This window comes from Kitasatospora sp. NPDC036934, from assembly GCF_055608425.1.
In genome coordinates, this window is sequence record NZ_JBVJQR010000004.1 from 339,330 (window position 1) to 380,673 (window position 41,344).

At 73.4% G+C, this 41,344-nt stretch carries 36 protein-coding genes, 1 other RNA gene and 1 pseudogene (1 of these 38 running past the window's edge); 19 read left to right on the forward strand and 19 right to left on the reverse strand.

Annotated features, from left to right (window positions below; translation table 11 throughout):
- The 4 genes from ACZ7BZ_RS08955 to lanL all read right to left on the reverse strand — a co-directional run.
- Positions 1 to 1,670, reverse strand: the 5' portion of a protein-coding gene (locus ACZ7BZ_RS08955) for an ATP-binding cassette domain-containing protein (protein ID WP_470357771.1). The gene continues 25 nt to the left of window position 1, outside the view; the window shows 1,670 of its 1,695 coding nt (coding positions 1-1,670); it begins with the start codon at positions 1,668 to 1,670; its stop codon lies off the left edge, out of view.
- A gap of 106 nt (positions 1,671 to 1,776) precedes the next feature.
- Positions 1,777 to 1,920 carry a VenA family class IV lanthipeptide gene (locus ACZ7BZ_RS08960; protein ID WP_157882160.1) on the reverse strand — a complete coding sequence of 48 codons (144 nt, stop codon included), beginning with the start codon at positions 1,918 to 1,920 and terminating at the stop codon, positions 1,777 to 1,779.
- Between the two features lie 150 nt (positions 1,921 to 2,070).
- On the reverse strand, positions 2,071 to 4,056 hold the full coding sequence (locus ACZ7BZ_RS08965) for an alpha/beta hydrolase family protein (protein WP_470357772.1): 1,986 nt from the start codon (positions 4,054 to 4,056) through the stop codon (positions 2,071 to 2,073).
- Positions 4,057 to 4,058: 2 nt separating this feature from the next.
- A complete protein-coding gene (gene lanL / locus ACZ7BZ_RS08970) occupies positions 4,059 to 7,178 on the reverse strand; it encodes a class IV lanthionine synthetase LanL (RefSeq protein ID WP_470357773.1) in 3,120 nt (1,039 codons plus the stop codon).
- Between the two features lie 543 nt (positions 7,179 to 7,721).
- Here lanL and ACZ7BZ_RS08975 point away from each other — a divergent pair.
- The 3 genes from ACZ7BZ_RS08975 to ACZ7BZ_RS08985 are packed head-to-tail and all read left to right on the forward strand — an operon-like array spanning position 7,722 to position 10,472.
- Positions 7,722 to 8,567 carry a Nif3-like dinuclear metal center hexameric protein gene (locus ACZ7BZ_RS08975; RefSeq protein ID WP_470357774.1) on the forward strand — a complete coding sequence of 282 codons (846 nt, stop codon included), beginning with the start codon at positions 7,722 to 7,724 and terminating at the stop codon, positions 8,565 to 8,567.
- A 23-nt stretch (positions 8,568 to 8,590) separates the two neighbouring features.
- Positions 8,591 to 9,334, forward strand: a complete 744-nt coding sequence (locus ACZ7BZ_RS08980; RefSeq protein ID WP_380454567.1) for a zinc ribbon domain-containing protein — start codon at positions 8,591 to 8,593, stop codon at positions 9,332 to 9,334.
- A 4-nt stretch (positions 9,335 to 9,338) separates the two neighbouring features.
- Complete coding sequence (locus ACZ7BZ_RS08985) at positions 9,339 to 10,472, forward strand: bifunctional RNase H/acid phosphatase (RefSeq protein ID WP_470357775.1); 1,134 nt, start codon at positions 9,339 to 9,341, stop codon at positions 10,470 to 10,472.
- Positions 10,473 to 10,489: 17 nt separating this feature from the next.
- Here the strand turns inward: ACZ7BZ_RS08985 and yaaA are convergent, their stop codons facing one another.
- Positions 10,490 to 11,275 (reverse strand): peroxide stress protein YaaA, encoded by a 786-nt coding sequence (gene yaaA / locus ACZ7BZ_RS08990; protein WP_470357776.1) that lies wholly within the window; start codon positions 11,273 to 11,275, stop codon positions 10,490 to 10,492.
- Positions 11,276 to 11,446: 171 nt separating this feature from the next.
- Between yaaA and ACZ7BZ_RS08995 the strand changes: the two genes are divergently transcribed.
- From ACZ7BZ_RS08995 to ACZ7BZ_RS09015, 5 genes are all read left to right on the forward strand, one after another.
- Positions 11,447 to 12,922 carry an RNB domain-containing ribonuclease gene (locus ACZ7BZ_RS08995; RefSeq protein WP_470357777.1) on the forward strand — a complete coding sequence of 492 codons (1,476 nt, stop codon included), beginning with the start codon at positions 11,447 to 11,449 and terminating at the stop codon, positions 12,920 to 12,922.
- A gap of 38 nt (positions 12,923 to 12,960) precedes the next feature.
- Entirely contained in the window at positions 12,961 to 14,478 is a 1,518-nt protein-coding gene (locus ACZ7BZ_RS09000; RefSeq protein WP_470357778.1) for an MFS transporter, read from the forward strand.
- Between the two features lie 13 nt (positions 14,479 to 14,491).
- Positions 14,492 to 14,889: RNase P RNA component class A (gene rnpB, locus ACZ7BZ_RS09005), an RNA gene on the forward strand.
- 699 nt (positions 14,890 to 15,588) lie between these two features.
- The gene (locus ACZ7BZ_RS09010) at positions 15,589 to 15,954 is read left to right on the forward strand and encodes a hypothetical protein (protein ID WP_470357779.1); all 366 of its coding nucleotides are present in this window, start codon (positions 15,589 to 15,591) and stop codon (positions 15,952 to 15,954) included.
- A complete protein-coding gene (locus ACZ7BZ_RS09015; RefSeq protein ID WP_470357780.1) occupies positions 15,951 to 16,385 on the forward strand; it encodes an NUDIX hydrolase in 435 nt (144 codons plus the stop codon). The genes ACZ7BZ_RS09010 and ACZ7BZ_RS09015 overlap by 4 nt, the downstream gene beginning before the upstream one ends.
- 444 nt (positions 16,386 to 16,829) lie before the next feature.
- Here the strand turns inward: ACZ7BZ_RS09015 and ACZ7BZ_RS09020 are convergent, their stop codons facing one another.
- The 4 genes from ACZ7BZ_RS09020 to ACZ7BZ_RS09035 form a co-directional block, all read right to left on the reverse strand.
- A complete protein-coding gene (locus ACZ7BZ_RS09020) occupies positions 16,830 to 17,087 on the reverse strand; it encodes a Prokaryotic metallothionein (RefSeq protein WP_380454557.1) in 258 nt (85 codons plus the stop codon).
- Positions 17,088 to 17,261: 174 nt separating this feature from the next.
- Positions 17,262 to 17,660 carry an ACT domain-containing protein gene (locus tag ACZ7BZ_RS09025; protein ID WP_470357781.1) on the reverse strand — a complete coding sequence of 133 codons (399 nt, stop codon included), beginning with the start codon at positions 17,658 to 17,660 and terminating at the stop codon, positions 17,262 to 17,264.
- Positions 17,661 to 17,721: 61 nt separating this feature from the next.
- Entirely contained in the window at positions 17,722 to 18,354 is a 633-nt protein-coding gene (locus ACZ7BZ_RS09030; RefSeq protein ID WP_470357782.1) for an RICIN domain-containing protein, read from the reverse strand.
- A 215-nt stretch (positions 18,355 to 18,569) separates the two neighbouring features.
- Entirely contained in the window at positions 18,570 to 18,887 is a 318-nt protein-coding gene (locus ACZ7BZ_RS09035) for a DUF6221 family protein (protein WP_470357783.1), read from the reverse strand.
- A gap of 279 nt (positions 18,888 to 19,166) precedes the next feature.
- Between ACZ7BZ_RS09035 and ACZ7BZ_RS09040 the strand changes: the two genes are divergently transcribed.
- Positions 19,167 to 19,844 carry a PadR family transcriptional regulator gene (locus tag ACZ7BZ_RS09040; protein WP_470357784.1) on the forward strand — a complete coding sequence of 226 codons (678 nt, stop codon included), beginning with the start codon at positions 19,167 to 19,169 and terminating at the stop codon, positions 19,842 to 19,844.
- Positions 19,845 to 20,023: 179 nt separating this feature from the next.
- Here ACZ7BZ_RS09040 and ACZ7BZ_RS09045 read toward each other — a convergent pair whose 3' ends face one another.
- Positions 20,024 to 20,233 carry a hypothetical protein gene (locus tag ACZ7BZ_RS09045; protein WP_380454553.1) on the reverse strand — a complete coding sequence of 70 codons (210 nt, stop codon included), beginning with the start codon at positions 20,231 to 20,233 and terminating at the stop codon, positions 20,024 to 20,026.
- A 39-nt stretch (positions 20,234 to 20,272) separates the two neighbouring features.
- Positions 20,273 to 20,503 carry a hypothetical protein gene (locus ACZ7BZ_RS09050; RefSeq protein ID WP_380454551.1) on the reverse strand — a complete coding sequence of 77 codons (231 nt, stop codon included), beginning with the start codon at positions 20,501 to 20,503 and terminating at the stop codon, positions 20,273 to 20,275.
- A 428-nt stretch (positions 20,504 to 20,931) separates the two neighbouring features.
- Here ACZ7BZ_RS09050 and ACZ7BZ_RS09055 point away from each other — a divergent pair, with 428 nt between their 5' ends.
- Positions 20,932 to 21,630: a bifunctional DNA primase/polymerase gene (locus ACZ7BZ_RS09055; protein WP_380454550.1), complete on the forward strand. Its 699-nt coding sequence runs from the start codon at positions 20,932 to 20,934 to the stop codon at positions 21,628 to 21,630.
- 90 nt (positions 21,631 to 21,720) lie between these two features.
- Here the strand turns inward: ACZ7BZ_RS09055 and map are convergent, their stop codons facing one another.
- Positions 21,721 to 22,566 carry a type I methionyl aminopeptidase gene (gene map, locus ACZ7BZ_RS09060; protein ID WP_470357785.1) on the reverse strand — a complete coding sequence of 282 codons (846 nt, stop codon included), beginning with the start codon at positions 22,564 to 22,566 and terminating at the stop codon, positions 21,721 to 21,723.
- Positions 22,567 to 22,689: 123 nt separating this feature from the next.
- On the opposite strand from map, the gene ACZ7BZ_RS09065 reads away from it, so the two are divergent.
- Entirely contained in the window at positions 22,690 to 22,920 is a 231-nt protein-coding gene (locus ACZ7BZ_RS09065) for a hypothetical protein (protein ID WP_380454546.1), read from the forward strand.
- A 12-nt stretch (positions 22,921 to 22,932) separates the two neighbouring features.
- On the opposite strand, the gene ACZ7BZ_RS09070 is transcribed toward ACZ7BZ_RS09065, so the two are convergent.
- Both ACZ7BZ_RS09070 and ACZ7BZ_RS09075 read right to left on the reverse strand, forming a co-directional pair.
- A complete protein-coding gene (locus ACZ7BZ_RS09070) occupies positions 22,933 to 24,261 on the reverse strand; it encodes an MFS transporter (protein ID WP_470357786.1) in 1,329 nt (442 codons plus the stop codon).
- 46 nt (positions 24,262 to 24,307) lie between these two features.
- A complete protein-coding gene (locus ACZ7BZ_RS09075) occupies positions 24,308 to 24,910 on the reverse strand; it encodes a hypothetical protein (protein WP_470357787.1) in 603 nt (200 codons plus the stop codon).
- Positions 24,911 to 24,957: 47 nt separating this feature from the next.
- Between ACZ7BZ_RS09075 and npdG the strand changes: the two genes are divergently transcribed.
- Together npdG and ACZ7BZ_RS09085 are read left to right on the forward strand one after the other, a co-directional pair.
- The gene (npdG, locus tag ACZ7BZ_RS09080) at positions 24,958 to 25,650 is read left to right on the forward strand and encodes an NADPH-dependent F420 reductase (RefSeq protein ID WP_470357788.1); all 693 of its coding nucleotides are present in this window, start codon (positions 24,958 to 24,960) and stop codon (positions 25,648 to 25,650) included.
- A 192-nt stretch (positions 25,651 to 25,842) separates the two neighbouring features.
- Entirely contained in the window at positions 25,843 to 26,034 is a 192-nt protein-coding gene (locus tag ACZ7BZ_RS09085) for a hypothetical protein (RefSeq protein WP_380454537.1), read from the forward strand.
- Here ACZ7BZ_RS09085 and ACZ7BZ_RS09090 read toward each other — a convergent pair.
- Positions 26,031 to 26,846 (reverse strand): site-2 protease family protein, encoded by an 816-nt coding sequence (locus ACZ7BZ_RS09090; protein WP_470357789.1) that lies wholly within the window; start codon positions 26,844 to 26,846, stop codon positions 26,031 to 26,033. The genes ACZ7BZ_RS09085 and ACZ7BZ_RS09090 overlap by 4 nt on opposite strands.
- A 192-nt stretch (positions 26,847 to 27,038) precedes the next feature.
- On the opposite strand from ACZ7BZ_RS09090, the gene ACZ7BZ_RS09095 reads away from it, so the two are divergent.
- Entirely contained in the window at positions 27,039 to 30,410 is a 3,372-nt protein-coding gene (locus ACZ7BZ_RS09095; RefSeq protein WP_470357790.1) for an AfsR/SARP family transcriptional regulator, read from the forward strand.
- 154 nt (positions 30,411 to 30,564) lie between these two features.
- Here ACZ7BZ_RS09095 and ACZ7BZ_RS09100 read toward each other — a convergent pair whose 3' ends face one another.
- The 3 genes from ACZ7BZ_RS09100 to panB form a co-directional block, all read right to left on the reverse strand.
- Complete coding sequence (locus tag ACZ7BZ_RS09100; protein WP_470357791.1) at positions 30,565 to 31,395, reverse strand: ABC transporter permease; 831 nt, start codon at positions 31,393 to 31,395, stop codon at positions 30,565 to 30,567.
- Positions 31,392 to 32,417 carry an ATP-binding cassette domain-containing protein gene (locus ACZ7BZ_RS09105; RefSeq protein ID WP_470357792.1) on the reverse strand — a complete coding sequence of 342 codons (1,026 nt, stop codon included), beginning with the start codon at positions 32,415 to 32,417 and terminating at the stop codon, positions 31,392 to 31,394. The genes ACZ7BZ_RS09100 and ACZ7BZ_RS09105 overlap by 4 nt, the downstream gene beginning before the upstream one ends.
- A gap of 150 nt (positions 32,418 to 32,567) precedes the next feature.
- Complete coding sequence (gene panB, locus ACZ7BZ_RS09110; RefSeq protein ID WP_380455878.1) at positions 32,568 to 33,437, reverse strand: 3-methyl-2-oxobutanoate hydroxymethyltransferase; 870 nt, start codon at positions 33,435 to 33,437, stop codon at positions 32,568 to 32,570.
- A 278-nt stretch (positions 33,438 to 33,715) separates the two neighbouring features.
- On the opposite strand from panB, the gene ACZ7BZ_RS09115 reads away from it, so the two are divergent.
- The 3 genes from ACZ7BZ_RS09115 to ACZ7BZ_RS09125 all read left to right on the forward strand — a co-directional run bounded on the left by ACZ7BZ_RS09115 (position 33,716) and on the right by ACZ7BZ_RS09125 (position 37,392).
- Positions 33,716 to 35,341, forward strand: coding sequence for a DHA2 family efflux MFS transporter permease subunit (locus tag ACZ7BZ_RS09115; RefSeq protein ID WP_470357793.1), 1,626 nt, complete (start codon positions 33,716 to 33,718; stop codon positions 35,339 to 35,341).
- A 179-nt stretch (positions 35,342 to 35,520) separates the two neighbouring features.
- Positions 35,521 to 36,150 (forward strand): TetR/AcrR family transcriptional regulator, encoded by a 630-nt coding sequence (locus tag ACZ7BZ_RS09120; protein ID WP_470357794.1) that lies wholly within the window; start codon positions 35,521 to 35,523, stop codon positions 36,148 to 36,150.
- A 198-nt stretch (positions 36,151 to 36,348) separates the two neighbouring features.
- Positions 36,349 to 37,392 carry an endonuclease/exonuclease/phosphatase family protein gene (locus tag ACZ7BZ_RS09125; protein WP_470357795.1) on the forward strand — a complete coding sequence of 348 codons (1,044 nt, stop codon included), beginning with the start codon at positions 36,349 to 36,351 and terminating at the stop codon, positions 37,390 to 37,392.
- A gap of 32 nt (positions 37,393 to 37,424) precedes the next feature.
- On the opposite strand, the gene ACZ7BZ_RS09130 is transcribed toward ACZ7BZ_RS09125, so the two are convergent.
- A complete protein-coding gene (locus tag ACZ7BZ_RS09130) occupies positions 37,425 to 39,179 on the reverse strand; it encodes an NAD+ synthase (protein ID WP_380455866.1) in 1,755 nt (584 codons plus the stop codon).
- A 175-nt stretch (positions 39,180 to 39,354) separates the two neighbouring features.
- Here ACZ7BZ_RS09130 and glnA point away from each other — a divergent pair, with 175 nt between their 5' ends.
- Positions 39,355 to 40,716, forward strand: a complete 1,362-nt coding sequence (glnA, locus tag ACZ7BZ_RS09135; protein ID WP_380419757.1) for a type I glutamate--ammonia ligase — start codon at positions 39,355 to 39,357, stop codon at positions 40,714 to 40,716.
- Positions 40,717 to 40,886: 170 nt separating this feature from the next.
- Positions 40,887 to 41,344: pseudogene (locus tag ACZ7BZ_RS09140) on the forward strand (hypothetical protein); the annotation flags it as partial.

A 41,344-nucleotide genomic window follows, 5' to 3' on the forward strand; every position in this document is an offset into this window, starting at 1 on the left:
GAGAGGGTGGCGCGGTAGTCGGGGTGGGCGAGGAGGGTGGTGTGGGGCGCGAGGGCGCGGAGGTGGCCGGCGTCGAGCCAGGCGACGAGGTCGGCGCGGGCGGCGATGGTGGTGCGGTGGGCGATCACCAGGCGGGTGCGGCCGCGGGTGGCGCGGTCGAGGGCCTCGGTGACCTGGTACTCGGTGGCGAGGTCCAGGCCGGAGGTGGCGTCGTCCAGGACGACGACCCGGGTGGGCCGGGCCAGTAGCCGGGTGAGGCCGAGGCGTTGGAGTTCGCCGCCGGAGAGGTGGAGGTCGTCGAGCGGGGTGTCCCAGCCTTGGGGGAGCCGGGCCAGGAAGCCGTCGGCGCGGGCGGCGGCAGCCTCGGCGGGGCCGGCGCCGGCGAGTGCGTCGCGGAGCGTGCGGCCGACCAGGGCCGGCCGGGCGAAGGCGTAGCCGACGGCGTGCCGCAGTTCGGTGGCTGACAGGGCGTTCACCGGGACACCGTCGATCAGTACGGTGCCCTCGTCGGGGTCGCGCAGCCGCCCGGGCAGTGCGGCCAGCAGGGACTTGCCGGAGCCGGAACGCCCGACCACGGCGACCGTCCGACCACCGGGGACGGTGAGGTCGAGCGGACCGAGCAGGACCCGTTCGCCGTCCCGCACCACCACGCCCCGCAGCGAGACCTCCCCGGGTCCGCCCGCCGGGAGGGCCGCCGTGCCGGTGGGGGCGGGTGCGAGGGCGAGCAGTTCGTCCACCCGGGCCTGCCCGGCGCGGGCGTGCGCGACCCCGACCAGCGACTCGACCTGCTCGAACAGCCCCGCGCCGAGCGCCGCCCAACCCGCCGCCGCGGCGAGTGCGCCTGGGGCGAGGGCGCCGTCGGCGAGCAGGGCCCCGGTGGTGGTGAGCACCGCGACCTCGACCATGGCGATCAGCAGGGTGGCCTGCCAGGCGGTGCGTCGCTGTGCGGCCCAGAGCGCGTGTCCGGCCGTGGCGAGTTCCGGCAGTGGCGCCAACACTCGTGCGGCCTCGCGCTGTTCGGCGTGTGCCGCGTGGATGCTGCGCAGTCCGGTGAGGGCGCCGCTGAGCCGGGCGGCGATCTCGGCCTGTACCTCCTGGTAGCGGGCGAACACCGGGCCGGCCTGGCGCAGGAAGAGCCGGATCAGCAGCACGCCGGGCACCACGCCCGCGAAGAAGGCGAGGGCCAGCCACGGCGACAGCACGGCGAGCCCGAGCAGTGCGCCGACCGAGGTGAGCAGGGCGGTGGCCGCGCCGAGCACGGCGGGCAGTCGAGCGCCAGCGTCGCCCGCCGAGCCCAGCAGTCGGGCGGCGAGGTCACCGGGTGGCGGGCCGCCGTGAAGTCGGCCGCCCGGTCCGAGGGCGAGCAGGTGGCGGACCAGGCGCCCGCGCAGGGCGGCGGTGGCTTCGGCCGAGCAGGCGGGCGCGGCCGCCGCGGCGACGGCGTTGGCGGCGGCTGCCGCGCCGAGGACGACGGCGGGCAGCATGACGGCGGGCAGGACGAGGGCCGGCAGGCCGGGGGAGGTCCCGGCCCGGTGGGCGAGGACGGTGTCGACGGCGCCGGCGAGTACGGCGGGCAGGGCGAGGGTGGTGGCGGCCTCGACGGGCAGGGCGATGCCGAGCGCGAGGGTCCATCCGGTGGGGCGGCGGGGCAAGTCCTGGCTCCCGTCCATGGGTTGAAAGGGGTGGGAGAAGAGAAGGGTGCCGTCCCCGCCTGTCCGGACAGGCGGGGACGGCACCCTTGGTCGAACCTGGTCGGCCGACGGCTCGGCCGGTGGCTCAGCTGTTGGTGAAGATCAGGCAGGTCAGGATGAGGCAGGTGTACTGGCACCCGCTGCCGTGGCCGGTCAGCTCGACGGACTCGGTCTCCGGCAGGTCCTGCAGGGCCGCGAGGTCGGTCTCGAAGTCCACCATGTTCTCCATGTTGTGGGTCCTCCCCTTGAGGTGCGCCCGCCGCGATCTGCCTGCGGGCGTCGGGTGTTGCGCCCCGGGCGGCCTCCATCCGCCGCGCCGGGGGTGGTGCCCCGGGCCGCGACGGGCCCGGGAGTCTGAAGTGCTGGGGCGTCGGGCGGGTCAGCCCGGTCGGCCGGTCCGCAGGAAGGCGGCCAGCAGTTCGTGCAGCACGGCGGCGCCCTCCTCGGCCAGCACCTCGTGCCCGGAGCCGGCCGCCTCCACGTACCGGAAGTCCGTGCCCTCGACCCGCCCGATCCGCAGCAACTCGTGCCGCAGCGAACGGGATTGGCTCACGGGAACGACCTCGTCCCGGTTGCCGTGCACCACCAGCAGTGGTGCGCTCAGCCGGTGGGCCAGCTGGAGCACGTCGCGCGGGCCGCGGGCGTCCAGGATCTGGTCGCCACCGCCCAGCCGGGTGGTCAACGCCCTTACGGGGGGCGCGGCTTCGGCCAGCAGCCGGCCGCCGGACAGGAACGGTGCGACCACCGCGCAGCGGGCGACCTGCTCGGCCGGCGCGTGCGCGGCCGCCAGCAGCGCCAGGAACGCGCCGTAGCTGACCCCGAACAGGGCGGGCGGTTCCAGGCCGAGAGCGGCCCGTTGGCCGGCGATGCCCTCCAGCAGGTACAGCACGTCGTCCAGGTCGGGCCCGCCCCAGGCGCCCCGGATGGCCAGGGCGTGCGGCACTCCGTAGCCGGTGGAGCCGCGCTGGTTGGGGGCGACCACGGCCAGGCCCTCGGCGGCCATCCGTTGCAGGGCCGGGTCGAACTCCAGCCGCCAGGCGTCGGCCGGGCCGCCGTGCAGGGCGAGCACCAGGTGCGGGCTGCTCAGCCAGGCGTCCCCGCCGTACACCACGGCCTCCAACGGGCCTGCCGGGCCCGCGAGTTCGAGGCTCTGGGCGGGATGCCAATGGCCGCCGTCGCCGGGCGGGGTGCTGCCGTCCAGCCGCCAGCCGGCGGGCTCGGTGCGGACGACGCGCTGCGCGCCGGGCTGCCAGGGCGGGACGGTGTCCCGCCACGGGCCGGGCAGCCCCGATCCCAGGGGCGCGAGCTGGAGCGGCAGCGGGATCGGGGCGGACCCGGTCGGGGCGGGGCCGTGCGCCAGCAGGGCGTCCACGTCCAGGGTGGCCAGTGCCGCCGGGTGGTCGGGCGAGGAGTACGGGAGGCGCAGCCCCGCCCCGTCCCAGTGGCCGACCGCGCCGAGCCGTCCGGGCGGGACGGGCAGCGGGTCCAGTCGGCCGACGGCGGGCCGCCACAGGGCGAGCGCGGACCCGGCGCCGTGGTCGATCTGCACCGCGACCCGGGGGCCGTCCGCCGCCTGCCGCAGCGCGACCGGGCGCAGGACCGTGCCCGTGGCGTGCAGGCATTCCGGGAAGCGCAGTGGCTCCCCGCCGCCCAGCACGCCCCAGCCGAGCCGGTCGGTGCCGGGTGCGTCGCTGCGCACCATCGCGAAGCGGCTGTCGGGGTCGAACAGCACCAGCCGGTCGTTGCTGTGCTCGCCGATCTCCAGCAGTGGGCTGGTGGTGCCGCTGCGTAGGTCCAGGACGACGGTGCGGACGAGCCCGCCGGCCACCCGGTCCAGCGCGAGCAGTGCGCCCGCGTGGTCCAGCCAGGCGCCGCCGCCGTGCAGGCCGGGGATCTCGGCGACCTTGACGGGCTCGCTGCCGTCCGCCCGGACCAGCCATGCGGTGGTCGCCGGCCGGGTGTCGGTGCCGAGGGCGATCGCCACCGGGGTGTGCGGGTCGGCGCCGGGCGGTACCGGGAGCGGCAGCAGCCGCAGTCCGGGCATCCGGAGCGAGGCCAACTCCTTTTCCACGGTGCCGTTCTCGCCGTACGAGAGGCGGACCAGGTCATGTCGTTCGCCGTCGTGCCGGCAGACCAGCACCGAGCCGTCGGGCAGTGCGACCAGCTGTGAGCGCAGGTGCTCGGAGCGGTTGCCGGACAGCGGCAGCGCGGCCGGGGAGGCCGGTGCGCCGTCGGCGGGGAGCCGCCAACTCTCCACGTACCAGCCGCTGTCGGCGGCGGCGGCCAGGCAGGCCGCGTGGCTTCCGTCGGCGGAGAAGGAGAAGCTCAGTCGGCGCAGGGCCAGGGTGGTGGTGCGGGTGGCCACGTTCATTCCTCGCTCACCCCGGTCGTCTCGCACGGGAGTTGATGGCCAGCGGGGGAGAGCGGGTCCAGCCAGAGCCGGGGGCCGCCGTGACGGAGCCGGAGCAGGAAGGCCAACGGCCCTGCGGTGCCGGTGCCGTAGGCGGCGGCGCAGCCCGTGCCCGTCTCGTCGGGGAGGGTCAGCAGGCCGCCGCGCAGGGCGGCGCGGGCGGCGATCAGTCGGCCCAACTCCCTGGCCCCCGTGAGGAATGCCGGATCATCGGTGGCCTCGGCGAGATCCAGTAGGTACTCGCCGTCACCGGCCAGGCCGTGGCAGGCGCTCACTCCGCTGTGCCAGCGGCCGGTCAGCACGGCCCGCCCGGCGGCCCGGGCGAGGGCGAGCGCGTCGGGGTCGCCGGTGGCCCGCCACAGCCGCAGCAGGAAGCTGCCCGCGCCGGAGGAGCCGCTGCACCAGTGGGAGAGCCGGATGTGCTCCGGATCGCCCGCGCTCTGCGGCCACCAGGCGGTGCTCCGGTCGGCGGTCCGGGCGGCGCTCCGGTCGGCGGCCCGGTCGATGGCCGGGCCGGTGGCCCCGTCGGCCGGACCCCACCGTACGGTCGCGCCGAGCGTCCGGCCGGCCTCGATCGCGGCCGTGGTGCAGGCGTCCCGCAGGGCCCGGTCGCCGGTCGCTGCGGCGGCGGCGAGGAGGAAGGCGCCCACGCCCGCCACGCCGTGGGCGAAGCCGAGGTGGGTGGCTCCGGCGAGCGCCGAGTCGAAGTCGGTCGGCACCGGCCAGACCGCCCCGTACGGCTCCCGCCGCGCGGCGGCGAGCAGGGAGCGGGCGCAGCGGTCGGCCCGCCCGGCGAAGCCTTGCCCGAAGTCGTCGCCGGGGCCGTGGCCGAGGCCGTCGGTGCTGTCGGTGAGATCGTCGGAGGCAAAGCGGAGTTGGGTGAACCCGGCGCCGGCCGCGCCGTGGCACACATCGGGGTTGGGCCACTCGACGGGGATCCGACGGGCGAGCGTGGCGGCCCGCTCGGCCGCGTCGGCGTCGCCCAGGACGCGGGCGGCATCCAGCAGTGCCCAGGCCGTCCCCGACCGCCCGAAGTGCAGCCCGGGCAGCACCGTCGGCTCGGCGGCCACCCGCCGCTCGATCCACCCGGCGGCGGTACGGGCCGTGCGCGCCGCCTCCGCCCGCACCTCGGCCGGCAGAGCCTCGGCCGAGGCCGCCCGCGCCAGCACGGCGAGCACACCTGCGGCGCCGTGCTGCACATTGCACGGGTCCGTCCGCTCCCCGGCGGGCACCACGGGCCACAGCCGGTCGGACCGCTCGGGCGTAGCGCTGAGGGCGAGGTGCCGCAGGCCGTCGCACAGCAGGCGGTCGAGGGACGGTTCGTCGGCGCCGGCCTCCTGCGGCGCGTCGGGGCGAGCCAGGCCCACGCCAGGGCGAGCCGCGCCCGCGCCCGCGCCGGACCGGGCCGGAACGGGGACCGCGCCGGGCCGGGCGGCGACATGCCACAGCGGAGCGACGACGGCGGACGCGGCGCCGTCCGGCCGGTGCACGGAACGGTCGACGGCACCGCCCGCGCCGACCAGCGTCTCCCGAACCCGCGCCACCCCCCACCGCAGCTCCGGCTCCTCCGCCCGCAGCCCCAGCACCACCGGCGCCAGCCGCCGCGCGGTCGCGCCGGAGCGGGCCGCGAGGGTGAGCCAGCGGCCGAGGCGTTCGGCGACCGGGCGGGCGTTCGGCAGGTCTTCCGGCAGCAGGGGGTCGTGTCCGGTGGCGAGCAGGAAGAGCAGCCCGCCGAGGGCGTACAGGTCGACGGTCGGATCGGCGACGCAGGAGCCCGCGAGGGCGAGCCGGCCCTGTTCGGGGGCGCGGTAGCCGGGGGTGCCGGCCGTTCCGGCGGGGCGGCCGGTCTCGGCGGCGAGTTCGAGGTCGACCAGTCGCAGGCTGCCGTCCGGGCGGACCATCACATTGCCGGGGGAGAGGTCGCGCAGGACCAGCCCCTGGCCGTGCACCCGCTCGACCAGGTCGAGCAGCCCGTGCACCACCGGGCCGGCCTCGGCCCAGTCGACGTCCGGGGTGCCGTCGCGCCGCAGCCGGCCGGCGACCCAGGTGCCCAGCGGCTGTCCGGCGATTCGTTCCTGCACCAGGAAGACGGAGTCGTCCTGCTCGATCAGTTCGACGGCGCGTGGTGCGAGTCCCTGTCCGTCCAGCCGGGCGAGCATGTCGGCCTCGTGCCGCAGCGCGTCGCGGGCGTCCGTTCCGGCGCGGTCGACCTCGATGTGCGCCCGGGCCTGCTTGACCACGACCTCCGCGCCGCTCGCCGCCTCCCGCCCGAGGAACACGCCCCCCTTGGCGCCGTGCCGTACGGCGGCGGTCACCGCGTAGCGCCCGGCCAGCAGGACCCCACGACCCCCTCGGCTCCTGCCGCTCGAAGGGCCACCCGAAGGAGCACCCGAAGGTCCACCCGAAGGAACAGGGGCCGCGAACGGATCCCGTACCCACCCCGGCGCCCGGTAAGACCCCCCGCGCACGTCCTCGGCCCGCTCCCCGCCCGGCCCGCGCAGCACCGAGCGGTACTCCCCGTCGTTGCCCAGCTCCGCCCGCGCCGCGAACGCGCCGTAGCGGTAGTGCACCCGGCTGCCGGGCCGGTACGGGCGGTCGGAGAGCACCACCGGCCCTGGCAGTCCGGCGGTGGCCCGGTCCAGCTCGGCCGCCAGCCGCTGGAACTGCGCGTCGTCCGCCGGGTAGACGGTGATGAACTTGCCCGCCGAACCCCGTTCGCTGTTGCGGGAGTTGAGCTTGCGCAGCCGTTCCTCCGTGGCGGCGAACTTGAAGTCGCACGGGTCCGCGGCGAGCACCCGGGTCACGGCCGCGAGCACCTCCCCGCCCGCCACCGAGGCCGCGCTGACGTGCAGCTTCCACCCCTGGTCCGGTAAGGGCGCGGACGCGGACGGCCTGGCCGTGCACCAGAAGCCCCCGACGGTGACCTCCCAGTCACCGCCGCCTCCCCGGCCTCCGGCACCGGCCAGCGCCGCCCGCGTCGTCCCGGGCCACGTACCGGCCGCGTCCGGTCCATGGTCCGCCGATCCCCGGCCCCCGGCCGTACGAAGGGATGCGCTCGCCCTCATCCGCCGCCACATCCCTTCGTCTCGGCCGCCGGCGGCCGCGGGTGCCCCTGCTCGGCATCCGCGGCGCGACGGCCGGGCCTGATCGGTTTCTCGGAAGGAGCGGGAGTGCCGCTCCGGGACGGGAGCCCTCAACCGGGCCGCCGACCGGTGGTCGGGGTGGCCGGGGCAACTCCCGTTCGCAGGACTGAAGTTAGTTTCGAGAAAACCGAAGCCTCAACGCAGAGCCGGTCACTTCACTCGTAAGGGTGATCGGGAGGCGGTTTCGAATTCGTACGAGAACACTGCTGTGAGTAGCGGGCGCCCGGCGCACGGGCGCGTACGGTGCGCGCGAGCCCGAACGGGGCGCCCCGTCGGGGGGTTCGGACGCCCCATCCGCAGGTTGACGTGCATCTGTACGGCGGCAGCACTCCCGTCCGCGACCTCACCCGGCCCCGTCCGGGACCCCACCCGCCGCCGTCCGCAGCCCGCCCCCGCCCCCGTCCGCAGCCCGCCCCCGCCCCCGTCCCCCGATCGACCGAGGCCCGACCGCCCCCGCGCGCACGGTAGTCTCGACAGGTGCCGAAACTGTCCGACGTCATCACCGCGCTCGAAGAGGTCTACCCCCCGCAGTGGGCGGAGTCCTGGGACGCCGTCGGCCTGGTCTGCGGGGACCCTCAGGCCGAGGTCAGCCGCGTGCTCTTCGCCGTCGACCCCGTCCAGGCGGTCGTCGACGAAGCCGTGGAGTGGGGCGCCGACCTCGTGGTCACCCACCACCCGCTGTACCTGCGCGGCACCACCAGCGTCGCCGCCACCACCTTCAAGGGCCGGGTGGTGCACACGCTGATCAGCAACGGCATCGCGCTGCACGTCGCCCACACCAACGCCGACCACGCCGACCCCGGTGTCTCGGACGCGCTGGCCGAGGCGGTCGGCCTCAAGGTCACCGGCCCGCTGGTGCCGGACCCGACCGACCCGCTGGGCCGTCGCGGCACCGGCCGGATCGGTCTGCTGGAGCCCCCGCTGCCGCTGTCGGCCTTCGCCGCGCAGGTCGCCGCGGGCCTGCCCGCGACCGCCGCCGGCGTGCGCGTCTCCGGCGACCCGGACCGCCTGGTGAGCCGGGTGGCGGTGTGCGGCGGCTCGGGCGACGGCTTCCTCGCCGACGTACGGGCGGCCGGCGTGGACGCCTACGTGACCGCCGACCTGCGCCACCACCCGGCCTCCGAGGCCACCGAGGCCACCGAGGCCGCGCCGGTCGCACTGGTCGACGCCGCCCACTGGGCCACCGAATGGCCCTGGCTCGGCCTGGCCGAGCGCGCCCTGCGGGCCGTCGCCGGCCAGCACGGCTGGGCCGTGGAGACCAAGGTCTCCCACCGGGTCACCGACCCGTGGACCGCGCACGCCCCCATGTCCTTCACCGCCTGACCCGATTCACAGGAGCTTTCCCCTTGAACGCCGCGCCCGCCGACCAGATCCGCCTGCTCGACCTCCAGGCCATCGACTCGAAGCTCGACCAGCTGGCCCACCGGCGCCGGGGCCTGCCCGAGCACGCCGAGATCGACAAGGCCACCGCCGACCACACCGCGCTCAAGGACCTCGTCGTCGCCGCCGAGGCCCAGAAGGGCGACACCGCCCGCGAGCTGACCAAGGCCGAGCAGGACGTCGAGCAGGTCCGCGCCCGGGCCGCCCGCAACCAGCAGCGCCTGGACTCCGGTGCGATCACCTCGCCGAAGGACCTGGAGAACCTCCAGCACGAGATCGGCTCGCTGGCCAAGCGCCAGGGCGACCTGGAAGAGGTCGTGCTGGAGATCATGGAGCGCCAGGAGAGCGCCCAGAGCCGGGTCGAGGAGCTGTCCGCCCGCCTGGAGCACTCCACCGTCGTGCTCAAGGAGGCCGAGGCCCGCCGCGACGCCGCCTTCGCCGAGATCGACGGCGAGGCCGACAAGGTCAAGCGCGACCGCGAGGCCGTCGCCGCCGTCATCCCGGCCGACCTGCTCAAGGTGTACGCCAAGCTGCGCGAGACCCAGGGCGGCGTCGGCGCGGCCCGCCTCTACCAGCGCCGCTGCGAGGGCTGCCGCACCGAGTTCTCGATCACCGAGCTGAACGCCATCAAGGCCGAGCCGGCCGACAAGGTGGTCCGCTGCGAGAACTGCTCGCGGATCCTGGTCCGCACCGCCGACTCGGGCGTCTGAGCCGATGGCGGCGCGCTTCGTCGTCGAAGCGGACGGCGGGTCCCGGGGCAACCCGGGGCCGGCCGGCTACGGCGCGGTGGTCCGGGACGGCGACACCGGGCAGCTCGTCGCCGAGACCGCCGAGTTCATCGGCCACGCCACCAACAACGTGGCCGAGTACCGGGGCCTGATCGCCGGGCTGAAGGCGGCCCGCGAGCTCGACCCGGACGCCTCGGTGGACGTCCGGATGGACTCCAAGCTGGTCGTCGAGCAGATGTCCGGGCGCTGGAAGATCAAGCACCCCGACATGCAGCCGCTCGCCGCCGAGGCGCGCACCGTCTTCCCGCGCGGCCGGGTCACGTACACCTGGATCCCGCGCGAGCGGAACAAGGACGCCGACCGGCTGGCCAACGAGGCGATGGACGCCGGCCGCGACGGGCGCCGGTGGGAGCCCCGGAAGTCCGTCCAGGAGGTCATCGAGCCGCTGCCGAGCCCGCCCGCCCCCAAGGCCGGCTGGGCCGCGCCCGCCGACCTCGGCACCCCGACCACCTTCGTCCTGCTGCGCCACGGCGAGACCCCGCTCACCCCGGAGAAGCGCTTCTCCGGCAGCGGCGGCACCGACCCGGAGCTGTCCGACAAGGGCCGCTGGCAGGCCGAGCGGGCCGCCGAGGCGCTGGCCGCGCGCGGCAGCATCCAGGCGGTCGTCGCCTCCCCGATGCGCCGCACCCGGCAGACCGCCGAGATCGTCGCCGCCCGGCTCGGCCTGGAGGTCCGGTACGAGGACGGGCTGCGCGAGGTCGACTTCGGCGACTGGGAGGGCCTGACCTTCGCCGAGGTGCAGGAGCGCTACCCGGACGACCTGTCGGCCTGGCTGGGCTCCGCCAAGGCCAAGCCGACCGGCAGCGGCGAGAGCTTCACCACCCTCACCCACCGGGCCGGCGTCGCCCGGGACAAGATCCTCGCCCGGTACGCGGGGAAGACGGTGCTGGTGGTCTCGCACGTCAGCCCGATCAAGACGCTGGTCCGCCTCGCGCTCGGCGCCCCGCCGGACTCGATGTACCGGATGGAGCTCTCCGCCGCCTCGATCTGCGCCGTCCAGTACTACGCGGACGGAAACGCCTCGCTGCGGCTGCTCAACGACGGCTCCCACCTGCACTGACCCCGCTGGACCGGGGGTCAGTGCACCTCGGTGACCACCACGTCCAGCTGCCACGGCTTGCGCGCGGTGCCCTCCGCCGCCAGCTCGACCCGGTGGCCCAGCTCCATCAGCGCGTCCATCAGCTCGCCCGGCGTCTTCGGCTCCGCCCCGGCGACCAGCAGGTCCCGCACCAGCCGCCCCTTGGTCGCCTTGTTGAAGTGGCTGACCACCGTGCGCTTGCCGTTCCGCTCCTGCAGCACCCGGACGGTCGCCGTACGGGAGGCCACCTCGCCGGCCGGCTTCCAGGCCGCCGCGTACGCGGAACTGCGCAGGTCCAGCACCAGCCCGTCCGCCACCTCCGGGAGCACTGCGGCCGTGGCGCCCCGCCAGTACGCGCCGAGCGCCCCCAGCTCCGGGAGTTTCACGCCCATCGAGCAGCGGTAGGACGGGATCCGGTCGGAGATCCGCACCGCGCCCCACAGGCCGGAGAACACCAGCAGCGAGCGCTCGGCGCGGGCGTACGCGGCGGCGTCCAGGGTGGCCAGGCCCAGGTTGTCGAACAGCACCCCGGTGTACACCTCGGCCGCCGGACGGGCCCCGGCGGTCGGCAGGGCGGCGTTCTTGGCGATCTCGCCGCGCAGCCCGGGGGTCAGCCCGAGCACCTCGGCGGCGGTGTCCTGGTCGCCCCGGCAGAGGCCGACCAGCGCGTCCAGCACCGCACCGCGCGCCGCCGCCAGCCCCGGCAGCGACAGCCGGTCGAGCGCGACCGGCTCGCCGTCCCCGGACGCGGCCTTGCCCTCCGAGGGCGGCAACAGCACCAGCACAGCGGACTCCTCAACAGTTTGTGGCGGACGAACCCCGCCACCCTACTGCGGCCGCTCCGCCCCCCAGCGCCACGCACAGGGGCGAGTAGTACCGGACGTTCAGCCGCCGGAACCGCGCCGAGCGTCCAGGCCTCCGTCCGGAATCACCCGATTCGCCCTACGCTGACCTGCATGCCTCGCCGAAAACTGCACGTCAGGGCCGTCGACTCCGCCCGGATCAACACCGAGCTGACCGAGCTCCGCACCCGCCTGGAGATCCACACCGAGTGGCCCGAGGCGGTGCTCGCCGAGGCGGAGGAGGCGGCCGGGAGCCCCCGGCTGCCGGAGTACGACGCCACCGACCTGCCGCTGTTCACCGTCGACCCGCCCGGCTCCCGCGACCTCGACCAGGCCATGCACCTGACCCACCGTCCGGGCGGCGGCTACCGGGTGCACTACGCGATCGCCGACGTCGCCGCCTTCGTCCGCCCGGGCGGCGCCATCGACACCGAGGCCCGCCGCCGGGTGGAGACCCTCTACTTCCCGGACCACCGCGTCCCGCTGCACCCGGCCCGGATCTCCGAGGACGCCGCCAGCCTGCTGCCCGGCGAACCCCGCCCGGCCCTGCTCTGGCAACTGGACCTGGACGCCGACGGCGCCGTGGTGCTGGCGGATGTCCGCCGGGCCCTGGTGCGTTCGCACCGCCGCCTGGACTACGCGGCCGTCCAGCGGGCCGTGGACCTCGGCGGCGCCGACGAGCAGCTCGCGCTGCTCGCCACCGTCGGCCGGCTGCGCGAGGAGCAGGAGCGGGCCCGGGGCGGGATCAGCCTGCCGGTGCCCGAGCAGGAGGTCACCGAGACCCTGCACGGCTACGTGCTCGGCTACCGCGCGGCCGGCCCGGCCGACGGCTGGAACGCCCAGATCTCGCTGCTCACCGGCATGGCCGCGGCCGAGCTGATGCTGGACGCGGGCGTCGGCCTGCTGCGCACCCTGCCGGCGGCGCCCGCCGCCGCGTACGAGCGGCTGCGCCGGATCGCCGGCGCGCTGGACGTGGACTGGCCGCAGGCCGTCCCGTACCCGGAGCTGATCCGGTCGCTGGATCCGGAGGTGCCGTTGAACGCCGCCTTCCTGAACGCCTGCACGGGTCTGCTGCGCGGCGCGGGCTACCACGCCTTCGACGAGTCCCGTGGCCTGCCGGCCCCCGTCGAGCCGGGGCACGCCGCGCTGGCCGCCCCGTACGCGCACTGCACCGCGCCGCTGCGCCGGCTCGGCGACCGCTTCACCCAGGAGGTGTGCGCGGCGGTGGCGGCGGGGGAGGACGTACCGGGCTGGGCGCGGGAGGCGCTGCCGGCCGTGCCGGCGCTGATGGCGAGCGGGGACCGGCGGGCGGCCGAGGTCGAACGGGCCTGCGTGGACCTGGTGGAGGCGGAGCTGCTGGTCGGCCGGGAGGGCGAGGACTTCTCGGCGGTGGTCATCGGGGTGGACGGCAAGCGCCCCGGCTCGGGGACCGTCCAGCTGCGCGAGCCCGCCGTCCGGGCCCGCTGCGACGCGGCCGTGAACGGCTCGCCGGCCGGGGCTCCCGCCGGGCTGCCGCTGGGCCGGGAGATCGACGTCCGGCTCACCAGGGCGGACCCGGCCACCCGGACGGTCCGCTTCGAGGCGCTCTGAGTCCTCCGACCCCGGCCCGGGGGTGGGAGGATCGGTCCGTGCCCGATCCCCAGCTCCCCACCCTCGCCCCCGGACCCGCCGGGCCCGTCCCAGACGCCGGGCGCCGCCGCCGGCTGCTCGTCCTCGCGATCTGCTGCCTGAGCCTGTTCATCGTCGGCCTGGACAACACCGTGGTGAACATCGCGCTCCCGGTGATCCAGAAGGACCTGGACGCCCCGGCCTCCGGCCTGCAGTGGATCATCGACGCCTACACCCTGGTGCTGGCCTCGCTGCTGATGCTGTTCGGCTCGGTGGCCGACCGCTTCGGCCGCCGCCGGGTGTTCCAGATCGGCCTGACCTGCTTCGCGCTGGGCTCACTGCTGTGCAGTCTGGCGCCGAGCCTGGAGTGGCTGGTGGCGTTCCGGGCGCTGCAGGCGGTGGGCGGTTCGATGCTGAACCCGGTGGCGATGTCGATCATCACCAACACCTTCACCGATCCCAAGGAGCGGGCCCGGGCGATCGGCGTCTGGGGCGGTGTGGTCGGCATCTCGATGGCGCTCGGCCCGCTGCTCGGCGGCTTCCTGGTGGACGGCGCCGGCTGGCCGTCGATCTTCCTGATCAACGTCCCGGTGGCGCTGCTGGCGATACTGCTGACGGTCCGCTACGTCCCCGAGTCGCGCGCGCCCAGGCCGCGCCGGCTGGACCCGGTGGGGCAGTCGCTGATGGTCGTCCTGCTGGGCTGCGGCACCGCGGCGATCATCGAGGGCCCGGGCAGCGGCTGGACGTCCCCGCTGATCCTGGCCCTGGCCTCGGCCGCGGTGGCCGCGCTGATCGCCTTCCCGCTGTGGGAGCGGCGGGTCGCCGAGCCGCTGGTGGACCCGCGGTTCTTCGCCAGCGCGCCGTTCACCGGGGCGACCGTCACCGCGGTCTGCGCGTTCGCCGCGCTCGGCGGCTTCCTCTTCCTCAACACCCTCTACCTGCAGGACGTGAGGCACTACACCCCGGTCGAGGCGGGCATGTGGACGCTGCCGATGGCCGGGCTGATGCTGGTCTGCGCGCCGCTGTCCGGACGGATCGTCGGCAGCCGGGGCCCGCGGCTGCCGCTGGTGGTGGCCGGGCTGGGACTGGCCGCCAGCGGACTGCTGCTGACCCGGCTGACCGCGGACTCCCCGGCGGCGCTACTGCTGGTCGCCTACGCGCTGTTCGGTTTCGGCTTCGGCCTGGTGAACGCGCCGATCACCAACGCGGCCGTCTCCGGGATGCCGCGGGCCCAAGCGGGTGTGGCCGCGGCCGTGGCCTCGACCAGCCGCCAGGTCGGCCAGTCGCTGGGGGTAGCGGTGATCGGTACGGTCGTCACCTCGGCGGTGGTGGGCCCGATGGCGACCGGCTTCGCCCCGGCCAGCCACGCCGGCTGGTGGATCCTGGTCGGTCTCGGCGGGGCGGTCGTCGTCCTCGGGGTGCTCACCACGGGCGCCTGGGCGACGGGTACGGCCGCCCGGGTGGCGGCCCGCCTCGGTGCGGAGGCGCCGGTGGTCCGGACCGGGGTGCGGGAGGCCCCGCCCGAGCGGCTACCATGACCACTACGGCGGAAGAGCCGGCCGGGCGGTCGCGACGGGTCCCAGACCCGCCGAGGAACGTCCGGGCTCCACAGAGCAGGGTGGTGGGTAACGCCCACCCGGGGTGACCCGCGGGACAGTGCCACAGAAAACAGACCGCCCACCGCTTCGGCGCGTGGGTAAGGGTGAAACGGTGGTGTAAGAGACCACCAGCGACCGGGGTGACCCGGCCGGCTAGGTAAACCCCACCTGGAGCAAGGTCAAGATCGGTGCCTTCGGGCGCCGTGCGCGAGTGTTCGAGGGCTGCTCGCCCGAGCTCGCGGGTAGACCGCACGAGGCTGTCGGCAACGGCAGCCCTAGATGGATGGCCGTCTCCCCGGGCCGCGCAAGCAACCCGGGTGACAGAACCCGGCGTACAGGCCGACTCTTCCGCCGCCGACTTGGGGGAAGGCCCCCGGGCCTGCGAAACAGCAGGTCAGGGGGCCTTTTCATGTCTCGAAGACGTGTAGTCACTTGCTGACCTTCGTGCCGATTGCGGCCTCTTTCCGGGTGTGCCGTGGCGATCGCGTGGCGGTGAGAACTGTCGAAACAACCCTCCGAGGTCCATGCGCCGGTCACGACAGCGCTCGCTGTGCTCGCGCGACTCAGCTGGCCGGCGCCTCCCCGAGTAGCATGTATGGCCGACCGGTGAGCTGGCGATGCAGCGTCTCGGCGCGGGATCGGATGAGACCCTCTCGGTAGGCAGCTGGCAGCCGCTCCCACCCCCCGGACGCCATTTCGGCAGCACCTCGGGTCGCCGTCGACGCGCAGGCATACGGTGGTGTCCACTGCCAGCAGGGCGTGCACCATCACCGACGGAGAATCCGTGAGCGCTTCTGCTCGGGGTGGCCGAACCAGGTGTCAGCCGCCTCGGCACCATCCAGGCGCTCCGCCAGACTCCGCACGTCGTCCACTGCGCGTCGGGCCCAACCGAGGTCGCCGGAGGCCCCTGGCCGTGGTCATCAAGACCGGGGTCACCGAATCGCCCACGACCAGCTCGCCCGCCTCGACGGCTACCTCGCCGGCCGCGCGGAGATCGCCCGCTTCCTCACCGGCGAGCTCGCCCGGATACCCAGTCTGGAGGTCACCGAGATGCCCGACGGGGTGATCCCGTCCTGGTACGGGTTGACGCTCACCTACCGGCCCGACGAGCTCGGCGGCCTGCCGATCGAGCGGTTCCACCAGGCGCTGATCGCCGAGGGCGCCACCGAGTTCGACCGGCCCGGCTCCACCTGCCCGATGAACCAGCTGCCGCTGTACCGGCAGCCCACCCCGCTGTTCCCGGGCCACCCGCACTCCCACCGCCGGTACCAGGCCGGGGACTTCCCCGTCGCCGAGCACGCCCACGCCCACACGATCAAGCTCCCCGTCTGGCATCGTGAGCAGGATCTCGAACTGGCCGAGCAGTACGTCCGCGCGGCCATCAAGATCAGCGACCATCACGAGGAGCTGCAATGACCGTCACCTCCCCCGAGTTCGTGGCCGGCCTGGCGGCAGACGCCGAAGCCGCCGGAATCACCGGCTTCGTCGCCGCCGCCGTGATCAACCACGACGGCCGCACCCTGCTCGTACGGCGCAACCCCGACGACTACATGGGCGGGATGTGGGAGATCCCCTCCGGCACGGTCGAGACCGGGGAGACGATCCTGGACGCCCTCTACCGGGAGACCGCCGAGGAGACCGGCCTGACCATCGATCAGGTCACCGACTACATCGGTCACTTCGACTACCAGAACAGCCGCGGCGGTACGACCCGCCAGTTCAACTTCGCCGTCAGGGTGGAGAAGACCGAACCGGTCGTCCTCACCGAGCACGACGCCCATCAGTGGGCACTCCCGGGCGAATTGCCCGAGGTGAGCGACGCGGTCCGAAAGCTGATCGCCCGCTGAGGTGGTGCGGGTGTGGCGGGGCCCTCGGACCCCGAGGGCCCCGCCACACCACGGTCGCGACGATTGCGCGTACAGAAGTGCCGCCGCGATCGGAACCTGGTGGTCCCGGCAGCTCATCCGGCCGAACGCCGGAGACCGTGGCCGTGAGCGAAGTGACGATTGCGGCCTGACGGGCGCCGATCGAACTGCAACGAATCGAAGACCACGATCTCCATGCTGCGAGTCATGTGACGCAGAGTGTCCTTCGGCAGCTGAGTGGCGGTCGCCGAGGGTGTGGCGATCAGGTGGCGATCGGGCCGCCGGGAAGAACGTTTCCGCAGGTGGCTGCTGGTGCGGAGACTGTTCCCGGCGGACAGGCCGACTCTTCCGCCCCCTGAACGTCGGAGGCCCTCCGGCCCGCGCGCGTGGCGCCGGCCGGAGGGCCTCCGTGCGTCCCGTCCCGACTCAGGCCGGGCGGGAGCCGACGGCGTCGCGGATCTGTTCGCCGAGGCCGCCGTTGACGCGGGCGCAGTTGGCGCAGCAGAAGAACATGCCGGCCACCTCGACGCCGTGGCCGACGATGCGCACGTGGCACTGTTCGCAGCGTGGGGCGAGTTTCTCCATCGCGCACTCGAAGCTGTCGAAGGTGTAGGTGTCGCCGGTGACCGTCTTGATCTCGAAGGCGAGCCAGTAGTCGTTGCCGCAGGTGACGCAGATGGCCATGGCGGCCGTCTCCTTCCGGTGGGGGCCGGCCCTGGCGGGGCGGCTCCTTCCAGTGTCGAAGGACCGGCGGGCGGCGGCCACCCGGTGGGCCCGTCCGGCGGGACCGGCCGGGCGGCGCAGGGCGGAGGCAGGCGGCGTCGGGCGGGGCCGTCAGGCGGGACCCGGGCGGGAGCGTCAGACGGAGCCGGCGGAGAGCTCCTCCAGGGCCCGGACGGCGCGGTCGGCGTCGTCGGCGGCGACGAACAGGTGGTCGTGGTGGAAGCCGGCCACCACGTTGCAACTGATGCCCCGCTCGGCGAGCCGCCCGGCGACGGCCGCGGTCAGTCCGACGGCCTCCAGCGCGGAGTGGATCTGCAGGGTGATCCAGGCTGCCACGAACTCGTAGCGCAGTCCGAGCGCGTCCGCCTCGTCCTGGGCGACCACCACCGTGACCCCTTCGGGTTCGGCCACGGTCACCACCGGCCGCATCCCGGCGGGCACCTTCGCAGGGAGGGTGCAGTAGACGTACCGCCCCGGGTTGAGCTGCGGGCGCATCCCGCGGAGCAGGGTCGCAAGGTCTCGTTCACCGGCCATACCCGTCACCGTATCGGTTCGTCCGGGCCGGTGCCGTCCGGCGGATGTCCTGTCGCTCGGCTCACCGGATCGTCCGGTCGCGCTTCCCGATCAGCCGAAGATGGCGTCCCGGTCGGTGGCCATGCGCACCTGATTCGGGTGCCGGGTGATCCAGTCGGCGAAGTGCGCGCCAGCGCGCCTCAGGTCGTGGAATCGTCCTGGCAGTCGTCCACGTCGCGCCCGAGAATGTGCCGTCGATGCCGGTCTGCGACAGCAGGGACGCCATGCAGTTGGTGGAGTTGCCGCTGTCGTCGAGGGCGAACGCCGTGACGCGGCCGAGTTGCCGGCCGCCGTGGCTGCCGCCACAGCCGGATCCTGGCGCCGTCGGTGTGGTTGTTGTCCTCCAGGTCCAGGTCCAGGCACTTGCCGGAGACGGCGTTGTAGAACGCGCCGCGCCGGGACGCCCGTCGGGGTATTCGCGTGAGATCCACCTCTGGGCGCCGGAGCCGTTGCAGTCGTAGCCCTGGCCCTGCGCGTCGTTCGCCGTGGAACTCCCGTCCGCCTCAAGGCACTTGCTGTTGCCGAAGGTGATCGTGAATGCCTGGTCGGTGACCGTGGTGACGGCCCGCGCGGGGGTCGAGGGAGCTGCGAGCGTGGCGCGGACGGCCAGGGCCAACAGGCCCAGCCAGGTGCCGACGCGTGATCGTCTGTTCATGGGCCCGAATGCTGTCGGCGCCCGGTGGACGTGCGATCAACAAGCCGTCGGGAGTCTGCCGGACTCCGTGGGCCGCTGGCGGATGTCCTGTGCCACTGGACCTTGACCGATTGCCACTGAAGTTTGACCGCTGCCCCAGTTCGTGCCGGCGAAACGTTGACGGCTTCGCCAGTTCCCCGGTTCGTGCGGCCAGGACTTGGGACGGGCGGGGCTTCCTAGGGCAGTGCCTGAGGACGCCACTCCTCACGGTAGTCGGGGGCATCGTGGTAGATCTGGGCAAGGAGTCTGACCGCCGCTCCAAGACCGGCGGCCCAGCCGGCGTCGAAGTCTTTGCTGGTGGCGGCCAAAGCTGGCATGTCGAGGTGTGCGACCGGTGCGTAGAGATCTGTGACCGCGCGAACCATGTCGATCATTGGGATCGTGCTGTCGAGGTGCACGTCCGTGTCGGGGGGAGCAAGCGACGTGATCATCACGACGTTGTGCTCGTCCGCGTCGAGTTTCGCTCGCACGAACTGGATGAGGCCATCGTTCATGGTGATCATCCTGACCGACGGCCGCGCGGTTCGTGAAGCCCTGTGCCTGTCGCCGCACGCCCGGTGGATGCCTGTTGAGCAGGGCGGTCAAGATTCAGCGGCAGAAACGCACGTCGGTCGACGTTCAGTGGCAATCGGTCAAGGTCCAGTGGCACGGGACAGCGGAGCCGTGTCGGTATCCGTTGACGAGCGACAGTCACCGATATATCGTCGAACTATCGAGATAGTTACTCGACTGTCTCGGATGTGTCAGATCAAAACCTTCAGGAGGTGGGCGCCATGCGCTCAGGAATGCGATTTCGCGGGGAGGGCCCGCGCGGCGGCGGGCGACGCCGTGGGCCGGGCCCGGAGTTCCGGGGGATGCCCGGGGACGGCTTCGAGGGGCGGGAGGTCTTCGGCGGCTTCGGCCCGCCGTTCGGCGACGGTGGCCCCGGCCGGTCGGTGGGCGGCCCGTTCGGGCACGGCTTCGGCGGCCACGGCGGCCGGCGCGGTGGCCCGCACGGGCGGCGCGGCGGCCGGGCCCGGCGCGGCGACGTCCGGGCCTCGCTGCTGGCGCTGCTCAAGGAGCGGCCGATGCACGGCTACGAGATGATCGCCGAGATCACCGAGCGGACCAACGGGGCCTGGCGGCCCAGCCCGGGGTCGATCTACCCGAACCTCCAACTGCTGGAGGAGGAGGGCATGATCACGGCGGAGGAGGTCGGTGGCAAGCGGCTGGTCTCGCTCACCGAGAAGGGCCGCGCAGAGGCCGAGGCCGGTCCCGCCGAGCCGTGGGCCGAAGCCGGCCGGGAGGTCGACTGGGAGGCCGTCCAGGAGGTCGGCCAGGCGCTCGCCGCGGTCGAGCAGGCGGTCCAGCAGGTCATGCGGACGGGCACCGAGGCGCAGCGCGTCAAGGGCCTGGCGGTGCTGACCGAGGCCCGCAAGAAGCTCTACCTCATCCTCGCCGAGGATGACTGACCGGTGCGGGGGGCCGGTCCCGGCGGCAGCCGGCGACACGGGCGGTGCCGCTGCTCAAGGGTCGACCGCTGCCCAAGGGTCGATGTCTGCTCAAGGGCCGACCATGGCCCAGGGGTCGATCGCTCCTCAGGGGTGGAGCACTCCTGAGGGACCGATCATTGCGCGGGTCGGCCGGCTGCTCAGGGGCGGACCACGAACAGGGCCACGCAGGCGAGCAGCAGCACCGCCCAGCCGAACCAGAGCCAGCCGTCCGGGCCGATCGTCACGCTGTAGAGGCAGACCACCAGCAGCAGCACCCCCGTCACCCCGGCGACCTGCCGGTTGTGGTGGGCGGCCGCCTGCGCGCGGCTCCTGGAGCGCCGTACGGGGTGCCGTGCCGTCCTGGCCATGCCGACCTCCCGGGGAGGGGAAGGGGAGCGGGCGGCCGGTCAGTCCGAGGGTCCGGTGGAGGCCGCCTCGTCGTACTCGTAGCGCCAGAACCAGCTGAGCCCCCGCGTCTGCTTGCTCCGGACGTACACCAGTGTGCGCGCGGCGGCGTCGCCGTGCGCGGGGACCGGGACCTTGTACTTCTTGGGCACGCCGAGCATCGGCCCCAGCGGGATCGGGAGGATCCGCCCGTCCAGGGGCCCGCCGACGAATTCGGTGTCCGCGCTCTTCACCCCTCCAGGGTCTCACCTCCACGCGGTGGCCACGGCGGGAGCACCCCGGGGCGGAGGCCCGGTGAGCACGGAGTGCCCGGAGTGTGACCGGAGAGGCACCGCCCCCGGTCATCCGGAGGCCCCGCGCACCCTTATCCTTCCTGTTACGCCCTCGGGGTCCGCCCCGGGTCAGCGGGCCCGTACGGGCCGGGCGGGGCGCGTGTCAGCGCGCCCTCCGGCCGTCACCGGCGCGGACAGCGTGCTGCCGCGACAGGCGTACCGAGACCCGGCGTCGGCCGTCCGGTGACCCCGGGCCGCGGTCGGCGGGGCGCGGACAGCAGGGCCGAGCACCACCCCGGGGAAGCAGCGGGGGGCGCCGTGCGTTGCGTCGGAGTGGTACGTCGAACGCTGTGTCGCACCAGGCACGGCAGTTGCGCGGAAGGGGCCCGATGGAAGCCGGCGGCAGGTGGACGACCTGGTGGCAGAAGCGTGACCGACAGCGGGACCGCCCGGGAGGCGCGGACCCGGCCGCCAGACTCGATCAACTGCTCGGCGCGGTACGCGCCGGATTCCCCCTCGCACCCGCCGCCCACCCGGCCGGCTACCGGTGCTCCTGCGACCGGGTGGCCTGCCCGGCCCCGGCCCAGCACCCGGTCTCCTTCGCCTGGCAGACCCAGGCCACCACCGACCCCGAGCAGCTCTCCCGCTGGCTCTCCCGCGACCCCCTGGCCAACTTCGTCACCGCCACCGGCCGGGTGCACGACGTGCTGGACGTTCCGGCCGAGGCCGGCCGGCTCGCCCTGGAGCGGCTCACCGCGCTGGGCGTCGAGGGCCCGGTCGCCGCCGTCGGCGAGGACCGCTACCTGTTCTTCACCGCCACCCGGGGCACCCCCCAGGACGAGGACGAGTGGTGGGACAGCGCGCTGGACTCCACCCCGGACACCATGTCCGAGCACCCCGGTCTGCGCTGGCACTGCCGCGGCTCGTACACCCTGCTCCCGCCGGCCGCGCTGCCGGACGGCTCCGAGGTGCGGTGGCTGCGCGGGCCCGAACTGCCGCTGCCGGACCCGCTGCGCGTCCTGGACGTGCTCACCGACGCCTGCACCGAGGTGGGCGCCGTCGCCGAGGAGCAGTGGCTGATCGGCTAGGACGCCCACCGGTCGGGGTCACGGCGGGGCTTGCGGAGAAGCGTGCGGCAGGACTCGCCGCAGGACTCGCCGCAGGGCTTACGCCAGGGCTTACGGCAGGGTGAGGATCTCCGCGCCGTCCGCCGTGACCACCAGGGTGTGCTCGAACTGGGCGGTGCGCTTGCGGTCCTTGGTGACGACCGTCCAGCCGTCCGGCCAGATCTCGTAGTCGTAGGTGCCCAGGGTGAGCATCGGCTCGATGGTGAAGGTCATGCCGGGCTTGATGACCTCGGTGGCCCGCTCGCTGTCGTAGTGCGGGATGATCAGGCCGGAGTGGAACGACGTGTTGATGCCGTGTCCGGTGAAGTCCCGCACCACGCCGTAGCCGAAGCGCTTGGCGTAGGACTCGATGACCCGTCCGATGACGTTGACCTGACGGCCCGGCTTGACCGCCTTGATCGCCCGGTCGAGGGACTCCCGGGTGCGCTCGACCAGCAGCCGGGACTCCTCGTCCACGTCGCCGACCAGGTAGGTGGCGTTGAGGTCGCCGTGCACCCCGTGGATGTACGCGGTGGCGTCGATGTTGACGATGTCGCCGTCCTGCAGCACGGTCGAGTCCGGGATGCCGTGGCAGATCACCTCGTTGATGGAGGTGCAGACGGACTTGGGGAAGCCGCGGTAGCCGAGGTCGGAGGGGTAGGCCCCGTGGTCGCACATGTACGCGTGGGCGACGGCGTCCAGCTCGTCGGTGGTGACACCGGGGGCGATCAGCTTGGCCGCCTCCTCCATTGCCCGGGCGGCGATCCCGCCGGCGATCCGCATCTTCTCGATCGTCTCGGCGGTCTGCACCTCGGGCCCGGTGTACGGCGTCGGGGCGGGCTTCCCGACGTACTCGGGGCGCGCGATGTGCGCCGGGACCTTGCGGGTGGGGGACTGGATGCCGGGTACGAGAGCCATGGCGGCGAGTCTAGTCGCCGCCCCCGCCCCCGCCCCGGCCCGGCGGCTCCCCCCGCGGTGTGCAGGGCGGCCCGGCCCGGGGAATGATCGGTACCGACCCTTGTGTCCGGACAGGAGAACACCATGCCCCTCGGATTCAACCGCAAGCCGACCGGCAAGCCCGGCGAGTGGTTCTACTGCATCAAGCACGGCAAGGTCGAGGAGGGCCCCGAGTGCCCGGCCAAGGACCGCCTCGGCCCGTACGCCACCCCCGACGAGGCCGCCCACGCCCTGCAGATCGCCGACGAGCGCAACCGCGAGTGGCAGAACGACCCGCGCTGGAGCGACCGGCCGAAGGACGAGGGCGGTCAGTAGCACGGCGACCGGTCACGCCGGGGCTGCGGTCTGCTGTTCCGTGCGTTCGTGCTCGGCGCGGACGGCCGCGGTGTGCGGGTCGGTGCGGTCGTCGTAGGCGAGCAGGCGGGGCAGGGCGGCGGCGACGGCGAGGACGGCGGCGACGCAGGCCAGGCCGCCGGTCCAGACGGCGGCGCGGGCTCCGAGCAGGCCGGCCATGGTGCCGGCCCGGACCTGGCCGAGCTGGGGGCCGACGGAGAAGCTGAGCAGTTCGACGCCGGCCATCCGGCCGCGGACCGCGTCCGGGATGGACTGGTTCCACATGGTGGAGCGGGCGAGCCCGCTGATCTCGTCCGCGCCGCCGGCCAGCGCCAGTCCGAGCAGCACCACCCAGACGTTCCCGGACAGCCCGGCCAGCGTCATGGCCGCGCCCCAGCCGACCGCGGCGGCCACCAGCAGCCGCCCGTGCCGGTGCACCCGGGACGCCCAGCCGCTGGTCGCGCCGACCAGCAGGGCGCCGACGGCGGAGGCCGCGTACATCGGGCCGAGTGCCCACTCCGCGCCCAACTCCGAGGCCAGGAACGGGAAGACGGCCACCGGGAAGGCGAACAGCATGGCGCAGACGTCGATCGCGTAGGTGCCCAGCAGGTCCTTGCGGCTCCACGCGTACCGCACGCCCGTCAACACCGCCCGTACAGAAGGGCGTTCGGCGCCGGTGGTCGGCGGCACCGCCTTGATCCGGACGAGCAGCAGCAACGAGACGGCGAAGGTCAGCACGTCCAGCGCGTACGCGGTCTGCACCCCCGAGAACGCCACCACGACACCGGCCAGCGCCGGCCCGGCCACCGAAGCGACGTTGTGGTACAGCGACTTGAGGGCGAAGGCGGCCGTCAGGTGCTGGTGCGCCACGATCCGCGGCAGCAGCGAATCGAGGGCCGGGCGCTGCAGGCCGTCGCAGGCCGCGACCAGTGCGGCGACCAGGTAGATCGGCCAGAGCAGCGGGTGCGGCAGCAGGGCGTTGAGCAGCAGCAGCCCGGCGAGCAGGCCGAGTGCGGTCTCGGAGCGCAGCACCAGCCGTCGGCGGTCCAGGGCGTCGGCGAGGGCGCCGCCCCAGAGGCCGAAGACGATCAGCGGAACGAGTTCGACGGCGCCGATCAGGCCCACCGCGAAGGAGGAGCCGGTGAGTTCCTTGATCTGCATCGGCACGGCGACGTACGTCAGGAAGCTGCCGAAGCTGGTGACGCAGCCGCTCGTCCACAGGTAGCGGAAGTCGCGGGAGGCGCGCCACGGCGTCAGATCGGGTGTCAGCGAGCGCAGCAGGCCGCGCGGCCGACCGGTATGCGGTGGTTCGTCGTCGTTCACGAACCACCATCCTCGGACGGTCGGTTCCGCGCCCGCAACGGGTTTTTCACCAGCGGTTGATCGCGGGCCCCGCGGTCAGCCGCCCGGCGAGTCCGGCCAGCCGGTCCAGCGCGGAGCGGCGGCCCGGCGGCTGCCCGGCGGCGGCGCTGACCAGGTGCTGGGCGAGGTCGAAGGGCTCCTCGGCGGCGGTGCCGACGCCGAGCCGCTCGTGCGCGAGACCGGCGAGGTCGCCGGTGGCGGAAGCGGTGCCGTCCAGCGCCAGCACCGTCGCGCCGTGCCGGCGGGCGTCCTGCACCCGCTCCAGCAGGGGGACGCCGGCGGCCCCCGGGGCCACCACCAGCACGGTGGCGCCGCGCCCGGCCTCGGTCAGCCGCCGCAGGTCGTGCGCCAGGTGGGCCGGGGCGGCGGCGGGCGGCCGGTGCCGCAGCAGGGTGGGTGCCAGCCGGGGGACGGCCGACCACGCGGCCTCGTCCTCCAGGTGGGCGGCCAGGTGCCAGGGCTCGTACGCCTCGGTGCCGACCAGGAGCAGCTGGCCCGCCCCGCGCCGTTCCACCGAGCGCCGCAGCGAGCCGGCGAAGCCGCCGACCGCCTCCAGCCAGCCGGTGCCCGCGAGCCGCTCCCGGAGTGCCGAAACTCTCACCGTGTCCATGCGGGCCAGGATGTCGCGCCGGGTCGGCGATTTGGGAAGATCGGCCCATGACTTCCCTCGAATCAGCGACAAACCCGGCCCACGAGCTGCCGGACGTCTCGCAGTTGGTGGTCGGCGTCCTCGGCGGCACCGGCGACCAGGGGCGCGGCCTCGCCCTGCGGCTGGCCAAGGCCGGCCAGCAGGTGATCATCGGCTCCCGCGACGCCGCCCGGGCCGAGGCCTCGGCCGCCGAGCTGGGCCTCGGCGTGCGCGGCGCCGACAACGCCACCGTCGCCCGGGAGAGCGACGTGGTGATCGTCGCGGTCCCGTGGGACGGCCACGCCGCGACCCTGACCGCGCTGCGCGGGGACCTGGCCGGAAAGATCGTCGTCGACTGCGTCAACCCGCTCGGCTTCGACAAGCAGGGTGCCTACGCGCTCAAGCCGGAGGAGGGCAGCGCCGCCGAGCAGGCCGCCGCACTGCTCCCGGACTCCCGGGTGACCGCCGCCTTCCACCACCTCTCGGCGGTGCTGCTGCAGGACGAGTCGGTCGAGCGGATCGACACCGACGTCATGGTGCTCGGCGACGACCGGCCCGCCACCGACGTGGTGCGGGCGCTGGCGAGCCTGATCCCGGGCATGCGCGGCATCTACTCGGGCCGGCTGCGCAACGCCCACCAGGTCGAGGCGCTGGTGGCCAACCTGATCTCGGTCAACCGCCGCTACAAGGCCCACGCGGGCCTGCGGGTCACCGACGTGTAGTGACCGACCGATGACCGGCGTCGTGTCGGCCCACCTCGGGGGGCCTGTGCTCAGGATTCCGTCTGCCGTCCTCCGGACGGACGACGCGATCCTGACGACAGGCCCCCTGGGCCGAGCCCGGAGGTGAGGTCGGCGACAATGGGGGCCGGCCGCAACCCGGCCGTCCGTACCCGGTCCTAGGAGCCTCGCCCCATGCCTCGCACGTCCCTCTTCGCCCTGCTCGTCGTCGTCCTCGCGCTGGCGGCCGCCGTGGTCTCGATGATCGAGGGCTTCTGGATCGGGCTGATCTGGCTCCCGCTCGCCGGTGTGGCGAGCAACGTGCTGTGGATGAACCGCCGCAAGGCGAAGATCGCCGAAGCGGCGGCCGCCGCCCAGCAGGGCTAGCTCTTCCAGAAGCTGAACAGGTACCGGCCGACCGTCGCGTAGTCGGTGTCCACGCCGAACAGGCTCATCAGGTCGTGGACGATCCCGAAGAAGAACGAGTTCACCTCGGGCTGCCACAGCAGCGCGAACACCGCGAGCATCCCGTACGGGGCGAAGGGCTCGACCGAGCGCCGGGTCTTGGCCGACAGCCAGGGCTCGATGATCCCGTAGCCGTCCAGGCCGGGCACCGGCAGCAGGTTGAGCAGGGCCGCGCTGAGCTGCAGCAGGCCGAGGAAGCCGAGGGCGCAGGCGAACGGGGAGACGGGCAGCTCGTAGCCGTAGTACGAGGCGTGCAGGTCGGAGTCGTCCAGCCAGCCCGCGCCGACCGGGATCAGCAGCGCCGCCGCGAACACCACGTTCACCAGCGGCCCGGCCGCCGAGATCAGGCTGTGCTTGAGGCGCCCCTGGATCCGGCTGCGCTCGATCCACACCGAGCCACCGGGAAGGCCGATGCCGCCGAGGATCACGAAGACGATCGGCAGGACGAAGCTGAGCAGCACATTGGTGTACTTCAGCGGGTTGAGCGTGAGGTAGCCCTTGGCGCCGACGGTGATGTCGCCGCCGTGCAGTGCGGTGCGCGCGTGGGCGTACTCGTGCAGGCATAGCGAGACCATCCAGCCCGACACCACGAACAGGAACACTCCGAACCGGGCGTTGCCGTATCCCGAGTACACCGCCCAGGCGGAGGTGCCGAGGGTGGCGAGGAGCACCCAGAACACCGGGCTGATCCGGCGGTCCTCGCTGCGGGAACGCGGCGTGGCGGCGAAGGTCATCTGTGGGGGCTCCGTGAACAGAGGGACGGGGGACTACCGGCTGGGACCGATCATGCCGGGCGGGCGGGGGCCGGACAAGCCGCCCAGGGGGAACGTCCGAGGGGTGGTGCCCGGTTCCGTCGGGCGGCGGTGCCCGGTGGGTGCCAGCACAATTGTGCGCCCTCGCAGCCGCCGATCGACCAGAATGGACCGGTGCACTACGGCATCCTCGGAACCACCACGGCCCACCACGACGACGGCACGCCGGTCCCGCTCGGCGGCGCCAGGCTGCGGGCGCTGCTCACCGCGCTGGCCCTTCGGCAGGGCCGACCGGTCCCGGCCGACCTGCTGGTGGACGAGGTGTGGGAGGCCGAGCCGCCGCAGGACTCCTCGGCCGCCCTGCAGACCCTGGTCGGCCGGCTGCGCCGCACCATCGGGCGGGAGCGGATCGGCTCCGGCCCGGCCGGGTACTGGCTGACCGACCCGGCCACCGACCTCGCCGACTTCCAGCGGCTGAGCACCGAGGGCCGCCGCGCCCTCGACGCCGGTGACCACGCGCTGGCCGCCGAACGGTTGCGCGCCGCCCTGGCGTTGTGGCGCGGCCCCGCCCTGGCCGACCTGCCGGACCGCAGTGGGCCGGCCGCCCGGCTGGAGTCCCAGCGGGACGAGGCCCGCCGCCATCGGATAGCCGCCGACCTCGGGCTCGGCCGGGCCGGGGAGCTGGTCGCCGAACTCGCCGAACTGTGCGACCGGCAGCCGCTGGACGAGCCCTTGCAGCTGCTGATGCTGCGGGCCCTGCACGGGAGCGGCCGTACGGCCGAGGCGCTGCGGCACTACGAGCGCACCAGGCGCGCCCTGGCGGACGAGCTCGGCGCCGATCCGGGGCGGCAACTCCGTTCGTTCCACGCCGAGTTGCTCAAGTCAGCGGAAGCCGCTCCGGAGCCGGAGCCGGCCCCGGAGCGGTTGCGACCGGCCCCGGTCGCGCCCCCGCCCGTCGCCCAACTCCCGCGCGCCACCGGCAACCTGCGCGGTCGGCTGACCAGCTTCGTCGGCCGGGAGAGCGATCTCGCCGCCCTGCGCGAGCTGGTGACGGCCCGTCGGCTGGTCACCCTGACCGGCCCCGGCGGCTCCGGCAAGACCAGGCTGTCGGTCGAGGCCGGCCGCGTCGAACAGTCCGCCGGGCAGTGGCCGGACGGCGTCTGGCTGGCCGAACTCGCCCCGCTGGAGAGTCCGGAGGCCGTCCCCGCCGCCGTGGTCTCCGCGCTCGGCCTGCGGGAGATCGTGCTGCACAGCGCCAGCATGGTCGCCGAGGTGATGGAGAAGCGCGCCGAGGACCCGGTGCGCCGGCTGATCGAACACTGCGGCCACCGCCGGATGCTGCTGGTCCTGGACAACTGCGAGCACCTGATCCAGGCCGCCGCCGATCTCGTGGACACCCTGCTCGCGGAGTGCCCAGGGCTGACCGTGCTCGCCACCAGCCGGGAGCCGCTGGGCGTCCCCGGCGAGACCGTGCTGCCGGTCGAGCCGCTGCCCGACCCGGTGGCGCTGCGGCTGCTCACCGAGCGGGCCGCCGCCGCCCGCCCCGGCTTCGACCCGCAGGGCGATCCGGAGGCCTGCGCCGAGATCTGCCGCCGCCTGGACGGCCTGCCGCTGGCCATCGAACTGGCCGCCGCCCGGCTGCGGGTGATGACCGCCCGGCAGATCGCCGACCGCCTGGACGGCCGGTTCGCCCTGCTCACCGCCGGCAGCCGCACCCTGCTGCCGCGCCAGCAGACGCTGCGCGCGGTGGTCGACTGGAGCTGGGAGCTGCTGGGCAAGCGGGAACGGGCGGTGCTGCGCCGGCTCTCGGTGTTCGCGGGCGGCTGGCAGCTGGAGGACGCCGAGGCGATCTGCGCCGACGGCACCGGGGTGGTCGCCCCGGAGGTCGCCGACCTGCTGCTCTCCCTGGTGGACAAGTCCCTGCTGGTGGCCGACCTCGCCGACGACACCGGCCAGCCGCGCTACCGGATGCTGGAGACCATCCACGAGTACGCCACCGAGCGCCTCGCCGAGTCCGCCGCCGAACGCGACGCCACCGAGGCCCGGCACCTGGCGCACTTCCGCGCGCTGGTCGCCACCGCCGACCTCAACGTTCACGGCCCGCAGCAGTTGCACTGGCTGACCGTGCTGGAGCGCGAGCAGGACAACATCCGGGCCGCGCTGCGCCGCGCGGTCGACCGCGCCGACGAGGAGCAGGCGCTGGTCATCGCCGTCGGCATGAGCTGGTACTGGTCGCTGCGCGGCTACGGCATGGAGGCCCGCGGCTGGTACACCGCGATCGGCGCGCTCGGCCCGGACCCGTTCGGCCCGGACGCCCCCCGGCCGGTGCCGCTGGAGCGCAACGTGCTCGCGTACGGCGTCCCGATGCCCCGGGAGGTGGTCGAGGAGGCCCGCCGGTTGGTCGCGATGTTCCGGCTGATCGGGATGTTCGAGGGGAACCTCGACGTGCTCGGCAACCCGGACGCGGTCAGGATGGCGGAGGCGCTGCTGGACGCCTACACCCCGGAGCACCCGCAGGCCTACCGCTTCCCGGGGCTGATGCGGGTTTTCGGCGCCTTCCTGGCCGGCCGGCTGGAGGCGATGCGGGAGCTGATGGACGACGCCGTGCGCGGCTGCGAGGTGCACGGCGATCCGAACGACCTGGCGTTCGCCCTCCAGGTCCGGGCCAGGATGCTGAACGACTGGCCGGGCGGAGAGGAGCAGAGCATCCGGGACGGCGTGCGATCGCTGGAGCTGTTCGAGCAGGCCGGCGACCTCTGGGGGGTGTCCCAGGCGCTGTCGGCCCGCGGCGAGTCGCTGGCCAACCGCGGCGACGCCGTGGGCGCCGCCGCTGCGTACGAGCGGGCGATCGAACTGGCCGAGGAGCTGGGCGCACCGCAGGAGGTGCCGATGCTCCAGGTGAACCTCGGCAGCGCCCTGCTGGAGCAGGACCTGGAGCTCGGCGAGCGGATCATCAGGGAGGCGCTGGCCGCCATCGACGGTGCGGGGCTCAACCAGTCCGACACCGGCGCCCTGCTGTTCGGCCACCTGACGCTCTGCGGCATCCACGCCCAGCGCGGCGAGTACCCGCAGGCCCTGGCGGAGCTGGCGGGGCTCGACGCGATCACCTCGTCCGGGTTCGTGCCGGGCATCGTGCGCGGGATGCTGCTCAGCGCCCGGGGCTGGATCGTCGCCCGGGCGGGGGATCCGGACGAGGGGCTCGCCCTGCTGCGCGAGGGCCGCCGACTGCTGGTCTCGATGACGGCCGCGAGCGGGTTCGCCGAGCAGATGACGGTCATGGTGGTGCCGGCCGTGGTCGGGGTGCTGCGGGCGTTCGCGCAGCGGGACGGCGACCTGGAGCGGGCCCGGCAGGCGGCCGTGCTGATCGGCGCGCACACGCGGCTGAACGGCCCGAAGGGCGGCTACCTCGACCGGGTGGAGCGCGAGCGCTCGGCGGCCGTCCTGCAGGAGCTGCTGGGCGGTGCCGACTTCGAGGCGGCGCACGCGGTCGGTGAGGAGCTGACCCAGCGGCAGACCCAGGAGATGCTGACGGAGCTGATCGGCTGAGGCCTCCCCGGCGTCGCCCGCCCGGCAGGGTTCGCGGGACACGCCGCAGGGGCCGGTCGTACGGGTGCCCGTCCCCTGGTCACCCGTACGACCGGCCCGCGTACCGGCCGGCGTCCTGTCCACGGCCGCCGTCCGGTCCTCGCCCCCGGCCCGCTCAGGTCCGCTTGCGGAAGCGGGCCACGGCGAGCGGGGCGAAGATCGCGGTCGAGGCGGCGGACCAGACCAGCACGATCATCACGGGGTGGGCGACCGCTCCCTGGCCGTTGAGCAGGGCCCGGGAGGCGTCGGCCAGCGCGGACAGCGGGTTGACCTTGGTGAAGGCCTGCAGCCAGCCCGGCATGGTGCTGGTCGGCGCGAAGATCGAGCTGCCGAACTGCATCGGCATCAGGACCAGCATGGAGACGCCCTGGACGGCCTGGGCGCTCTTCAGCGACATGCCGAGCAGCATCGAGATCCAGACGATCGACATGCCGAACACCAGCGACAGGCCGACCGTGGCCAGCAGCTCCGGCAGGCCTGTCTTCAGCTCGAAGCCGAGGAGGAACGCGAAGGTCAGCAGGATCGCGGAGGAGAGCAGGGCGCGCAGGGTCTCGGCGACGATCTTGGAGAGCAGGACGGAGGCCCGGCCGATCGGCAGGGTGCGGAAGCGGTCCATCACCCCGGTCTGGAAGTCGGTGTTCAGGCCGGTGCCGACGGCCAGCGCCAGCGTCATGCCGGTCTGGCCGAGCAGTCCGGGGATCATGAACTGCTTGTACTGGTCCGGGTCCTGGGCGAAGATCGCGCCGCCGAAGACGTAGACGAACAGCACGGTGAAGATGATCGGCATCAGCACGGCGTCGAACATCGACTCCGGGTCGGCCTTGATCCGCATCAGGTTGCGGCGGGTCAGCGCACCGATGTGGCGCAGGGTGCCGGCCAGGCCGATCCGGGTGTCGTCGGCCGGGAGGCGGTCGGCCCGGGCGGGAGTGAGCGTGGCGGTGGTCATGCGACGGGCTCCTTGACGAGGGCGTCGGCGGACGCGGTGGCCGCGTCGGCTGTGGGCTTGCCGGTGATGGCGAGGAAGACCTCGTCCAGGCTGGGCACCTTGGTGTCGATGCCGGCGATCGCGAAGCCGCGGCCGCCGAGCACCGCGATCACCGCGGTGAGCTGCTCCTCGCCGGTGATCGGCACCGCGAGCAGGCCTTCGTCGGGGGAGATGGTGGCGGAGCCGATCCCGGCCTCGTGGAGGCAGCGGGCCATCTCCGGCAGTTCGGCCGGGTGGGCCGGGCGGACCTGGAGGATCTGGCCGCCGACCTTGGCCTTGAGCTCGGCGACGCCGCCGTTGGCGATCACCTTGCCCCGGTCGATGACGGTCAGCTCGTTGGCGAGCTGCTCGGCCTCCTCCATGTACTGGGTGGTCAGCAGCACGGTGCTGCCTTCGGCGACCATCCGCTGCACCTCGTCCCACACCTCGTTGCGGGTGCGCGGGTCCAGGCCGGTGGTGGGCTCGTCCAGGTAGAGCACCCGGGGGCGGCCCATCATGCTGGCAGCCAGGTCGAGGCGCCGGCGCATGCCGCCGGAGTAGGTCTTGGCGATCCGCTTGGCGGCGTCGGTGAGCGAGAAGCGCTCCAGCAGCTCGGTGGCCCGGGCCTTGGCGTCGCGCCGGGAGAGGTCGAGCAGCCGGCCGATCAGGTAGAGGTTCTCGTAGCCGGAGAGCAGCTCGTCCACGGAGGCGTACTGCCCGGTCAGGCCGATGGTGCGGCGCAGCTGCTTGGGCTGGCTCAGGACGTCGTAGCCGCCGACGAACGCGGTGCCCGCGTCGGGCTTGATCAGCGTGGAGAGCACGCGGACCAGGGTGGTCTTGCCGGCGCCGTTGGGGCCGAGCAGGGCGAGGACGGTGCCTTCGCGGACGGTGAGGTCGACGCCGTCGAGGGCCTTGGTGTCGCCGAAGTGCTTGACGATGCCGTGCACCTCGACGGCGTTCCCGGCAGTTCCCCGCGTGTTCGGGGCGGTGGCGATTCCTGTCATGCCTCCAGGTTGTCCGCCCCGGCTGCCAGCCCCCTGTCGCCGGGGCGGCGCCGCTGTCAGGCCGCTGTCACCCGTCGTCCGGCGCCGTCGGGGCATGACAGCGGCCCCGCTCCGAGCTGCTCGGAACGGGGCCGTGAGGGCCAGGGGCCGTCAGTGGAAGCTGTGCTCCTCCGCCGGGAAGGCACCGCCGCGGACCTCCGCCGCGAACTCGCGGGCCGCGTCGCCGAGGACGCCGCGCAGGTTGGCGTACTTCTTGACGAACTTGGGCACCCGACCGGCGGTCATGCCGGCCATGTCGGTCCAGACCAGCACCTGGGCGTCGGTCTCCGGGCCGCCGCCGATGCCGACGGTCGGGATCGCCAGCTGCTCGGTGACCTGGGCGGCCAGCTCGGCCGGGACGGCCTCCAGCACCACCGAGAAGGCCCCGGCCTGCTGCACGGCCTTGGCGTCGCGGAGCAGCTGGTGGGCCGCCTCGTCGCCGCGGCCCTGGACGGGGTAGCCGCCGAAGGCGTGCACCGACTGCGGGGTGAGGCCGATGTGGGCCATCACCGGGATGCCGGCCTCGACCAGCAGCTCGATCGACCGGGCGCTGCGCTCGCCGCCCTCCAGCTTGACCGCGCCGACCCCGGCCTCCTTCATCAGCCGGGCCGCGTTGTGCATGGCCTGGGCGGGCGACTCCTGGTACGAGCCGAACGGCAGGTCGGCGACGATCATGGCGCGCTGGGTGCCGCGGACGACGGCGGCGGAGAGCATCACCATCTGATCCATGGTCACCGGCACGGTGGTCTCGTAGCCGAGGTGGCAGTTGCCGGCCGAGTCGCCGACGAGCAGGACGGGGATCCCGGCCTCGTCGAACACGCCCGCGGTGAGGGCGTCGTAGGCGGTGAGCATCGCCCACTTCTCGCCGCGCTGCTTGGCGCCGGCGAGGTCGCGGACGGTGACGCGGCGGTTGGTGACCCCGCCGTAGAGGGTGGCGGTCGACGCCTGGTTCTGGGCAGGCGAAGGCGAAGAAGCGTTCATCGAACGGACTCCTGAAGGGTTGTCGTCTCGTGGCGCCGTACGGCGTCCCCGGATCACCTCCATGCTTGCACGCCCCGGCGCGAGCGCAAAGAGGGGTGTCGCCGCCGGGGTGCGATCCACGCCACACCTCCCGGGGGCATCCACCGGGCTTTGCCTCGTTTTTACGAAACGGGCTCGTCTCGTATCGTATTGGCCGCTAATCTGTTCCCGGGGGGTTACGAGACGTCCGCGACTCGCAAATGCCCGCCAGTGCCACGCCAACACGGACGGGAAGACCAATGACCACCGCAGCCGCGCCACCCCGTGTGCCGGAAGCCATCCACCGCCGGCGCTGGGCGATCCTCTGCACCCTGGTGCTCGCCCTGCTCGTCGTCGTGCTCGACAACTCGATCCTCAACGTCGCGATGAAGACCATCGCGACCCCGGCCCCGGTCGGACTGGGCGCCACCCAGAGCGACCTGGAATGGTCGATCAACTCCTACACCCTGGTGTTCGCCGGGCTGCTCTTCACTTCGGGCCTGCTCGGCGACCGCTTCGGCCGCAAGCTCGCGCTGCTGGTCGGCATGGTGGTCTTCGGCATCGCCTCGCTGCTGTCCTCGATGTCCGGCTCGCCCGGCGAGCTCATCGGCTACCGCGGCCTGATGGGCGTCGGCGCCGCGCTCGCGATGCCCGCCACGCTGGCGATCATCATGAACGTCTTCGAGCGCGAGGAGCAGCCCAAGGCGATCGGCATCTGGGCCGGCGCGGTCGGCCTGGCCATCGCCATCGGCCCGATCACCGGCGGCGTGCTGATCGAGCACTTCTGGTGGGGCTCGGTCTTCCTGATCAACGTCCCGATCGTGATCGTCGCGGTGATCGCGATGGCGATCCTGGTCCCCGAGTCAAAGGACCCCAATCCGGGCGCCCTCGACCCGGTCGGCGTGCTGCTGTCCATCATCGGCCTGGTCGCGCTGATCTACGGCATCATCAAGGGCGGTGAGCTGGCCGACTTCACCTCCTTCGCCGCCTGGGGGCCGACCCTGCTCGGCGTGGTCGCCCTGGCCTCCTTCGTCGTGTACGAGCGCCGCATCCCGTTCCCCGCGCTGGACGTCACCTGGTTCCGCAACAAGGTGTTCAGCGCCTCCGTGGTGGTGGTCGGCGTGATCTTCTTCGCGCTGATGGGCGTCTCCTTCTTCGGCGTCTTCTACATCCAGAGCGTGCGCGGCTACAGCGCGCTGCAGGCCGGTCTGCTGATGCTGCCGCTGGCCGTCGCCCAGCTGATGTTCGCCCCGCGGGCCCGGCTGGTGGTCGACCGCCTCGGCGTCGCCGCCACCGCCGCCGGCGGCATGGTGCTGGTCGCGCTCGGCTTCGTCGGCTACACCGTGTTGACCGCTACCACCCCGATCTGGGTGCTGATCGTGCTCGGGCTGGTGATGGGTACGGGCATGGCGCACGTGATGCCGCCGGTGACCGTCGCGATCATGGGCTCGCTGCCCCGGGAGAAGGCTGGCGCCGGCTCGGCCGTCAACAACACCTTCCGCCAGGTCGGCGGCTCGCTCGGGGTCGCCGTGCTCGGCGCGGTGCTCTCCACCGTCTACCGCGACGGCATGTCCGACACCCTCACCCGTCTGCCGGAGAACCTGCGCGACAAGGCGGGCGAGTCGCTGGAGGCCACCCTGGCCATCGCCGGCCGGATCCCGGACGGCAAGGGGCAGGCGCTGATCGCCCCGGCGAACGACGCCTTCATCCACGCGATGCACGTGGTGGCCTCGCTCTCCGTCGGCATCTCGCTGGTCGGCGCGCTGGTCGCCTGGTTCCTGCTCCCGCGCCGCACCGCCGCCCCCGGCGGTCCGGGCAAGCCGGGCGCCATGGGCGGGCCGGCCACCGAGCAGCCGGGCCAGGCCCGGGAGTCCGCGGCCGCCTGACCCCGGCCGTTCGACCGGGGGCGCCTGACCTGCGGTCGACTGAGCGACAATGGCCCTGCCGGCCGGTGATTCCGGCCGGCGGGGCCCCGGCCCGGGCGGGGGCGGACCCCCGGCGTCCGGACCGACGGAACCACCGACGGCGCCCGCGCGCCCGGACCACCGAGGGAGAGACAGCGGGGATGAGGACGGACACGCCGAGCGCCGACACCGGGCAGCCCTGCGCGGCGGTACGCCGCGGCAGACCCCGCAGCGAGGCCGCCGAGCAGGCCATCTTCACCGCCGTCGAGGACCTGATGGCCGACGGCAACACGCTGTCCGACCTCACCATCGAGGGCATCGCCACCGCCGCCGGCGTCGGCAAGGCCACCATCTACCGGCGCTGGCCCAACAAGGAGGCCCTGCTGGTCGAGGTGGTCAGCCGGCTGGAGGAGCCGATGCCGGCCCCCACCGGCGGCGGCGCCCGCGAGGACCTGATCGCGATGGTCGACTACATCCGCCGCCGCGGCCTGGCCAAGCGCACCCGCTGGGTGCTCAAGGCCGCGCTCGGGCAGATGCAGACCCTGCCCGAGCTGCACGCCGCCTACCGGGAGCGGGTGGTCAAGCCCCGCCGGGACGCCGGGCTGCACCTGATCCGGCAGGCCGTCGCCGAGGGCGTGATCCGCGAGGACCTCGACGTGGAGCTGCTCGGCGACCTGCTGATGGGGCCGATCCTCTACCGCAGCATCCTCTCGGAGGACTCCGACCTGGACGACCCGGACCTCGCGCGCCGACTGGTCGACTCCGTCCTCGACGGCGTCGCACCCCGCTGAGGTTCACTCCTTCGTGCCCGGACGTGGCCTGGCTCACCAAAGCGGGCCACGCCGGAACCCGCTCCCGGGGCCGCGCGTCTGTCCCGGCATAGGCTGAGCCGGGAATCCGATCAAACCGGCACCGGTCCGGCGCCGCGCCCGTTCTCCCACGGGCCGGACCCCGGACCGGCGACGGCACGAACGAACGGGAGCCACGGCATGGCGCAGGCGGACAGCACCGAACGGACCACGGCCCGTGCCGGTGCGAGCGCGGCGACCGGCCGTACCGGCGGATTCCTCGGGCTGCGGGACTGGGGCCGGGACGCCCGCGGCGGCAACACCTGGCGGCGCGGGCTGCTGGTCGCCCTGCTGGCCCTGCTCACCGCGGTGCTGCTGGCCTTCCACGCCGAGGTGCCCAACACCGTCGGCAACCTCGGCAGCCTGCTGGAGACCTTCCTGCCCTGGGTGGGCCTGGCCGTCCCGGTGCTGCTGGTGCCCGCGCTGCTGCGCCGCTCCGCCACCGCGCTGATCGCCCTGCTGGTGCCCACCGTGCTGTGGGTCAACCTGTTCGGCGGGCTGGTCTCCGACAAGAGCGGCGGCAAGGGCGACTGGACGGTGGTCAGCCACAACGTGGAGGCCGGCAACACCGACGTGCCGGGCACCATCCGCGGCCTGATCGCCTCCGGCGCCGAGATCGTCGCCCTCCAGGAGCTGGCCGGCTCGCAGCTGCGGGCGTACGAGACCGGGCTCGCCGGGACGTACCCGCACCACACCGTGGAGGGAACGGTCGGGCTCTGGTCGAAGTACCCGATCGGCGACGCCTCCCCGGTGGACCTGAAGATGGGCTGGACCAGGGCGTTCCGGGCCCAGGTCAGCACCCCGCAGGGCCCGCTCGCGGTGTACGTCGCCCACCTGCCGTCCGTGCGGCTGAAGGCCGAGGGCGGCTTCACCGTCAACCAGCGGGACGTCAGCGCCCAGGCGCTCGGGGACGCGATCCAGGCCGAGCCGGTGAAGAAGGTGCTGCTGCTCGGCGACCTCAACGGCACCATGAACGACCGCAGCCTGGCGCCCGTCACCTCTCAGATGCGCTCGGCCCAGGGCGCGGCCGGGGACGGCTTCGGCTTCAGCTGGCCCGCGGCGTTCCCGATGGCGCGGATCGACCAGATCATGAGCAAGGGCGGGCTCCGGCCGGTCGACTCCCGCACCCTGCCCCGGGACGGCAGCGACCACCTCGCGGTGGTCGCCGCCTACACGTACGGCTGAGGCCCGGCTCGGCCTGCCCTGTCGGGGTACGGCTAGCCGCGGCGCCAGCGGTTGGTGATCGGCAGCCGGCGGTCCCGGCCGAAGTTCTTGACCGAGATCTTCGGGCCCGGCGGGTACTGGCGCCGCTTGTACTCGGCGGTGTCGACCAGCCGGACCACCCGGTCCACCACGGCCGGATCGAAGCCGGCCGCGACGATCGCGTCCCGGCCCTCGTCGTCCTCGATGTAGCGGGCCAGCACGGTGTCCAGCAGGTCGTAGTCCGGCAGCGAGTCGCTGTCCACCTGGTCCGGCCGCAGCTCGGCGGACGGCGGCTTGGTGATGGTGTTCTCCGGGATCGGCGGTACCTCGCCGCGCCGCTCTGCCTCCTCGTTGCGCCAGTTGGCGAGGCGGAAGACCAGCGACTTGTAGACGTCCTTGATCGGGCCGTAGGCGCCCACCGAGTCCCCGTACAGGGTCGAGTAGCCGACCGCCAGCTCGCTCTTGTTGCCGGGCGCGAGCACGATGTGCCCCTCCTGGTTGGAGATCGCCATCAGCAGGGTGCCGCGCAGCCGGGACTGCAGGTTCTCCTCGGCCAGGCCGGTCAGTTCGACGGCGCCGAGGTAGGCGTCGAACATCGGGGCGATGGAGACCGTCCGGAAGTGCAGCCCGGTGCGGCGGGCCAGTTCGGCGGCGTCGTCCCGGGAGTGCTGGGAGGAGTAGCGGCTGGGCATCGAGACGCAGTGCACGTTGTCGGCGCCGACCGCGTCCACCGCGATCGCGGCCACCAGCGCCGAGTCGATGCCGCCGGAGAGGCCGATCAGCACGGACCGGAACCCGTTCTTGGCCACGTACGCCCGGGTGCCGGCGACCAGCGCGGCCCAGATCTCGGCCTCGTCGGACAGCCGGGGCGCGATGCCGGCGGCGGGCCTCCCGGCGGGGACCGGGGCCGGCTCGTCGCTCAGCTCGGTGCGGACCAGGTGCAGCCCGTCGCTCAGCAGCAGGCCGTCGGTGTGGTCGCTGTCGGCGGCCGGCAGGTCGAGGTCCAGGACCAGCAGGTGCTCCTCGAACTGCGGTGCGCGGGCCAGGACTTCGCCGTCCGCGCCGACCACGATCGAGTCGCCGTCGAAGACCAGCTCGTCCTGGCCGCCGACCATGTTGACGTACGCCAGGGCGCAGTCCGCCTCGGCCGCGCGCCGCTGCACCAGCTCCAGCCGCTGGTCGTCCTTGTTCCGCTCGTACGGCGAGCCGTTGAGCACCAGCAGCAGCCCGGCCCTGGCCTCGCGGGCGGCGCTGACCCGGCCGCCGTCCTGCCAGATGTCCTCGCAGATCGCCAGCGCGATGTCCACCCCGTGCAGTCGCAGCACCGGCAGCTGGTCGCCGGGGACGAACCAGCGGTACTCGTCGAAGACGCCGTAGTTGGGCAGGTGGTGCTTGGCGAAGCGGGTGAGCACCCGGCCCCGGTGCAGCACCGCGGCGCAGTTCTGCGGCGAGCCCGCGGGGCGGCCCAGTCGCGGCGAGGCGTGCTCGGAGCGCCCGAGGTAGCCGACGACCACCGGCACCTCGCCGAGGCCGTCGTCGGCCAGCCGGCCCGCCAGCCGGACCAGGGCGTCGCGCGAGGCCTCCACGAAGGAGCGGCGCAGCGCGAGGTCCTCGACCGGGTACCCGGTCAGGGCCATCTCGGGGAACGCGACCAGCTGGGCGCCGGCCTCCACGGCCTGCTTGGTCCAGCGCACCACCTCATCGCTGTTGCGGGCGAGGTCACCGACCCAGGGGTCGATCTGGCTCAGGGCGAGACGGAGAGTGGGCATGTCCGGAAGTCTAATCGTCTAACTGACACAATGTCCTGTGAGGATCGTCGTACCGGGGGTCGGCCCTGCCGTGGCCCGCGGGGATCGGCCATGATGGGGGCAATCGCTTTACGAGGTCTTTCGGGGGCCTTCCCGGCGTAACACGCGCGTAAAGAGCAGAGGTGAGACTGTCCCCATGGGCAAGCAGCAGCAGTTCGTGCTTCGGACGCTCGAAGAGCGTGACATCCGGTTCGTCCGGCTGTGGTTCACCGACGTGCTCGGTTTCCTGAAGTCGGTCGCGGTGGCGCCGGCCGAACTGGAACAGGCCTTCGAGGAGGGCATCGGGTTCGACGGCTCGGCGATCGAGGGATTCGCCCGGGTGTACGAGTCCGACATGATCGCCAAGCCGGATCCGACCACCTTCCAGATCCTGCCGTGGCGCTCGGAGACCCCGGGCACCGCGCGGATGTTCTGCGACATCCTGATGCCGGACGGCTCGCCCTCCTACGCCGACCCGCGGTTCGTGCTCAAGCGCACCCTGGAGAAGGCCTCCGACCTGGGCTTCACCTTCTACACCCACCCCGAGATCGAGTTCTTCCTGCTGAAGAACCTGCCCGGCGACGGCACCGCGCCGATCCCCGCCGACCAGTCCGGCTACTTCGACCACACCCCGCGCGGGGTGGGCCACGACTTCCGCCGCCAGGCGATCACCATGCTGGAGTCGATGGGCATCTCGGTCGAGTTCTCGCACCACGAGGGCGCCCCCGGCCAGCAGGAGATCGACCTGCGCTACGCCGACGCGCTGTCCACCGCCGACAACATCATGACCTTCCGACTGGTCATGAAGGAGGTCGCGCTGGAGCAGGGCGTGCACGCGAGCTTCATGCCCAAGCCGTTCTCCGAGCACCCGGGCAGCGGGATGCACACCCATGTGTCGCTGTTCGAGGGCGACCGCAACGCCTTCCACGAGTCCGGCGCCGAGTACCAGCTCTCCAAGGTCGGCAGATCGTTCATCGCCGGCCTGCTGCGGCACGCCGCGGAGACGGCCGCCGTCACCAACCAGTGGGTGAACTCCTACAAGCGGATCTGGGGCGGCTCCCAGCGCACCGCCGGCGCCGGCGGCGAGGCCCCCTCGTACATCTGCTGGGGCCACAACAACCGCTCGGCGCTGATCCGGGTGCCGATGTACAAGCCGGGCAAGCAGGGCTCCACCCGGATCGAGGTCCGCTCGCTGGACACCGGCTGCAACCCCTACCTCGCCTACGCCGTCACCCTCGCGGCCGGCCTCAAGGGCATCGAGGAGGGCTACGAGCTGCCGCCCGGCGCCGACGACGACGTGTGGGCGCTGTCCGACTCCGAGCGCCGCGCCCTCGGCATCCAGCCGATGCCGCAGAACCTGGGCGAGGCCATCGACCTGATGCAGCGCAGCGAACTGGTCGCCGAGACCCTGGGCGAACACGTCTTCGACTTCTTCCTGCGCAACAAGCGCCAGGAGTGGGAGGAGTACCGCTCGGAGGTCACCCCGTTCGAGCTGCGGAAGAACCTCCAGGTGCTCTGAGCCCGGTTCAAACGTATTCGGGCCCGCCGTCACCCCAGCAGGCGATGGCGGGCCCTCCTCATGGGTGGATCTGCGGCCGATCGAATCTCCGATGGCGGTATGTGACGATTCTGTGACGGATTGTCGTGGTGCGATAAGCCTGCCAGCCCGTTCCGTCCAGAGAGGTCTCCATGCCTTCGTCATCCGTCAGTCGTGCTGCCGCCGCCCGTCTGCTCGCCCGCCGGGTCGGCGTCGCCGGTGCCGCCCTCGCCGCCGCGGCGGCCCAGCTGCTGGCCGCGCCCAGCCCCGCCGACGCCCGCGGCTCGGGCTCGAACTCGTCGAAGCCGCAGGTCCGGGCCGAAACCATCGCCTCGAACCCGCTGCCGTTCACCACCCGCTTCACGGGCAACTTCCACGGTTCCATCACCCGGATCAGCAACTCGCTGATGACCTGTGACGAGACCAAGGCGCCGCTGGACCCGGAGCAGCCGCCGTGCGAGCAGGCCCGCCAGGGCCTCGGCCCCAGGCCGATCAACAACAAGTACGAGATGAACTACATCAACATCGATCCGGGCTCGATCGGCCCGCTCGGCGACCCGATCTACTCCGCCAGCTCCGCCGACCTCGGCCTGATCGACGGATCCACCGT

Bases quoted from the DNA above. Each gene is read 5' to 3' on its own strand.
- ACZ7BZ_RS08960 (WP_157882160.1), bottom strand. From the start codon at position 1,920: ATGGAGAACATGGTGGACTTCGAGACCGACCTCGCGGCCCTGCAGGAC.
- lanL (WP_470357773.1), bottom strand. From the start codon at position 7,178: ATGTGGCGGCGGATGAGGGCGAGCGCATCCCTTCGTACGGCCGGGGGC.
- ACZ7BZ_RS08985 (WP_470357775.1), top strand. From the start codon at position 9,339: ATGGCGGCGCGCTTCGTCGTCGAAGCGGACGGCGGGTCCCGGGGCAAC.
- ACZ7BZ_RS08995 (WP_470357777.1), top strand. From the start codon at position 11,447: ATGCCTCGCCGAAAACTGCACGTCAGGGCCGTCGACTCCGCCCGGATC.
- ACZ7BZ_RS09010 (WP_470357779.1), top strand. From the start codon at position 15,589: ATGCCCGACGGGGTGATCCCGTCCTGGTACGGGTTGACGCTCACCTAC.
- ACZ7BZ_RS09015 (WP_470357780.1), top strand. From the start codon at position 15,951: ATGACCGTCACCTCCCCCGAGTTCGTGGCCGGCCTGGCGGCAGACGCC.
- ACZ7BZ_RS09020 (WP_380454557.1), bottom strand. From the start codon at position 17,087: ATGGCCATCTGCGTCACCTGCGGCAACGACTACTGGCTCGCCTTCGAG.
- ACZ7BZ_RS09025 (WP_470357781.1), bottom strand. From the start codon at position 17,660: ATGGCCGGTGAACGAGACCTTGCGACCCTGCTCCGCGGGATGCGCCCG.
- ACZ7BZ_RS09030 (WP_470357782.1), bottom strand. From the start codon at position 18,354: ATGAACAGACGATCACGCGTCGGCACCTGGCTGGGCCTGTTGGCCCTG.
- ACZ7BZ_RS09035 (WP_470357783.1), bottom strand. From the start codon at position 18,887: ATGAACGATGGCCTCATCCAGTTCGTGCGAGCGAAACTCGACGCGGAC.
- ACZ7BZ_RS09040 (WP_470357784.1), top strand. From the start codon at position 19,167: ATGCGCTCAGGAATGCGATTTCGCGGGGAGGGCCCGCGCGGCGGCGGG.
- ACZ7BZ_RS09045 (WP_380454553.1), bottom strand. From the start codon at position 20,233: ATGGCCAGGACGGCACGGCACCCCGTACGGCGCTCCAGGAGCCGCGCG.
- ACZ7BZ_RS09055 (WP_380454550.1), top strand. From the start codon at position 20,932: ATGGAAGCCGGCGGCAGGTGGACGACCTGGTGGCAGAAGCGTGACCGA.
- map (WP_470357785.1), bottom strand. From the start codon at position 22,566: ATGGCTCTCGTACCCGGCATCCAGTCCCCCACCCGCAAGGTCCCGGCG.
- ACZ7BZ_RS09065 (WP_380454546.1), top strand. From the start codon at position 22,690: ATGCCCCTCGGATTCAACCGCAAGCCGACCGGCAAGCCCGGCGAGTGG.
- ACZ7BZ_RS09075 (WP_470357787.1), bottom strand. From the start codon at position 24,910: ATGGACACGGTGAGAGTTTCGGCACTCCGGGAGCGGCTCGCGGGCACC.
- npdG (WP_470357788.1), top strand. From the start codon at position 24,958: ATGACTTCCCTCGAATCAGCGACAAACCCGGCCCACGAGCTGCCGGAC.
- ACZ7BZ_RS09085 (WP_380454537.1), top strand. From the start codon at position 25,843: ATGCCTCGCACGTCCCTCTTCGCCCTGCTCGTCGTCGTCCTCGCGCTG.
- ACZ7BZ_RS09090 (WP_470357789.1), bottom strand. From the start codon at position 26,846: ATGACCTTCGCCGCCACGCCGCGTTCCCGCAGCGAGGACCGCCGGATC.
- ACZ7BZ_RS09100 (WP_470357791.1), bottom strand. From the start codon at position 31,395: ATGACCACCGCCACGCTCACTCCCGCCCGGGCCGACCGCCTCCCGGCC.
- ACZ7BZ_RS09105 (WP_470357792.1), bottom strand. From the start codon at position 32,417: ATGACAGGAATCGCCACCGCCCCGAACACGCGGGGAACTGCCGGGAAC.
- panB (WP_380455878.1), bottom strand. From the start codon at position 33,437: ATGAACGCTTCTTCGCCTTCGCCTGCCCAGAACCAGGCGTCGACCGCC.
- ACZ7BZ_RS09115 (WP_470357793.1), top strand. From the start codon at position 33,716: ATGACCACCGCAGCCGCGCCACCCCGTGTGCCGGAAGCCATCCACCGC.
- ACZ7BZ_RS09120 (WP_470357794.1), top strand. From the start codon at position 35,521: ATGAGGACGGACACGCCGAGCGCCGACACCGGGCAGCCCTGCGCGGCG.
- ACZ7BZ_RS09125 (WP_470357795.1), top strand. From the start codon at position 36,349: ATGGCGCAGGCGGACAGCACCGAACGGACCACGGCCCGTGCCGGTGCG.
- ACZ7BZ_RS09130 (WP_380455866.1), bottom strand. From the start codon at position 39,179: ATGCCCACTCTCCGTCTCGCCCTGAGCCAGATCGACCCCTGGGTCGGT.
- glnA (WP_380419757.1), top strand. From the start codon at position 39,355: ATGGGCAAGCAGCAGCAGTTCGTGCTTCGGACGCTCGAAGAGCGTGAC.